52 protein-coding genes (1 of these 52 running past the window's edge) are annotated in these 57,671 nt (G+C 35.7%); 36 read left to right on the top strand and 16 right to left on the bottom strand.

The genetic code is table 11. The features are described from left to right. The 3 genes from C7D53_RS14585 to C7D53_RS14575 all read left to right on the top strand — a co-directional run. A protein-coding gene (locus C7D53_RS14585) for an alpha/beta fold hydrolase (RefSeq protein ID WP_106917181.1) crosses the window boundary here: on the top strand, positions 1-772 show its 3' portion. The gene continues 164 nt to the left of window position 1, outside the view; only the last 772 of its 936 coding nucleotides appear in the window; its start codon lies off the left edge, out of view; it ends in the stop codon at positions 770-772. A gap of 249 nt (positions 773-1,021) precedes the next feature. Then, positions 1,022-1,924, top strand: coding sequence for a LysR family transcriptional regulator (locus tag C7D53_RS14580; RefSeq protein WP_106917180.1), 903 nt, complete (start codon positions 1,022-1,024; stop codon positions 1,922-1,924). Between the two features lie 12 nt (positions 1,925-1,936). Continuing rightward, entirely contained in the window at positions 1,937-2,449 is a 513-nt protein-coding gene (locus C7D53_RS14575; protein ID WP_106917179.1) for a GNAT family N-acetyltransferase, read from the top strand. Here the strand turns inward: C7D53_RS14575 and C7D53_RS14570 are convergent. Together C7D53_RS14570 and C7D53_RS14565 are read right to left on the bottom strand one after the other, a co-directional pair. Next, positions 2,441-2,905: a GNAT family N-acetyltransferase gene (locus C7D53_RS14570; RefSeq protein WP_106917178.1), complete on the bottom strand. Its 465-nt coding sequence runs from the start codon at positions 2,903-2,905 to the stop codon at positions 2,441-2,443. The two genes, C7D53_RS14575 and C7D53_RS14570, sit on opposite strands and share 9 nt — an antisense overlap. Further along, positions 2,906-3,340, bottom strand: a complete 435-nt coding sequence (locus C7D53_RS14565; RefSeq protein WP_106917177.1) for an acetyltransferase — start codon at positions 3,338-3,340, stop codon at positions 2,906-2,908. Between the two features lie 420 nt (positions 3,341-3,760). Between C7D53_RS14565 and C7D53_RS14560 the strand changes: the two genes are divergently transcribed. From C7D53_RS14560 to C7D53_RS14550, 3 genes are all read left to right on the top strand, one after another. Next, the gene (locus C7D53_RS14560) at positions 3,761-4,636 is read left to right on the top strand and encodes an aldo/keto reductase (protein WP_106917176.1); all 876 of its coding nucleotides are present in this window, start codon (positions 3,761-3,763) and stop codon (positions 4,634-4,636) included. 46 nt (positions 4,637-4,682) lie between these two features. After that, positions 4,683-5,129, top strand: coding sequence for a hypothetical protein (locus C7D53_RS14555; protein WP_162926184.1), 447 nt, complete (start codon positions 4,683-4,685; stop codon positions 5,127-5,129). 83 nt (positions 5,130-5,212) lie between these two features. Continuing rightward, entirely contained in the window at positions 5,213-6,283 is a 1,071-nt protein-coding gene (locus tag C7D53_RS14550; RefSeq protein WP_106917174.1) for an NAD(P)H-dependent flavin oxidoreductase, read from the top strand. Positions 6,284-6,418: 135 nt separating this feature from the next. Here C7D53_RS14550 and C7D53_RS14545 read toward each other — a convergent pair whose 3' ends face one another. From C7D53_RS14545 to C7D53_RS14530, 4 genes are read right to left on the bottom strand one after another with little or no spacing between them, the layout of a single operon-like run. Beyond that, positions 6,419-7,756, bottom strand: a complete 1,338-nt coding sequence (locus C7D53_RS14545; protein WP_106917173.1) for a UDP-N-acetylmuramate--L-alanine ligase — start codon at positions 7,754-7,756, stop codon at positions 6,419-6,421. A gap of 6 nt (positions 7,757-7,762) precedes the next feature. Next, positions 7,763-8,200 carry a hypothetical protein gene (locus C7D53_RS14540; protein WP_106917172.1) on the bottom strand — a complete coding sequence of 146 codons (438 nt, stop codon included), beginning with the start codon at positions 8,198-8,200 and terminating at the stop codon, positions 7,763-7,765. A gap of 4 nt (positions 8,201-8,204) precedes the next feature. Beyond that, positions 8,205-9,011 (bottom strand): lysophospholipid acyltransferase family protein, encoded by an 807-nt coding sequence (locus C7D53_RS14535; RefSeq protein ID WP_068939518.1) that lies wholly within the window; start codon positions 9,009-9,011, stop codon positions 8,205-8,207. Between the two features lie 27 nt (positions 9,012-9,038). Continuing rightward, positions 9,039-9,668 carry an NUDIX hydrolase gene (locus C7D53_RS14530; RefSeq protein ID WP_106917171.1) on the bottom strand — a complete coding sequence of 210 codons (630 nt, stop codon included), beginning with the start codon at positions 9,666-9,668 and terminating at the stop codon, positions 9,039-9,041. A 295-nt stretch (positions 9,669-9,963) separates the two neighbouring features. Between C7D53_RS14530 and C7D53_RS14525 the strand changes: the two genes are divergently transcribed. The 6 genes from C7D53_RS14525 (at position 9,964) to C7D53_RS14500 (ending at position 15,426) form a co-directional block, all read left to right on the top strand. Further along, positions 9,964-10,782, top strand: coding sequence for a hypothetical protein (locus C7D53_RS14525; protein WP_106917170.1), 819 nt, complete (start codon positions 9,964-9,966; stop codon positions 10,780-10,782). A gap of 169 nt (positions 10,783-10,951) precedes the next feature. Next, positions 10,952-11,350, top strand: a complete 399-nt coding sequence (locus tag C7D53_RS14520; RefSeq protein WP_106917169.1) for a hypothetical protein — start codon at positions 10,952-10,954, stop codon at positions 11,348-11,350. Between the two features lie 10 nt (positions 11,351-11,360). Further along, a complete protein-coding gene (locus tag C7D53_RS14515; RefSeq protein WP_106917168.1) occupies positions 11,361-12,092 on the top strand; it encodes a CsgE family curli-type amyloid fiber assembly protein in 732 nt (243 codons plus the stop codon). Between the two features lie 11 nt (positions 12,093-12,103). After that, positions 12,104-12,514 (top strand): curli production assembly/transport component CsgF, encoded by a 411-nt coding sequence (locus tag C7D53_RS14510; protein WP_106917167.1) that lies wholly within the window; start codon positions 12,104-12,106, stop codon positions 12,512-12,514. A 27-nt stretch (positions 12,515-12,541) separates the two neighbouring features. Next, a complete protein-coding gene (locus C7D53_RS14505) occupies positions 12,542-13,903 on the top strand; it encodes a CsgG/HfaB family protein (RefSeq protein ID WP_106917166.1) in 1,362 nt (453 codons plus the stop codon). A gap of 11 nt (positions 13,904-13,914) precedes the next feature. Continuing rightward, on the top strand, positions 13,915-15,426 hold the full coding sequence (locus C7D53_RS14500; RefSeq protein WP_106917165.1) for a carboxypeptidase-like regulatory domain-containing protein: 1,512 nt from the start codon (positions 13,915-13,917) through the stop codon (positions 15,424-15,426). Positions 15,427-15,707: 281 nt separating this feature from the next. Here C7D53_RS14500 and C7D53_RS14495 read toward each other — a convergent pair whose 3' ends face one another. The 6 genes from C7D53_RS14495 to C7D53_RS14470 all read right to left on the bottom strand — a co-directional run bounded on the left by C7D53_RS14495 (position 15,708) and on the right by C7D53_RS14470 (position 21,805). Further along, positions 15,708-16,358, bottom strand: a complete 651-nt coding sequence (locus tag C7D53_RS14495; protein ID WP_228422363.1) for a response regulator transcription factor — start codon at positions 16,356-16,358, stop codon at positions 15,708-15,710. Between the two features lie 225 nt (positions 16,359-16,583). Further along, positions 16,584-17,054, bottom strand: coding sequence for an OsmC family protein (locus tag C7D53_RS14490; RefSeq protein ID WP_106917164.1), 471 nt, complete (start codon positions 17,052-17,054; stop codon positions 16,584-16,586). A gap of 69 nt (positions 17,055-17,123) precedes the next feature. Further along, a complete protein-coding gene (locus C7D53_RS14485; protein WP_106917163.1) occupies positions 17,124-18,515 on the bottom strand; it encodes a T9SS type A sorting domain-containing protein in 1,392 nt (463 codons plus the stop codon). Positions 18,516-18,635: 120 nt separating this feature from the next. Beyond that, positions 18,636-20,195, bottom strand: coding sequence for an Rne/Rng family ribonuclease (locus tag C7D53_RS14480; RefSeq protein ID WP_106917162.1), 1,560 nt, complete (start codon positions 20,193-20,195; stop codon positions 18,636-18,638). A 367-nt stretch (positions 20,196-20,562) separates the two neighbouring features. Then, a complete protein-coding gene (locus C7D53_RS14475; RefSeq protein ID WP_002984212.1) occupies positions 20,563-20,853 on the bottom strand; it encodes an HU family DNA-binding protein in 291 nt (96 codons plus the stop codon). Positions 20,854-21,133: 280 nt separating this feature from the next. After that, positions 21,134-21,805, bottom strand: a complete 672-nt coding sequence (locus C7D53_RS14470) for a response regulator transcription factor (RefSeq protein WP_106917161.1) — start codon at positions 21,803-21,805, stop codon at positions 21,134-21,136. A gap of 180 nt (positions 21,806-21,985) precedes the next feature. Here C7D53_RS14470 and tssO point away from each other — a divergent pair, with 180 nt between their 5' ends. From tssO to polA, 21 genes are all read left to right on the top strand, one after another. Then, positions 21,986-22,519: a type VI secretion system TssO gene (gene tssO, locus C7D53_RS14465; RefSeq protein WP_106917428.1), complete on the top strand. Its 534-nt coding sequence runs from the start codon at positions 21,986-21,988 to the stop codon at positions 22,517-22,519. A gap of 12 nt (positions 22,520-22,531) precedes the next feature. Then, the gene (locus C7D53_RS14460; RefSeq protein WP_106917160.1) at positions 22,532-23,056 is read left to right on the top strand and encodes a type VI secretion system transmembrane protein TssO; all 525 of its coding nucleotides are present in this window, start codon (positions 22,532-22,534) and stop codon (positions 23,054-23,056) included. Positions 23,057-23,107: 51 nt separating this feature from the next. Further along, complete coding sequence (locus C7D53_RS14455; protein WP_106917159.1) at positions 23,108-24,019, top strand: PKD domain-containing protein; 912 nt, start codon at positions 23,108-23,110, stop codon at positions 24,017-24,019. A gap of 46 nt (positions 24,020-24,065) precedes the next feature. Then, the gene (gene tssR, locus C7D53_RS14450) at positions 24,066-26,471 is read left to right on the top strand and encodes a type VI secretion system protein TssR domain-containing protein (RefSeq protein ID WP_106917158.1); all 2,406 of its coding nucleotides are present in this window, start codon (positions 24,066-24,068) and stop codon (positions 26,469-26,471) included. 379 nt (positions 26,472-26,850) lie between these two features. Continuing rightward, complete coding sequence (gene tssD, locus C7D53_RS14445; protein WP_076356671.1) at positions 26,851-27,258, top strand: type VI secretion system tube protein TssD; 408 nt, start codon at positions 26,851-26,853, stop codon at positions 27,256-27,258. A 171-nt stretch (positions 27,259-27,429) separates the two neighbouring features. Next, the gene (locus tag C7D53_RS14440; protein ID WP_106917157.1) at positions 27,430-29,361 is read left to right on the top strand and encodes a type VI secretion system Vgr family protein; all 1,932 of its coding nucleotides are present in this window, start codon (positions 27,430-27,432) and stop codon (positions 29,359-29,361) included. A gap of 3 nt (positions 29,362-29,364) precedes the next feature. Then, positions 29,365-30,705, top strand: coding sequence for a zinc metalloprotease (locus C7D53_RS14435; RefSeq protein WP_106917156.1), 1,341 nt, complete (start codon positions 29,365-29,367; stop codon positions 30,703-30,705). 2 nt (positions 30,706-30,707) lie between these two features. Continuing rightward, a complete protein-coding gene (locus C7D53_RS14430) occupies positions 30,708-31,391 on the top strand; it encodes a hypothetical protein (protein ID WP_162926183.1) in 684 nt (227 codons plus the stop codon). Between the two features lie 123 nt (positions 31,392-31,514). Beyond that, the gene (locus C7D53_RS14425) at positions 31,515-33,209 is read left to right on the top strand and encodes a lipase family protein (protein WP_106917154.1); all 1,695 of its coding nucleotides are present in this window, start codon (positions 31,515-31,517) and stop codon (positions 33,207-33,209) included. Between the two features lie 424 nt (positions 33,210-33,633). Then, positions 33,634-34,206 carry a hypothetical protein gene (locus C7D53_RS14415; protein WP_162926182.1) on the top strand — a complete coding sequence of 191 codons (573 nt, stop codon included), beginning with the start codon at positions 33,634-33,636 and terminating at the stop codon, positions 34,204-34,206. Positions 34,207-34,239: 33 nt separating this feature from the next. After that, positions 34,240-34,911 carry a hypothetical protein gene (locus C7D53_RS14410; protein ID WP_106917151.1) on the top strand — a complete coding sequence of 224 codons (672 nt, stop codon included), beginning with the start codon at positions 34,240-34,242 and terminating at the stop codon, positions 34,909-34,911. A gap of 268 nt (positions 34,912-35,179) precedes the next feature. Next, a complete protein-coding gene (locus C7D53_RS14405; RefSeq protein ID WP_106917150.1) occupies positions 35,180-37,675 on the top strand; it encodes an ATP-dependent Clp protease ATP-binding subunit in 2,496 nt (831 codons plus the stop codon). Between the two features lie 75 nt (positions 37,676-37,750). Next, entirely contained in the window at positions 37,751-38,614 is an 864-nt protein-coding gene (locus tag C7D53_RS14400; RefSeq protein ID WP_106917149.1) for a lytic transglycosylase domain-containing protein, read from the top strand. Between the two features lie 355 nt (positions 38,615-38,969). Further along, complete coding sequence (gene tssD, locus C7D53_RS14395) at positions 38,970-39,383, top strand: type VI secretion system tube protein TssD (RefSeq protein ID WP_106917148.1); 414 nt, start codon at positions 38,970-38,972, stop codon at positions 39,381-39,383. Between the two features lie 198 nt (positions 39,384-39,581). Continuing rightward, positions 39,582-41,750 (top strand): type VI secretion system Vgr family protein, encoded by a 2,169-nt coding sequence (locus C7D53_RS14390; protein WP_106917147.1) that lies wholly within the window; start codon positions 39,582-39,584, stop codon positions 41,748-41,750. Between the two features lie 6 nt (positions 41,751-41,756). Then, complete coding sequence (locus C7D53_RS14385; protein ID WP_106917146.1) at positions 41,757-42,833, top strand: LysM peptidoglycan-binding domain-containing protein; 1,077 nt, start codon at positions 41,757-41,759, stop codon at positions 42,831-42,833. A 2-nt stretch (positions 42,834-42,835) separates the two neighbouring features. After that, on the top strand, positions 42,836-43,522 hold the full coding sequence (locus C7D53_RS14380; protein ID WP_162926181.1) for a hypothetical protein: 687 nt from the start codon (positions 42,836-42,838) through the stop codon (positions 43,520-43,522). 11 nt (positions 43,523-43,533) lie between these two features. Further along, complete coding sequence (locus C7D53_RS14375) at positions 43,534-44,871, top strand: hypothetical protein (protein ID WP_106917144.1); 1,338 nt, start codon at positions 43,534-43,536, stop codon at positions 44,869-44,871. Between the two features lie 397 nt (positions 44,872-45,268). Further along, positions 45,269-45,682 (top strand): type VI secretion system tube protein TssD, encoded by a 414-nt coding sequence (tssD, locus tag C7D53_RS14370; RefSeq protein WP_084086641.1) that lies wholly within the window; start codon positions 45,269-45,271, stop codon positions 45,680-45,682. 97 nt (positions 45,683-45,779) lie between these two features. Then, positions 45,780-46,211, top strand: coding sequence for a hypothetical protein (locus tag C7D53_RS14365; RefSeq protein ID WP_106917143.1), 432 nt, complete (start codon positions 45,780-45,782; stop codon positions 46,209-46,211). A gap of 144 nt (positions 46,212-46,355) precedes the next feature. After that, positions 46,356-49,190: a DNA polymerase I gene (polA, locus tag C7D53_RS14360; protein ID WP_106917142.1), complete on the top strand. Its 2,835-nt coding sequence runs from the start codon at positions 46,356-46,358 to the stop codon at positions 49,188-49,190. Positions 49,191-49,318: 128 nt separating this feature from the next. On the opposite strand, the gene C7D53_RS14355 is transcribed toward polA, so the two are convergent. Both C7D53_RS14355 and C7D53_RS14350 read right to left on the bottom strand, forming a co-directional pair. Next, positions 49,319-49,630 carry a hypothetical protein gene (locus tag C7D53_RS14355; RefSeq protein WP_106917141.1) on the bottom strand — a complete coding sequence of 104 codons (312 nt, stop codon included), beginning with the start codon at positions 49,628-49,630 and terminating at the stop codon, positions 49,319-49,321. Between the two features lie 94 nt (positions 49,631-49,724). Then, positions 49,725-50,123: an immunity 22 family protein gene (locus C7D53_RS14350; protein ID WP_106917140.1), complete on the bottom strand. Its 399-nt coding sequence runs from the start codon at positions 50,121-50,123 to the stop codon at positions 49,725-49,727. A gap of 200 nt (positions 50,124-50,323) precedes the next feature. Between C7D53_RS14350 and C7D53_RS14345 the strand changes: the two genes are divergently transcribed. Continuing rightward, on the top strand, positions 50,324-50,971 hold the full coding sequence (locus tag C7D53_RS14345; RefSeq protein ID WP_106917139.1) for an MgtC/SapB family protein: 648 nt from the start codon (positions 50,324-50,326) through the stop codon (positions 50,969-50,971). 36 nt (positions 50,972-51,007) lie between these two features. On the opposite strand, the gene C7D53_RS14340 is transcribed toward C7D53_RS14345, so the two are convergent. Beyond that, positions 51,008-51,493, bottom strand: a complete 486-nt coding sequence (locus C7D53_RS14340; protein ID WP_228422361.1) for a copper resistance protein NlpE — start codon at positions 51,491-51,493, stop codon at positions 51,008-51,010. Between the two features lie 341 nt (positions 51,494-51,834). On the opposite strand from C7D53_RS14340, the gene C7D53_RS14335 reads away from it, so the two are divergent. Together C7D53_RS14335 and C7D53_RS20960 are read left to right on the top strand one after the other, a co-directional pair. Then, positions 51,835-53,973 carry a S46 family peptidase gene (locus tag C7D53_RS14335; RefSeq protein WP_106917137.1) on the top strand — a complete coding sequence of 713 codons (2,139 nt, stop codon included), beginning with the start codon at positions 51,835-51,837 and terminating at the stop codon, positions 53,971-53,973. Between the two features lie 159 nt (positions 53,974-54,132). Then, positions 54,133-54,273 carry a hypothetical protein gene (locus tag C7D53_RS20960; protein WP_162926180.1) on the top strand — a complete coding sequence of 47 codons (141 nt, stop codon included), beginning with the start codon at positions 54,133-54,135 and terminating at the stop codon, positions 54,271-54,273. 148 nt (positions 54,274-54,421) lie between these two features. Here C7D53_RS20960 and C7D53_RS14330 read toward each other — a convergent pair whose 3' ends face one another. Further along, on the bottom strand, positions 54,422-57,289 hold the full coding sequence (locus C7D53_RS14330; RefSeq protein WP_106917427.1) for a M16 family metallopeptidase: 2,868 nt from the start codon (positions 57,287-57,289) through the stop codon (positions 54,422-54,424). Positions 57,290-57,671: the final 382 nt, after the last annotated feature.

Below are 57,671 nucleotides of genomic sequence, written 5' to 3'. Positions count from 1 at the left end.
ATCAGGAGGACCAGGAAGCTCGATGAGGAAAAATGCAGACTCTTTTACCAATATTTTAAAAAGTAAATTTACCATTGTTCAATGGGATCAGAGAGATGCGGGGAAAACGCTGGAATTAAATCCGTCTCCCGTTCAGCCATCGGTGGAGCTGATGGGAAAAGATACTTATCAGGTTATCAATTTTTTGAGAAAAGAATTAAAACAGAAAAAAATATATCTGTTGGGCAGTTCTTGGGGAAATGCTTTAGGTTTTTATATCGTCAGAAATCACCCTGAGCTATTGCATGCTTATTTTGCTGTAAACCCCGTTGTTAGCCAATTAGAGAGTGAGAAAGAATTGCTTCAGATTTTAAAAGATCATTTTAAAGAAGATCCTGTTGCTACTAAAGAATTAGCAAGTGTACATATTCCTTTCAAGGTAGATGAAGACCTGTTTTATTTAAGAAAATGGCTTTTTTATAAAGACGGAAAACAGTATGTAACGGGTGATGATTTTAAGAAAGGCTTTCTTCAGTGGTCAAAAACCTGGTCACCTGCATGGAATGAAGTCATGAATATTGACCTCCCAAAAACTTTAAAGAAAGTAGATTGTCCTATTTATTTCTTTGTGGGTAAAAATGATGTTCAAACCTCTACCAGAATTACGACCGAATATTTTCAAAAAGTAAAAACACCCAAAAAAGATTTGGTTTTGTTTGAAAATTCAGGACATCAGATTCATAAAGATGAACCGGTAAAGTTCCAGAATTCAATGATCGAGGTATTAAAATAAATTGAATCTAGGTTAAAAAAATTCATAACAAGAAGCTAGAAGAGTAAATCTTTAAATTAACATAGGACAGATTATTTATAGTTGTTATTTTGATTAAGTAATTTAAAAAATCAATAAAGTCCGATGATTGTTGCTATATAAGGTTTATTGACTTTTATCTTCTTGTTTTAAATGTATCATCTTCTTGATTAAGTAATTAGTATTATGATTATTTTGTAATTTTGTATCAGAATATTAATAACTAAAATAATGGTTAATTTAGAATGGTATCGTACTTTTAAAGCCATATATAAAACAGGTACCCTTACAGGTGCAGCAGATGCTTTGTTTATTTCGCAACCGGGAGTAAGTCTGCATTTAAGCTCTCTGGAAGCCTATGTAGGATACAAACTGTTTGATAGGACTGGCAGGAAGATGATTCCCACAGAGAGAGGGAAAGTGTTGTTTAATGCAGTGGCTGAGCCTATTACCAAATTGGAAGATGTAGAGAAAAATTTTCAAAAGTCTACAGAAAAACATACCCCAACCATTAGTGTGGGAATGTGTTTTGAAACTTTTCAGACGACTTTGGAACAGTACGTTTCTACTTTACCTTTCAACCTGATTATCAGTTTTGGAGAATATCCCGAGATGCTGGATCAACTGGATAAAGGTATTCTTGATCTCATCATCACTCCGAAAAAAGGATCGTCACCCAATATAGAACACGAAGCTTTTTCTTCCGAACAAATCATTTTGGTTGGAGGAAAGGATGTGGATACAGAGAGTTTCAACAAGGTTTTAAAAACAAGAGATGCAGATCAGATTGAAGAATGGCTGAAGAATGAAAAATGGTATGGAACTACGGGAGATATGGAGCATCTTTTTCAGTTTTGGACTCTGAACTTTGGTCACAAACCAAACTTCCGTCCGAATTATATTGTCCCTAATTTAAATTCTATCATCCGTTGTCTGAAAGGAGGAGCCGGGTTGGCTGTTGTTCCTGATTTTCTATGCAAGAATGAAATAGATAACGGCGATGTAAAGCTAATTTGGGAGGGAAAGAAGAAATTAGAAAACACACTCTATTTTGGATGCCGAAAAAAGACTAACTATCAAACAGAGATAGATCATATTAAAGGATTGTTTCGTAAGATGATGGGAAAAAACTAAATTTTTATTACAGTGAAGAAAATATTAGAAACCGAGCGCTTTTTATTAAGAGAACTTACGGTAGGCGATGCTATGAGTTTTTATGAACTTAATGAAAATTCAAAAGTGATTCAATATACTGGCGACAGGTCTTTTGAAAGTGTAGAAGAAGCGACAACTTTTTTGCAAAATTATAATGACTATGATGAGAACGGGTATGGAAGATGGGCGGTTATTGATAAATCTAACAATGAATTCTTGGGATGGTGTGGCTTAAAATATGACTCTTCTAAAGACGAAACAGATCTTGGATTTCGTTTTTTTGAAAAGTTTTGGAATAGAGGAGTGGCCACAGAAAGTGCTATTGCCTGCCTGAAGTACGGATTAGACCAGTTAAAGCTTAAAAAGATTGTGGGCAGGGCAATGTCTGAAAATATAGCTTCCATAAAGGTATTACAGAAGTTGGGATTTACCTTTGATAAGGAATTTGATTTTGATGGATGTAAAGGAGTGATCTATACTATTGAAAAAAATAATTTAGAATAATGGAAATTCTAAAATAACCATATCCCGTATCTGTAATCCGTTTTCATAAATAGGTGCGGGATAATTTTCGATGAAAAAATCTTTGCGTATTCCTGTCTTTACAAAGCCGTTTTTCTCATAAAACTTGATCTGTTGAAAACCGGTGTCAGAAGTTCCAACGGTAAGAATTTTATACTTGTTTTCACGGGCAATTTCCTTAGCCTTATTGATTAAGATACCTCCAATCCCTTTACTTCTATAGCTTTCAATAACGGCAATGTTTTTAAGTTCCAGCTCAGTATCATTATTTTTATGTAGTGCCATGACAGCAATGTTTTCAGCTCCGTCATGTAAAAGATAAATCTCAGAGTTGAAAATGTATTGGTCAATGGCCTCAGTTGTCTCATCGGCTAACAGGAGCAGCTCATAAGGAATTTCCGAATCCCTGGCATTTTTATTAAAAGTAAATGGTTCCATTTAAAGACTCATGTGAATAAGAGGATAGTCTTTCCCTGAACCATCTTTCTCAGATCTTCCGGTTCTTTTGAATCCCATTTTTTCATAAAAGCCAATAGCCTGGGGATTTTGTTCATTAACGTCTACTTTGGTAAGGCCGGTTTTTTCTTTCATAAATTGATAAAGCGTCTTTCCATAGCCTTTTCCGCGGGTGTCATTGTGAATGAAAAGCATTTCCAGATTTCCGTCAGCTACAGAAGCAAATCCTTTTGCATTATCATTTTCAGTAATTAAATAAACCTCCAGATTCGGGAGATAATCCCTTGGCATAGTTTCTTTGAAATAATTAAAGTCTTCTTCGGCAAGAAAATCGTGTGTTGCTTTTACAGCAGATTCCCAAATTTCCATAATTCTTGGATAATCTTCCGGATTAGCGAGTCTGATTTGATGTGACATGATTTCAAATTTATACAAAAATAGGGAAAATAGAGATTATTAGTTGGATGTTGTTGGTTAGAAACATGTTTTATATGGGTTGATTTGATTGTGGATTGTTTAAAACGCAAAGACGCTAAGAGAATTAATAGAATATTGTTTTTATGGCGCAAGAAAATCGAAGATTTTCGGCAGGGATTGGACTTCTTTTTTATTATAATAGGGAATTAGCAGAATTTAATTTTATCAAATATAAAATCCTTGCGCCTTATCAACATAATTAAAGGAAAAACCATAGCTTCTTTGGGTTCTCCAACAGCATTTAAAAGCTTATTAAATAACATTTTTTAACAGAAAACAGTAAAATTGGTAAGTCGTAGTTTCGATTTTTTGTAGCAAATTTGTGTAATCACTTTATATTAATAATTAAAATAAAGATTTATGCAAAAGAAAACCTATACAGGGCAGCCTGTAGTAACTTTAAATAATGGGATAGATATTCCTGCTTTAGGCTTTGGAGTTTGGCAGATGGAAGATCTGAAAGAATGTGAGAATGCGGTAATTAAAGCCATTCAAACCGGATACAGGATGATTGATACTGCTGCCATTTATCAGAATGAAACAGCTGTTGGAACTGCCGTGAAAAATAGTGGTGTAGATAGAGATGAGTTATTCATCACTTCCAAAGTTTGGGTTCAGGATCATGGCTATGAAAAAGCAAAGAGTGCATTTCAGAGAACATTGAACAGATTGCAGATGGATTATCTTGATATGTATCTTATTCATTGGCCTTACGGAGACTTTTTGGGAACATGGAAAGCTTTGGAGGAGCTGTACAAGGAGGGTAAAATTAAGGCAATTGGGGTATGTAATTTTACGGTTGAAAAGTTAGAGGAGCTAAAGGCAAATTCAACAGTTTCGCCGGTCATCAACCAGATTGAACTGCATCCGGTATTCCAGCAAAAGGAATTGCAGGTTTATGACAGAGAAAATAATATTATTACTCAACCGTGGAGCCCGCTTGGAAATGGAAATGCGAACCTATTAAGCAATGAAGAACTAAAAACTATCGCTGAAAAGTATAATAAAACAGTGGCTCAGGTGATTTTAAGATGGCATCTGCAGGAAGGTTTTGTAGTGATCCCGAAATCTGTGACTCCATCCAGAATTGAAGAAAACTTTAATGTATTTGATTTTGAACTGACAGCGGATGAAATGAACGTTGTTCGTGCTTTGGATACAGGAAAAAGATTGTTCTTTGATCCTAAGGATCCTGAATGGGAGCAGAAGATGCTAAATGCTGTAGCAGATATTTAATAATTCAATGTGGATCTATACTAAAAGATTCGATGAAGATAAAAATATGGTCACTTTAAACAGTGGCTATATTTTTTCGTATTCTATGTATGATGGTTTTTGCGAAAGACTTTTAGCTGCTGAATTATTAGTTGATCATGATTTTAACTTCATTTTTCAGATGAGTGCTTTTGAACACGAGAAAATGACAAGAAATAACTCAGATTTTTTTCAGGAAAGAGGTGAATTATCCGGAAAGATCTTTGACTACTTTGAAAAACTGATCGACTTGGATATCAAAGGATTAAATCAGAATTATAATTATGTTACTTTTGATATTTCAGATTTTGGTTCCCAACAGTTTCTTATTAATTTAGATCAGGGGTTGGAAATTAGTATTAGAGATGGTTTGCCTTTGGAGTGCTTTGAAACAGAAACAGAGTCATTATTGTTTGAGTTTAATGAATATATGAAAATCTGGGTAGAAGAGAAATATAAGATCTGGATAAAGTAGATGAAATATTGGTGAGTAATATCATATTCTGTTGAAACTGAACGATTCATATTTTTTGTACCTTTTTAATTAAAATTATTCTTATGTTTTGGTCGGATACAATCAGTAAAAAATTAGGAATACAATATCCTTTAGTTCAGGCTCCGATGTTTGGTGTAAGTACATCACAAATGACTGCTGCTGCAGCCAATATGGGATGTTTAGGATCTTTGGCTTTGGGTGATCTCTCAGCAGATGAATCCATTAAGCTGATCAGGCAAACGAAACTCCTTACAGATAAACCTTTTGCAGCTAATATTTTTGTACATCAGATTCCAGAGATAACCGATGCTTTAAAAGATCAGTTTGTAAAGACGAAGCAGTTTCTTGAGTTACTGGCTAAGGAAAATCATATCGATGTCAGTCTTCCCAATCTTGAAAATATCAGGATAAGAAGTTATCATGAGCAGGTAGAGGCAATAATTGAAGAAGGTTGTAAAATTCTGAGTTTTACTTTTGGAAATTTGGATAATGGAAGCATTCAAAAGCTAAAAGAGAATGGAGTAGTGCTTATTGGAACCTGTACTTCATTAAATGAGGCTTTAACTTTAGAAAAATCAGGAATTGATATCATTTGTGTACAAGGAACAGAAGCCGGTGGACATCGGGGTACCTTTGATCCTGACCATGTTCTGCAGATTGGCGGGCTGTCTCTATTGTCGCAGGTTTATGATCATGTAAATGTCCCTTTAATCTATGCCGGCGGGATTTATAACGGGAAGACTTTAAAAGCGATAAAAGATCTCGGTGCAAAGGGCTTTCAGGTAGGAAATATTTTGCTGGCATCTAAGGAAAGCTCTTTACAGGCTTTTGAGAAGGATAGGCTTAAAAAGGTTAGAGAAGATGAAATTATTTTAACGAAAAGCTTTTCAGGAAGATACGCCAGAGGGGTTAGAAATAAGTACATCGAGGTTGTTGAAAATACAGAATATATTTTACCATACCCTTATCAGAACAAATTGACGAATGCATTGCGTAAGGCGGCTAAAGATCAGCAGAATATAGATTTTGTAGGGCTTTGGACCGGGCAGTCTATTCATGATTATAGTGAGTCATCGACAGAGGAGATTCTGAGAAACCTCATACAACAATCAGAGGAGATCGGGATAAAATAAGCATGAACCTGAGGTGCTTCAAACCTATTTTGTAGGTATTAAAGAATATAAAAATTCCTTTCAGCTAGTGAAAGGAATTTTGTTTTATGTAGAAATCTGAATTGAAAGCTCTCATTGTGAAACTTTCAAATTAGTTTATTTTGTAAGATCTAGTCCTCCAAAGTTTCCTGAGCTCATCATCAGATAAACCCCATTCGTTTTATCCAAAGTGTTCCAATAGGAATGAAGTTCTTCTGCATTGGTGAAAACTCTTAAATTTTCATTCTTGAATTTTTCCTTAATGAATTCCGGAGAAATTGGCTCCATTCTTTTGATTTTTAAAGCATCTTCAGAATAGAATACGATAGCTTCTTCTAATCCATCCATTGCGTGGTCATATTGCTCTAGAAAGATAGGGTTTAAGCTTGAATACGTATGAAGTTCAAGGAAACCATATTTCTTTTCGTTCTTAAATTGTTCCTTGAATGCTTTTACTGCTGCTTTTACCTTACTTGGTGCATGGGCAAAGTCTTTATAAAGAGTTCCGTTATCCTCTCTTTCCACTTTTTCAAGACGCTTGGATGCTCCCTTAAAGCTCATGATTGCCTCATAGAAATCTTCATCCATAATGCCCAGTTGTCGGCAGATGTGTCTTGCTCCTTCAAGATTTAAAAGATTGTGCGCTCCAAAAACAGAAAGTGGGACATCACCCATTTCAGTTTTTAAGTATACTTTTCCATTATTGATCTCGTATTCAGGGGTTTTGTAAGGGATTTTTCGGAAGTAATTTTCGGCGTTTTCCACCACCTTTACTACTTCAGGATCTTCTTCATTATATACCAATACCCCTCCGGCAGTAATGCTGGCTACAAACTTTCTAAACTGTTCAATATAATCGTCAAACGTTTTAAAAACATTGATATGATCCCATGCGATACCGCTCATTAAAGCAATATTCGGTTGATATAGTAAAAACTTAGAGCGCAGGTCAATAGGAGAGGAAAGATATTCATCCCCTTCCAATACCATGAAGTCATTGTCCTGTGTTAGTTTTACCATACAGTCGAAGCCCTCCAGTTGCGCTCCTACCATAAAATCTACCTCTTTCTGGTGGAAGTTTAATACGTGAAGGATCATTGAGGTAATGGTTGTTTTACCGTGAGAACCTGCAATAACAACTCTTGTTTTATTCTTTGACTGCTCGTACAGAAATTCAGGATACGAGTATATCTTTAGCCCCAGTTCCTTTGCTCTCGCTAGCTCAGGATTGTCCTGATGGGCATGCATTCCAAGAATAACAGCATCAATATCTGAGGTGATTTTTTCGGGGAACCAGCCCAATTCCTGGGGAAGGATTCCCTTTCTTTCCAGTCTGGATCTTGAGGGTTCAAAAATAGCATCATCTGAACCTGTAACCTGATATCCTTTATCTTTTAATGCAATGGCAAGATTGTGCATGGCGCTCCCGCCAATGGCAATGAAGTGGGTTTTCAATTGTAATTACTGTTTTTTAACATTAGTATTAATGATCTGCTGGAAAGCCTCAAGAATATTGTTCCAGTTTGTCTGATAATTTGGAATAATCATGCTGGCATCTGTTTTACTGCCTTCATTCGGACCTTTTTTCACATTAATAGAAGTTGAAACATTATCGTAAAGCTTTTTACGGTCTTCCTGTATTCTTCTGAAGTTATTTTGAGAAAGCACCTGATCTAGTTTCTTCAGATCTTCATTTGAAATTTTGAAGTCTTGTTTGTGCTTTTTTCCCTGTCCTTCAAAAGAATAATGAACGTTATTTCCTTTGATAAGCAAATTTTCATATACAGGAGCATACCCTCCGCTCTTCGAATAGCTGATGTCAAAATCCGAATATACCTTTTGGCTATTACATGAAACGAGTACTATGATGGCGAATAAGATTCCAATTATTCTGTTCATAATTTTAATTATTTGAGTCCTTTTGTTCTAATTTTTTAGCTTTAAGTTCTTCATCATAATTGTGTAGTAGGTTGAAGTCTTCAGTCTGCTCAATGGCAGTCATAATCTTCAATAAAATTTCCGGTGCTTTTTCATTATCGTAATCGATATCCAGAGGAGCCTTGAATTCCATTGTAGGTTTTACACCAGTTACCTTTACGCGGAGTCCTTTTTTATCAAATGCTCTTCTGAAACCGTTAATCTTAATAGGAATAACAATAGGGCGCTGGTTTTTTACCAATTTTGCGGTACCTCTTCGTCCCTGTGCAAAGGCAGATGTTGTTCCCTGTGGGAAAGTGGCAACCCAGCCATTGTCTAACGCTTTCATGATATTATCTACCTCACTCATGTCTACCATTCTGTTGACATTTTTTCCTTCTGCTCTCCAGGTTCTTTTTACAGTAACGGCACCAGCTATTTTAAAAATTTTAGGAAGAATACCTTTATTCATGGTTTCTTCAGCGGCTACATAGTAAAAATCAATCTTTGGATTCAACAGGTAGATCGGATTTTTGATTGTATTCAAATATCCGTTATTTACGGCGCAGAAAGCATGATACATGGCTGCTACATCTGCAAAATAAGTTTGATGGTTAGATACAAACAGTACGTTAGAGTCCGGAAGATCCACAAGGTGTTCTGTACCGGTTATTTTTAACTTATTAAAGCCGTTGAATCTTCTGTATGATACAACTCCTAAAATAAAAATAATAAACCTTTTCAAAAAATAAGGTGTTCCGAATGCATCGGTGAAAATATTTTTCTTCGCCATCTCTCAATTAAACACGGTTGTGCAAAGTTACATTTTTTTCAGCAACTGGCTGAATTCACTTAATATCATTGCTGTAGCTCCCCAGATAATATATCCGTTGAAGTTAATGACAGGAACCTCATGCCCTCCGGCACTCGGAAGCGCCATAATTTCAGGGGTGTCCGACAGATTGAGAAAAGAAGTGATAGGGAATTCTATAGATTCCACGGCCTCGCTTTGCTGAAGAACAAATTCAGGGTTCTTTTTAGTATATGAGATATAAGGATATACGTAAAAGTTACTTGGTGGAATATAGATGGGAGACATTTCTCTGATGATGCGTACGTAGTGCTTGTCTATTCCAATTTCTTCAGAGGTCTCCCGAACAGCTGTTTCAGCAAAGTCCCTGTCCATTTCCTCGCGTTTTCCGCCAGGTAATGAGATCTGTCCGCTATGTCTGTCGTGTTCATTAATAGTTCTTTGGATCAGTGGAAAATACCATTCGTTGTCCTTTAGATATAATACAATATTAACTGCCGCAAACTTGGGATTTTTTGCAAGCACTTCGTCATAGGTGAAAACGGGACGGGAGGGAGGTGAGAATACTCCGTGGGCGTGTTCACCAGGAAGTTCTACACTTTTTATTTTCCTTAATAAATCTTTTCCAAAATTTTCCATACCTCAAATTTAACAATATATTCTTGAAGAAATAAGGGCCTTAACATTAATTAACCAATGTAATGAATAGAATGAGAAGATTAAAAATGAATTGATGATTCTCTGCTCACTTCCTCGTTCCTAAAATCAGTACCGTATTTTCCCGTAACTGAAATCCATGATTTCCCAAATACCATAAACGGTGACTTTAAGAACTGTATATGGTGATTTTTAGAATTTACACTTTGTTGGTGGTTTTTCACATTGGAGCAGAGTATACCTTTGTCATACTATTAACCAATTAATTTTTAATAAAATGAAAAATTTACTTGCAGGTGTGTTTACACTAATCGCCATGAGTTTCAGCTTCGCTCAATTTAATATTGACGTAACTACTCAAACAGGAAACTTGAATACAGCTACTGTAGACCAAACAGGTCTTTTGAACATTAATTCCTTAACACAAACAGGGAATCGTAATACTGCAGATATTGATCAGATAGGTATCTTAAATATGAATACTGCAGTAAGTACCGGAAACAGAAACTCCGTAGATGTAGATCAGATTGGTATTGCAAATTCAAATAATGTGAGCCAACTGGGAAATAGAAACTCTGCTTCAACCTGGCAAATTGGGATTCTTAACTCTACAGACCAAACTCAGATCGGAAGAAGAAATAATGCATCTTCAATACAGGTAGGTTTAGGGAACTCTGTAGTTCAGTATCAGGACGGAAGAAGAAATGATGCTTCTGCAATTCAATTAGGAGCGGGTAACTCTGCTTTTCAGGTTCAATTAGGAAGACGAAATGAAGCAGACGCGCTTCAGGTAGGAGCTAACAACTTCCTTGTTCAGTATCAGGATGGTAATGATAACGTTGCAAACCATACTCAATTTGGTAGCAATAACATTGCAGCTTCTGTTCAGGTTGGAGATGATAACACTGCCGTAGGAATACAGGTGGGTAATGCAAACCAATTATACCAATTTCAATTAGGAGATTCCAATACAGCTATCGACTTACAAATGGGTAACGGAAACTTTAGCTGGATCACTCAAAGTGGTGATTCTCACTTCCATCTAGGAACTCAGGTAGGTAATGGAAACTCAATGATTGTGAATCAATCCAATTAAGCCCTTTTTATACTGTAAATCTTTAACAATAAGGAGGAACTACAGGGTGGTTTCTCCTTTTTTGGCTTACTGCCAAAATATCACCGGAAACAGTGATTTTATATCAGTACCTACTGGGCGTGTTTTTTTCAATTCTCGATTAATGTACCTTTAATTAAAATAAAATGCCATGTATAACTTAAGATGGAGTATTCTAGCTCTAATTGCGTTATTGCCATTGCATGCTCAGGAAATTGACTGGGATAAGGTGAATAGTAATACAGTCTTCAATCTTATAACCAGGCAGACCATTGATCAGGGCTCCTATTATTCCGATATCATTCAGGTAGGGGATCATAATAATGCCGAGCTTTCTCTTAATGCAAGAACTACTATTATTGTAAAACAGTTGGGTGACTATAATGCTCTTTTATTTATTAACTCATTCACAGATAAAGAAACCCAAACTGCCATTACGACACAAGGAAGTAATAATATTATTGATATTACGGGAAGCAACAGTATTTCTGATGGAATTCAGATCAATGTAAAGGGAGACAATAAAACAGTTTTCATGAGAAATTATTAAAACACATGTGATGAAACTTTTAAATTCCCTAAGTCTGAGCACTTTTTTTATCGTCCTGTCTGTATTGGCTTATGGGCAGGAGGATAAAAAAGTAACCGCTAAAATCCAGAGCAGCTTTCTGGAAAATCAGATTAAGCTCAAAGCGGTTGTAATGAATAATACTGCAGTCTACAAAGAACTAAACTACCTTTTGGTATCCATCAAAAAAGGAAACGGCGGAAACCTTTCCAACAACCAGCAAAGCGGTAAATTTTCCGTCAACCCAAATGAAGTAAAGGTTTTGTCTGAATTCAGTGTAAACCTTGATGCTAAGGATGCTTTGAAAGCTTTTCTGTATATCAGAGATGAAGAAACCCGAACGTTGGTGGCTAAGGATAGCCTGGAACTCAACAGTGATCTTTTTAAAAAGAAAATAGCCAAGATAGAAGATGATGCTGTTTATGAGTTGAAAGGGCTTACCATTGATGAAACCAAAACCAAGGTTGGAAAAGACTTTTATGATATGTTTTATATGCAGTACAGCCAACTTCCTGATAAAAGCAGCAGTGCCGTTACCATTTCGGAACTTCCCCTCCGTGGAACCAGCGGCCAGATCAATATCCAAATGGATGATAAAGTGATCTACAGCTTCATGAGCAATCCGGGAGAAGACTATCTAAAAGAACAATTGACTTTCAGTTTAAAATATATCAAAGAATTTAACGCAAAGAAAAACCTTATTAAAAATGAATTTATCTACTAAAAACGTCCGCCATGAAAACATTAATCATTACTTTAATCTTTATTGCGGGTATTTTCTTCGGAAAATCTCAACAGCTCGTTTATAAACCTGTAAATCCTGCATTCGGAGGAGATACGTTTAATTACCAGTGGCTATTAAGCTCTGCAAATGCACAAAATCAATTTGATGAAAAAAACGATTATAGTGACTTACTTGATCGTGTAAATTCTCTTGACAGCTTTACCCAAAGTCTCAATAGGCAGATTCTCAGTGAGCTTTCAAGAAAACTGTTTGAAGACCAGTTCGGAGAAGGAAGTTTAAAACCCGGTAACTACCTCTTCGGATCACTTTACCTACAGATTACCAACACGAATCAGGGACTTTTGATCAATATTTTGGATACCAGTACAGGCGATCAGTCCGAGATCGTAATTCCAAAATAAAAAATAAACTTAAAAACCAAACTTACCATGAGAACTTACATTTACACCAGAATTTTTTTCTGTAGTTTTCTGCTATGTATTTTGCAGGCTTGTAGTTCTATCTTTGGCTTACCTTCAGATCCCGAAAAGCCAACGATGGGAGAGGTCACCTCTTCTACAGAAGAATTAAAGAATCTTCCTTTACCAAAAGAAAAAGTTGTAATAGGAGTCTATAAATTCAGAGATCAGACGGGCCAGTATAAGCCGTCGGAAAACGGAAACAACTGGAGTACCGCCGTGCCGCAAGGAACTACTACCATCCTCATTAAGGCACTGGAAGACAGCCGATGGTTTATCCCTATTGAAAGGGAAAATATCGCAAATCTACTCAACGAAAGACAAATCATCAGATCCACACGTCAGGAATACATAAAGGATGCAGATAAAAGCTCCCAGGCACTTCCACCCCTTCTATATGCCGGAATTCTTCTGGAAGGTGGAGTCATTTCCTATGATAGTAATATTTTGACAGGAGGCCTTGGTGCCAGATACTTCGGAATCGGTGCTTCCACACAATACCGTCAGGATAGAATTACTATTTACCTGCGCGCTGTCTCCACACTCAATGGAGAAATTCTTAAAACTGTTTATACATCCAAAACCATTCTCTCAACCAGCGTAAACGGTAGCTTTTTCCGATATGTAGATACGGAAAGACTCCTGGAGGGTGAAGTGGGATTTACCCAAAACGAACCCGTTCAGCTTGCCGTAACTGAAGCTATTGAAAAAGCCGTGAAATCTCTGATTATAGAGGGAATTCAGGATAAGATATGGGGAAAAGCCATTGAAAATACAAGTTACCAAGCTTTGATTAACGAATATAAGAGAGAACAGGAACATAATGCCGGAAGAGTCATAGGTAACAGATTTCCGGATAATTATAGACAAAAAGTATCTGTGTTTGCCAATGTAGAAGCACAAAAAGTAAAAGATGACTACGTAAATCCTAAGATGAATATCGGTGGAAAAGCGGGCGTAAAATACTTTCTCAATCCTAATTTTAATATAGAGATTAGTGGTAATTATTTTACATTGGAAAATGAAAATATTGTAAAAAGAAACTACTTCGGTCCTGAAGTAAACCTGGAATACTTGCTTTTTCCCAAGTATAGATTTAGCCCATATATTTATGGTGGGGCAGGAGCATTCTATTCTAAATACAAACCTCAGTACAAGGGGCAGTTTGGAGGTGGCCTTGAATATATGTTGGATCACAATGTTTCTCTGAGAGCTTCTGCACAATATGACCTTGGCTTCAAGGACAATTGGGAAGGTCTTGTGAACGGAAAAAGAAAAGATCAGGCCCTACGCTTTGCTCTGGGAATCAATTTTTACCTTGGAAACAAATAAAAACACCAATTATGAAAACTTTAATAAAAATACTCAGCCTATTCATCCTTGCCTTTTGTCTGTTTTCTTGTAGTGAAGAACTTGTAGAGCAGGCCCAAACAGGAATATTAAAAGGAAAAGTAGTAAAAAGAGGCAGCAATACGCCGCTGGCAAATGTAAAGATCTTTACAAACCCTACAACACAAACTGTTTTCAGTGGTACTGACGGATCCTTTGAGATCGCCGCCATGCCGGTAGGGAATTACTCCGTAAAAGCAGAACTTTCAGGATATATTACGAGCTTTCAGTCTGTTAATATGCAAAATCAAAGTCAGACGGTGACCGTGGTATTTGAGATGGATGATGATGAATCTCTGAATTCTCCGCCCACAACACCGCAACTGCTAAGTCCGATAGATAATGCAGTAAACCAACCGCTAAGCGTTGAGCTGACCTGGAGTGCAACAGATTCTGATACTGCAGATGTTTTAAAGTACAGTTTGACAATTAAAAATAATCTTGACACTAACGTGATTCAGGTTAATGATTTGACAGCTAATCATTATACGCTTTCAAATTTGAAGTTTGGTGTAAGTTACTTCTGGCAGGTGTCTGTTTCGGACGGCATTCACCAGCCAGTTTTAAGTTTAATCAGTAAATTTACCACCAATACGGTTCCTGCCAACAGGTATCATTATGTACAAAAACAAAACGGTAATTTTGTCATTATATCCAGCGATGAAGCAGGGAATCATTTTCAGTTTACCGATGGATCCTACAATAGCTGGAGGCCAAGGAAAAATAACAATGCCGGTCTCATTGCATTTCTACGAACAGAAGGAGGAAGTACACATATTTATACTGCCAATCCGGATGGTTCCAATCCTTTTAAAGTAACTACCGTTCCGGTTGCCGGGTTTAATAATTTTGAAATGGATTTTGCCTGGAGTACCAACGGTAAAGAAATTATTTATTCAAACTTTAATAAACTGTACAGGATTAATAAAGACGGCAGTGGCCTTACATTGGTGTATACCACACCTGACGGAAGTTTGATCTCCGAATGTGACTGGAGCTATGACGGCAGTAAAATCGCCCTGAAAACCAATGATTATAATGGATATAACACCAAGGTGTATGTTATTGATACCACAGGAAATACCCTTAAAACAGTGCTTTCTGGATCATTGGGAGCTAGTGGGGGCCTTAACTTCTCTGTAGACGGACAACTTCTGATGTTTACCCGTGATATATCAGGCTATCAGGATGGCAGTGGAAATTATCGCCAACTGGATTCCCATATCTTTATCTATAATCTAAACACAGATGCCCTTTATGACATTTCTGCGGAAAGCGAAAAAGCAATGGGAACAAATGATCTTGATCCAAGATTCTCTCCGAATAATGCACAGGTGATCTTTATGAATACCTCTAATGACAATATTTCACAAAGAAATGTAATGGTAATTGACCTGAGCAGCAGCATGACGGATCTTACACGTTCTGCACTTTTCAGTAACGGAGAAATGCCGGATTATGAATAATCAGAGGAGATGCTGCATGAAACTGATTCGCGGTTTGCACGTCGAAATATAAAGTAAAAAGAATAAGATTTTGAGAAGTAGAATATAATTCATGATTAAAGTTTTAAAGTAATACTTCTTATTACCATCCGAAATCTTATTCTTTTTCTATCTATCATATCTGTAAGAATTAATAATCAGTTTTGCCTGGCTTTTTATTAATAGGAATTTGGGAAATAGGCAAAAAAAATTCCAGATCTTTCGGTCTGGAATTTTTAGGTTAATTATTTGGTGGTTTTCAATTAGTCAATAATATGGTTTTCAATAGCGTATTTTACAACTCCTACCGTGTTTTTTACGTTGAGTTTCAAAAGAATTTTTTTTCTGTGTGTTTCTACCGTATTGATGCTTATAAATAATTTTTCGGAGATATCTTTGCTGCTGAAGCCGTCACAGATAAGTTTAAGAATTTCCATTTCACGGCGGGTGAGAGGATCTCTCATGTGAATACTTCTTTTTTCATGCTCATTGCTGATAAAGCTTATCATTCTTTCTTTGGCATGATCGCAGATATAAATTTCGTTGAGAAGTAAGGCATTAATAGATTTTAAAAACTCATCATACTTGCAATTTTTATCAAGATAGCTTTTTATGCCTTTATTGAATAGTTTACGAATATCAATTACATCATAGCAATTGCCAATGATAATGATTTTGATGTTATGATTTTCAGAGGTTATATGTTCTACAGACTTGTAAAGTTCTGTAAGCATTAGCATGTTTGAACTCATAACAAGAATCTCAGGAGGTTCATCTTTTAAATGCTTTGAAAGAATCTCTAATGAGTTACAAATATCTATTGCGTTGAAGATTTTGCTTTGGGTCAGCAATTTTGACAGGCCTTCAGTATACAACATAGGCTCATCAAAAATGGTTAGTCTTGGTTTCATCATGGTTAGGTTTGTTTATATAAAAATATAAAAAAATATTCATATTTTAAACAAAATTCACACATATTTTAACTTTTTAGTAAATATATTAATAGTAAAATGTTATTTTTGTTGATTATTTACTAATATAATTCTCTTTTTGTTGAGTTTTGATGAGGTAATTTAGAGTTATTGTGTTGAAAACGCTTATTCAATCGGTGTTTGAGTGTTGTTGTTTTGTCTAATAAATTATTTAACTAACACGATAGGGATATGTTTTACCGGAAAATTAACTGAGTTGGCAATAAAACAAAACTCATTAGCTTTATGATGTAATTGTTCTGCTTTTTCTATCATTGATTTATCTGCTACTGTAACTTTAGGGTGTAAAGTAGCCTCAGTAAAGTGGCCGCTTCCATTAGATGTTTCCGACATGATTCCGGTGGCTTCATCTATATAATCTGTGACGATTACACCTGCCTCAGAACAGAAATGGAGATACCAAAGCATATGACATGAGGAAAGCGACGAAAGAAACATTTCTTCAGGATTATACTTTGTTTTGTCGCCCCGAAATGAAGGATCAGATGAACCTTCAATAGTCACTTTTTGGTCTACAGAAATAATATGGCTTCTTTCGTAATCCTTGTAGCTACTGGTTCCGGTTCCTTTGTTTCCTGTCCACTGAATTGTAGTTTTGTAATGGTGTTCTTTGCTCATTTTAATTAAAATAAAAAAGTATCTGCTAAAATTAGCAAATACTTTAAAAAAAATCAAATATCAAGTGGATTAGTCCTTGATAAGTTTTCTGGTTGTACTATTTCCTTTTTCAAAGGTGATCTTAACCATGTAAAAACCTTTAGGCAGGTCAGAAACAGAAAGGTTGTTGTCTTTTAAGGTTTTTAAGACCTTTCCGTCAAGAGAATAGATTTCAATTTTGTTTACCTTTTCTTTTGATTGATAAATCAGGGTTTGCTTCATTGGGTTTTCAAAAGAAATATCATTATTGATCTTTGTAAAATCAGTTGTTGATAAGGTAGCATTTGTAAGCAGATATTTTACAATGTGCCCGTTTCCTCTTACAATGATATTGTCATTATTAACAATCATTTCCTCAGCATCAGAATCTGTTTGTAAATAATCGTTAAAAATAGGGTCCACTGAGCCATTTTGAGTAAGTTTTGAAATTAAATTACTTGAAACGCCTATTCCTCCTAGATAGTAAGATCCATCTTTTTCGGTAATACTTTGAACCCATGCGCCTCCATTCAATCCGGAATTTGTATTTACATTATAATTAAATGTATGATCAAGAGTTCCGTCCGGGTTTATTCTTAGAAGTTTATCGTCTGAACTTAGAGAGAAAAGAATTTTATTATTACTATCCACAACCATAGCACTGGTACTGCCATATCCATATCCGTTGGCATCTAACAAGGGTGATATGCCATTATTGCCAAAGTTCGTTACTGGCTGTCCATTTGAATTAAATTTTTGAATAAAACCACTGTTAGTATTGAAGCAGATAATATTATTTTGATTATCCGTACGTACAAATGTTCTGCCTGCAGGGCTTCCTTGTGTGGTTACATAGCCATTGCTGCCGAAAGTAGTATCCAGACTTCCATTGGTATTAAGTCTGAGAATTATGTGTTGATTTTGAATGTTTTCTACATATTTGATAGCATGAACAAGTATTTTGTCATTCTGCAAAATAACTCCATAGGAAGCGTAGTTTTGATCAGTAACAAGTGAAGGTATTACTACGGTACCGTTCGTTCCAAAAGATGAGTCTAGCTGCCCATTGGAAAGTATTCTGGATATTGTTGCTGCAGAGGTATTTGTAAAACCGAAAACCACCAATTTCCCATCAGATTGTATTTTAACCTCATTCAGGTAGCTGTTATTAGGTAATTGGGTTTTTCCTGTATTTCCGAAAGTTGGATCTAAAGTTCCGTTTGCTGTAAGTCTGGATAAATAAGATTCAGTGACATTGATCCCACTTCCAGTATTCACATTATGAGTAAAATAAATTTGATTGTTGGAGTTTTGAACCATTGACCAGGTAAGGTTTCCTGGCATTGTAGCTATTCCATTTGAAGCAAAAGTAGGGTCCTTGGAGATAATCTGAGCAGAGATATTCTGGATCACCAGAATAACCAGTAGTAAAATTTTTTTCATTCGTTTGAGTTTTTAAAATGTGTTTTAGAAAAAGCTGATGATAATTTTATTTTTTTTCACAACTTTTTTGCAAATATAATAAAAAAACCTCCAGATTTTACTGGAGGCTTGAATTTTGTCTTAATTAGAGAATTCTATCAATTCTTCTTTTTTTGCATTGTAGATTTTGTATTCTAGATATTTAAAAGAATCCCTTGGAACAATGGTTACCCATTTTTTGTATTTGATAAACCATTTCATTTGGATACTTTTGATGCCTTTCGTTAAGTAGGCTTCTACAAATGGATGTACATGCAGGTAGATTTTTCCTTTTTCTTTCTGCAGAATATTTCTTAAAGTTTCACCCATTCTTTCCACGATAACAATTGGAGCTACAATTTCTCCATCTTTGTTCGGGTTTTCTTCTTTGGTTTCAATCTGTTTTTCCGGACGGTTTCTTTGTCTGGTAATCTGAATCAGACCGAATTTACTTGGAGGAAGAATTTTGTGACGTGCTTTGTCACGCTTCATTTCCTCTTTTAGATGTTCATAAAGATCTCTTCTGTGATCAGAGTTGATCATGTCGATGAAATCAATTACAATGATGCCTCCCATATCGCGGAGACGAAGCTGCCTGGCAATCTCAGTGGCTGCCATTTTATTCACCTTTAAGGCGTGTTCTTTATTAACAGCAGTTCCGGTAGTAATGTTATTTCCGGAGTTAACGTCAACAACGTGAAGTGCTTCTGTGTGTTCAATAACAAGATAAGCGCCTTTTGAGCTTGGAATGTTTACGTGCTTTCCGAAGCTTTGTTTAAGCTGTTTTTCAACATTGTAATATTCCAGGAGAGGAATATGGGAATCATAAAACTGGACAATGTTTTTCTTTTCAGGAGCAATTACTTCAACGTAATTGGTCATTTCGTTTACCATTTGCTCATCATCACAAATGATATTCACGAAATCCTGATTAAAATTGTCCCTCAAAATAGCTGAAGCTTTGTCTTCTTCGCTTAAAACTTTGGACGGAACTTTGTTTCTTTGGATGTTTTTAAAGGTACTTTCCCATTTTTGAATCAGCTGATTCATATCATTGTGCAGGTCAGCAACCTTTTTTCCTTCGGCTACAGTTCTGATAATAACTCCGAAACCTTCAGGCTTGATACTGTCTATAAGAGTTCTCAATCTTTCCTTTTCCTCAGAACTTCTTATTTTCTTGGAAATGGAAACCTTATTGTCAAATGGAATTAAAACCAAAAAACGGCCTGTAAGTGAAATTTGGGTAGAAATTCTTGGGCCTTTTGTAGAAATAGGCTCCTTAGTGATCTGTAGCAGAACAAGATCGTCCTTTGCTATTACTTTTTCTACCGTTCCGTTTTTGTCTATTTCGGGTTGTATCTCGAAATTCTTTAAGCTTGAAGTGCTTTGTTTTTTAGAAATAGTATCTCTTAAAAACTTTCTGTAGGTAAGATACTGTGGTCCCAGATCCTGATAATGCAGAAATGCATCCTTGTCATATCCAATATTTACGAATGCTGCATTCAGGTTAGGTGCCAGTTTTTTTACTTTTCCTATAAACAGATCTCCAACTATAAAATCGCTTTTGTCCTCTTGCTCATGAAGTTCACATAGTCTTCCGTCTTCCAGCAGTGCAATCTTTGTAAGATCATCTTCATGCGAAACTATTAGTTCTTTCTTCATTTTGTTATTAGATAAAATTGTTAAGATTTTAGGGAATTGGGGGTGTTCATGATTAATTCATCTATTAAATATAAGGATTTTGAATGAAAACCACTATATTTTTATTAAAATAATATTTGAAACCGTCCATTTTCCGCGGAATCTTATAGTTGCAAACAAAAATATAGTCGGTGAACTTTAAAAACTTAAAATCACCAACTATATTATTATATTTTGAATCTCGATAAGAAGAGATTATTTTTTCTTATGTCTGTTCGCTCTTCTTCTTTTCTTTCTTTTGTGTGTTGCAACCTTGTGTCTTTTTCTTTTCTTTCCGCTTGGCATAATTTTAATTTTTTAGTAACTAGTTAATATTCAGTTAATGTTCTTATTTTACTGCAACTTTCGTTTTTACTTTCTCAACAAAAGATTTTGAAGGTTTGAAAGCAGGAATGTTATGAGCAGGAATCTCAATTGCAGTGTTCTTAGAAATATTTCTTCCTGTTTTAGCAGCTCTTGTTTTAATGATAAAAGAACCAAAACCTCTCAGATAAACGTTATCCCCATTATACATAGAAGTTCTGATCTCCTGCATAAAAGCTTCTACAACTTTCTGTGTCTCATTCTTTTCTGTTCCCAACTTATTTGAGATGGTGTTTACCAATTCTGCCTTTGTCATTTCCTTATTTTAATTTTAAATTTTAGGTGTGCAAATTTAGTTAAAAAAATTGAATACTAGCAAATTAGTGGCAAAATATTTTTGCTCAAATCGTTCAGTTTTTAATGTATACACTATATTAAGGTGAGTTGTAGATAATTTAATAATAAAATAATATGAATGTATATCAATGTCGGAATTTAAAGGAATAATCTTGAAAAAAAGCTGATAAACCTAATGATATAAGGCTATTCCGTATTTATTGCCCTTCAAAAATTTAAAAATAAAATTTAAAATCTCATTACATACTGGAATTATAATACCCGTTTTCTACACAGAAACGAATAAGGTGAAGTTTTGTTTTCAATCCAAGTTTTTCTGTAAGCCGATTGATGTAGGTATCTATGGTTCTCGTACTCAGATTCAGCTTTTCTGCAATTTCCTTATTACTGAACCCTTCATAGCAGAACCTCATGAGCTGTATTTCTGAGGATGACAGCTCTTCTTGCCCTTTCTTCTGTCTGTCCATATATTCCTGTACAGCCAGTGGTTGCTGCTCCCATTCCTTGGAATAGGCGGCGTAATCAAACTCGTCAGAAGCTATACTTCCCTTGATGATATCCTTAATGGTGTTGCTTTTCTTCTGGCAATAATAGATATTAGGGATCTTCGAAAGTATTTCAGCCATATCCTCCTGATAGGTCCCGGAATAGGTGACAATAGGAGTTTCTGCGTTGTTTTTTCTAATGTACTTAATGGCTTCTATTCCACTCAATACCGGCATAAACAGCTCAATAACGAATACATCTTCCTGTCTTCTGTAGATCCTGTTAACAAGCTCATGGCCGTTGTTACAGTCATTGAGAAGCATGTAGAAAGGATTCTCCATAAGGGTTTTGATCATTATTTTTTTAAAATAAAAATCACTGTCTGCTATTGAGAAACGCACGGTATTAGATAATATTTTACTCATTCTTAATATCGATTTGGCGAATGATATTTGAAATTCAGAGGCCTAATTTATGAAAAACTTATTAAAGTGAAAATTAATATTAATTTAATCAGGGATTTCACGAAACAGGCCTGGGGAAAATACGTATTGTGCATAAAATTTTTTTTTTATATTTTCACAGGCCAAACAAATCGCAAATATATGTCTTCGAACAGGGAAAAAAAATTGAACAAATCTGACGTCAGAACGGGCATTTGGAAGTTTATTCTTTCATTTGCTGTATTGTCTGTGGTATCCTTTGGTTGTCTGTACCTCTTTTTTAAAAGCTACGATATACAACGTGAAGGGATTAGCAGGGAAGCAGAAAACTATATGGAACTGATGCGCCGAAGTGACTTACTGAAAACCCATGTGGATAATATTTATGAACGTATGACCCAGCTTGACATGAACAAGGTGCAGAATGATGTATTTCTGAGAACCAATATCATGGATAACGTGAGGGATGCTAAAAATATTATGGGGAAAGACAGTACGGGCAACTTTAAGCACTATGCCGTCCTGATGAAGCAGATAGAACCTATGATTAATTTGAAAACGAAAATTATAGGCGTTGAATATAAGAAGAAAACAGTTCTAAGAGATCTGGAAGAGTGTATGGGGAAAGTTGGAAGAGCCAATAATGAGCTCAGAAAGGATCCTACAAGAAACTTTACAGGAGGTAGAAGAAAATAAAAAATAAAGGATATGCAAGGACACATTACATTATCTAAGAAGGAAAGGCATTATCAGTTTTTTTATTTAATACTGATGCTGGTGACTGCCATGTTATTTTTGGGAGTTATCTTTTTAAAAGGATTTGAATCTCCGTTTTCTGATGAAGACGTAAGGGGTATTCAAAATCTTGAACAGAAAGCAGAGTTTGATCAACATCAGAAAGTTATTCTGCCAATCATGGACAGTACTTATACCATGATTACTAAGCTTACGGACGAAGCTCCACAGCCTTTTGTGGAAAACAATATCTTTGTAGGGGTTAATGACCTTAACAGTTACTTTAAAGGGTATGATATTGTTGACACCCGAAAAGATGCCTACCCACAAATTGCTAAATTCTATAAAATGTATTTTGAAGACAAAAAGATAATTTCAACCACTTCAGATGATATCAAGAGGTTTGAAAAGCAGGTGGAAGAATGCAGAATTGGCTTTAAGGATAAGCAGGATAAGATTTATCAGCGTAAAAGTGCTCTAAAGGCCCGTACGCAGTAATTCAAAAATGAATTTAGGAACTTTAAATAAAACACATCACAATTATTAACTATGAATTATTTTCAAAAGAACAAAAAGAACATTATTATCGGTGTTATTGCAACATTGCTCATTGCAGCCCTTGTTGCACTTTGGCTGCAGAAAAAGGTAATCCACTCTGCTGATGATATTGTTGGGGTAGTTTATCCCTCTGCATTGTCGGTAGGGGATACACTTTTATTTGAAGATAAAACCCAGTTTGCAAAATCCAAGAGATGGAATTTCGGAGACGGTACAACTTCTGATAAAAATAGTGGAATCCACTTTTATAATAAACCGGGGTATTACCAGGTAAGTTTGATCGTTGACAACAAGTACACAAAATCTTTCCCGGTAATGGTATCGGCAAGAAGTGTGAAGCAATCCAAAGACAGCGTGAAATCCAAAACAACCATTGAGGCACCAGCTACAGCTATGCTAAATGAAAATGTACAATTCCGTGCCGTTTCTGATGCGACCCAGTTTGCATGGAAGTTTGGAGAAACAGGAAATACAGATTCTAAAGAGAAACTAGCCATTTATTCCTATAAAAAAGCGGGAGATTATGTGGTTACTTTATACACAGAAGAAAGCCAGGAGCCTATCTACCACCGCATCAAAATTAATCCTGTTTACAACTCCCTTGAAGAAGAGGAAGTGTCTGTAGAAGATTCTTATGCGAAAATTGATAACGACTTTAAGTACCACCTGCAGCAAATTGCTAACGGAAACAGTTTCAACATGCATTACAACTATCTGTTGAAAACCTATCTATGTAACAATGAAAATACAGTGGTAAAGGTAAATGACAACAAAGTAAACAACTTCTACATGTATTGTGCAGGTCTTCAGTTTGACAAAAACATGGTGATCCAAACTGTAAAAGTGAATTTTGATGATACACAAAACTGTGTAACAAAAGTAGATATAAACCAAAGCAAATAATACGGTCCAGTCTTCTGGATGCGCCAATCATAAAAGATAAAATAGGATGAAAAATAAATTTCCTCTAGCAGCATATTACATAGGATTATCAGTATTATTGACGAGTTGTCAGGTAAAGCTCCCGTCAAAGAAAACTCCGGAGCCATCACAGTATGGTCAGGTAGATAATTCACCGGTAGTCAATGGTTATCCTAAAAAGTCAGTTCCATGGATCGTTGTTTCAGACAGATCAAGAAACACGGCTTATTTGGATAAAGATGATGAAAAATCATACAAGGAAGTTAAATTTCTGGAACCTTTAATGGTTTTAAAACATAGAGACGGCATGGTAAAGGTTGCGGAATATGTTCCGGATGCCTTAATGAAAAAAGTTTCATCAAAATCCGTAAAAACATATGGCTGGATTCCCGAATCCGACCTGCTTCTATGGAACCACTCTCTAAAAAGCGAAAAAACAGGTTATCCTGTAAGAGTTGCAGTAGTACCTAATAACAGCGAAGTTATTAAAAGCGCTGAAAGATATTACAAGAATGACTCTATTATGGTATTCAACTCACCAAGCCTTATTGAAACAGCCAACGTTAAAATTCCTAACGGACAGATGGTGTATGTTTACAAGCAGGCAGAAAATAATAAAAGATTTCTGGTAGGTAAAAAACCATCTGTTGATATCGATAGTATTGGTAAAAGCCTTTACGGATGGGTAAGTTCCAACGTGATTTCTGCGTGGGGAGAACGTTCCGCTGTAAAACTGAAAAATACAACAGGAATCAGTGAATCCGAATTGGGAATCCATGAAGGGTATCCGGGAGGATCCGGATCTGATGCTGAAAATAAAACAGCAATTCTTCTTACAGATGTTAATAAGAGAAAGCCTCTGGAAAATATTTTCCCGGTTACTCTTGCTTTAAACGAAACTCCAACTCCAAATTCCAAAACAAAGTATTTTACCAATATTCTGGATTACAGCAAGAACTACGTATTTAACGTACTGGGAGAGCCTATCTACTTTGACCGTTATAGAGAGATTACAGATAGAGATAAAAATATCAACATTGTTTTTGCATTGGATGTAAGTGCTGGAAATGCTCCTTACGCTCCCATTGTAAAATCATTGCTACAGGATTTGCAGCTTAGATTTGAAAAGCCTTCTTATTTCAATAATGTGAAGTATGGTGTGGTTTTATATAAAAATAACCCTTGCGGAAATAATCTTTCAGTTTCTAACCTAAGTACTGACTACAGTAAAATAACAACATTTATTGATCAAAAGACCAATGAGATGAACTGTGCCAGTAATAGTGGCTATCAGCCGGTAGGAGAGGCCCTTTCTGCAGCCGGAAATCTTCTTTCCAATGTTCCGGATGAAACCAATATTGTAGTGACTGTAGGAACATCTGCCAACCAAAGTGGGAATATGTACAGCGTGATTGGTTCCCTTACCCAGGCACAGGCAAGGCTAATCATGTTCCAGACAAGCGCAAGATCTTCCGATACCTACAACGACTTTGTATTGATGGCAGAAAATGTGGTTACGGCTACTGCTAAAAATATTGCTGAGCTTAAAAAGCAAAAGATCATCAATCAGTCAGATGTTCTTACCAAAAATAATTTCAGCTTAGTAGAAGGGGATGCCGGATTTTTCTCATTGGCTTATCCTAAGCAAAGTATGTCTCAGGGATTTGTTATCTTCCCTAAAAAAGGAGATGTTGCTACACCGGGATTCCTGAAAAAATCTGTAGATAGCCTTATTGCACAGGTTACAGTAGACAACCAGAGTATTGATAAATCACTTAATGAATATTTCCACTCCTCTGTAGGAGCAGGAAAAACGGATGTTGACTTAAAATACAAATATCTATATCCAGGGCTTACCAATCCGGTTTCTGCAGGAATTGCAGCCCAGCTGATCAACTATGGAAATCCGTTCCTGGTAAAAGGTTATATTCCAAAAGAATTGAAAGAATATACACCGGGAATAGAAAAAGGAATTCTTATTTCTGAAGCAGAATATGATAATCTGAAAGCTTTCTATACAGAAGTATACAAAAATACAGGGGCAGAAAAAGCAGATTTCAATCAGGCTGCAGCCATCAGAGAATATGTAAAACTTTTAAAGAAATATAATCCTACCATCAAATTCCTGGATAAAGGCGACCTTTATGAGTTACCAATGTCCTACGCTGTGGGAATGAGTACAGGGTTCGATCTTTCTGAAGAAGAATTGATGGCCAAGTATAAGCTTAAAGGATGGAAAAAGTCTAAAATTGTTCCTAATGAAACAGTAAGAACATATTTCCGTCACTACAAGGATCTGGCAGAAAGAATGCTTAATCATAGAAATAATCCAGCTGTGAAGATCCAGCAAAACGGACAGACGTTCTATTGGCTTAACGAGTATTTTACGCCGTCAAGACTTCCAACAGAAGCACCGGAATATACTAAACATTAATTGTTAGTTTTTATAATATGAAAAGCAGAAGTAATTGTACTTCTGCTTTTTTTTGCATTAAGCCAAATGGTATCTCAGCAATTCACCCTTACAGTTAAAATTCTGACTCGAAAATTGAATCTGAATTTTTTTTATTTCTCTTTCAGGTGTAAAAAGAGTGTTGTTTCTTTAAATTGTAAAAACTTGTAAATTGCTTTAATGATGGTGGTTATCGCGATGTTTATAAATCTAATGTCGTAGAATTACTACAAAAAGTCGTAGAACTACTACAATTTTTCAGATTTATACTCAAAAGTTTTTTTAAGACTAAAAGTCCCTCTATATTTGCTACACAATCACTGAATCACAAGATATTACTAACGATTAAAATTTACAAATCATGGCAGAAAGAAATTCGAGAGGAATCTTAAAATTTAACAACGGAGAAGGTCAGAAATTATTAAAGATGAACTACAGCGTAGCCAGATCTACAGATGTATCAGGACGTGTAGCATCAGACCCTTCCAATGCATTAATCAAGGTTACAGTAGAAGCTACTGAAAAATCTGATATTCTGGAAAGTTTATTGAACGGAAAATATAAGCCTACAGTAGGGGAAATTGTATTTAACAAGTCTCACGAAGAGGGAACATTGATTACTTTGAACTGGCAAAATGGATACGTAATCCAACACCAGGTTGATTTCGATGCAATTGACAGCAACAGTATGTTGATCAGCTTCGTAATCAGTGCAGAAACAATTGGTTATGGTACTTCTGAGTATGCAGGACTTTGGCCAACTAGCTAACATTATACACATTATCAACATTCATACGAAAAAAAAGACTGTCCCTATTAAAGGCGGTCTTTTTTTGCCTAGGATGAACTTTATATTGGTTGTTTTATTTTCATATCATATTGATATGATGACTATTTCGTAAAAAATTGCTATCTTTAAACTAAACCAAACACAAAGCATATGAAAACCGAATCACAAACAAGAGGTTCTTCATTCCGTCCATCACAAAATGCAGACGGAGTTTCTGAAAACCACCATGCAGGAATTAACAGGCTGGTAAAACTTTCACTGGTTGTGGAGGGAAAAATTATTAAGTATTATAAGCATTTCACCCTTAAACAAAAAGCGGGTAACCACCATGAGTTCAGCCTTACCCTTGCCCATGACGCATTGGGTGACAGGCAGAGCCATACCCTGGAAGAGGCTAATAAATTCTTAGGAAAGCGTCTCACAGTGGTTATTTCCTATAAAGATATTGAACAAAGTCCCGAAAGAAATTTTGTAGGAATCATTACCAGGGTAGGATTCAGTCAAGAGAAGATGAGTTTGGGAAATATTGTTCTTTCCGGATACAGCCCAACAATATTATTGGATGGAGCGCCTCATATTCAGAGCTTTGGAGGATCACAGCCTGTTAATATGGGAATTATTGCTGAAGAAGTCATTAAACAGGGCATAGACAAAGGGCGTTTTGATATACGGGTAGACACCAACGATTATTCTCAGATTATCTACAGCAGCCAGTATAACGAAACCCACTACAACTATCTGGCAAGGATGGCAGAAGCTTATGGCGAGCAATTCTTTTATGATGGGGAAGTATTACACTTTGGAAAACTTCCGCCTCAGAATAAGCCTATAAAGCTTACCTATGGAAGCAATGCGGATGACATCAGGGTAGAATTAAAGGCCGTTCATACAAAACCACAATATTACGGTTATAACAGCAGTAAAAATGAAAAATTAACCTCAGGAGAAACTCCCGTTAATCATTTAGGAGATCTTGCCAAGACTGCCTATAGCCATAATGAAAAAATATACAAAACTCCGGCTCTTCAGGTGGCTCCCATTAAGGCGTCCACCCATTTGGATGTAGAAAACTCACAAAAAAGCAGTTCTGGAAGTGAAGCGGTAAGTGTATTTTCAGTTTCCGGTTCTACAACTGTTCCGTTTTTGCACCCAGGATGTGTAGTGGATATTCATATGAGAAAACCGGATACCAACGAAACCACTTATTTCACTAAGGTAATGGTAACTGACGTTGTTCATGAAATTGATACCATTGGACATTATAAAGGAAGCTTTGAATCCATTGCAGCAGATACAGGATTCTTACCAAAACCAGAATTTACACTCCCTATAGCACAACCACAAATAGCAACAGTAATTGCCAATGCAGATCCTGAAGGCCAGGGTAGGGTTCAGGTAAGATTTGACTGGCAGATGAATGATGTCACTCACTTTGTACGTGTAATGACACCGGATGCAGGAGGAACGGATCAGATTACGCAAAACCGAGGATATGTAGCCATTCCTGAAGTAGGAGATCAGGTAATGGTTAACTTTGTTCACAGCCATCCCGACAGGCCATTTGTAATGGGAGGAATGTTTCATGGTGGAATTGGATTAGGCGGAGGTGCAGACAACCGTGTAAAATCTATTCAGACCAGAAGTGGGCATAGAGTTGTTTTTACAGAAGATGAAAGCATTATTATCACCGACAAAAGCGGTAATGAAATTCACCTGGATACTACAGGAAGCAATATCAATATCACAGCACCGGAAACAATGACCCTGAATTGTAAAAATATGAACATCAATGTAGGTGAAAATATGACGACTACGGTGGGAATGAATAAATCTAACAGCATCGGAATGAACAATACCGAAAGTGTAGGAGCAATGAAAATGACCTCCGTAGTAGGAGATGCAAGTATGTTTATTACCGGAAAACTTACAGAGATGATTGATGGTGATGTTCACAGCGAAACAAAGAAAGAACGAAATGAAGTCAGCGAAAAAGACATGAATATCCAATCCAGTAAGTTTGTTCATAAACATGCCCAGGAAGAAGTACAAAATAATAGCGGAGAAAAATCCAAATCACACTAAGCAATGAGCAGAACGAGAATTGTAAAAGGTACCTATACCAAGATTTCTCAAGAAGGCCATAGCATGTACTCTAATGCAAATATTATAACCAATGCAGGAGCAGCCATTACCGAAACTGGTGAGAAGGATGGTGTAAGCTATGGAGACCCTAAAAATCCTCCTGCAGGAGAAATTAAGGCAAAATGTATCGTTATGTTTAGACCTCACGCCAATTGGAGTGGGGAATTTGGTTTTGATTGGTTACGAGCAGGTGATACAGGAACCAAAGGAGATACTTGGTACAAAAATATTATTGGAAAATATAGGAATGCCTCTACAAATGCATTACAACAGATATACTATGGTGGAGCCTTTGTGAAAGAAGCAGCAGAATATGGCAAACTTTTAAATAAGTTTAGTAATATGACCATCTTCTGGAAACCCAAGGTGAATAAACAGCCCTATTTGTATCCCGTTCCTTATATGACAATTTATAAAGGAGATACCCAAAAATTATCATTAAAAATTGAAATTGAGGAAGAACCCAAAAAACTTACCATTGTACATCTTAAAGGCAAAGACGATAAAACTGAATACTTTAAATTCAATAAAGAGCAGATCACGATAAAAAAAGGGAAATATACACTGGATAATTTCCTGGAAATCACTTGCCTGAAATCATTCAGTAGAGATCAGATCATAGAAGTTTGGGCAGATGAGACCGTTTGTGGAAAAATAAAGATTCTGGCCAATGATTCAGCACATCAAAAGCAAGGTAAGGTGTTGTTTATTAGAGTGATTTCATCCTCCGGAACAGGAAGTACAACCGGTGAGGCAGAAAGATTAAAAAACTATATGAAGCAGGCTTACATTAATGTGGATGTTAAAAGCATCAATATTAACCTTTCCAGTGATGCCAACTTTATTCCCAAACTGAGAAGCAACAGAGGAATCCATCAATATCTTGATACTAAGCTGAGGGCTGCTAAGTTTGCAGACGGAAGCGTAGTAGGAAAAAGATATGATGATTTCTATAGAGTCTACTTTATTTCTGAGGTCATACAATTGGCGAATGGAAGCTATCTTTTGGGACAAGCCGAAAATATTCCTTCAAAAACAGTATTTGTACTGAATTTACAAGACACCGCTACAACTGCCGGAGTTCCTTTTGAATCTGTAAAGACAACCGCTACACATGAGTTGCTTCATGCGATTGGATTGTACCATACATTTGATAATGATGGACCTTTAACATTCAAAAAATTCAATACAGATAATATTATGGATTATTACTCTCAGTCTACAGCAATTATAGCAAAGCAAACATATAAATGGCAATGGGATATATTAAAAAAAATGATCTAATTATGAAAATAATCTTTATATGGATTTTGCTGTCATTCTTTAATTGTAGTGAAGGCAATAAAGGAAAATCCGTTTCCAACCAAAATATAACACCATCAGTAAACACCAATTTACAAATGACAAAATTTGATATTGCAAAATATGAAGCGAATATAAAAAAAGATCCCTCCTATGAAGGATATGCTAAGGATAAGGATACCTATGTAAAGCAGTATCACGTTATTAAGGATGGATATGTAGAAGAAACCTATACAAAAAGTCTTGTGCAGAACTATGTAGAAGAAGTAATTACCCATAACAGGATCAGGGATATCTATACCTTTGATAATGCAGGTGTATTGCTGTCTGTTAAACATTACTTCGGGAACAATCTGGAAATAGGAAAATGGGGATATTACCAGAATGGCACTGTTGTAAAGACCGAAAATAAAGACGAAAACTATGCATTCGATCTGAATAAGGTTTTAAAATATGGTAAAGATAAAAAAGTAGATTTCACTAAAAATGGTGAAATTTCAAGATCCCAATCTAAGAAATACAATGCCTATGTTTGGGAACTCAACTGGAATACCGGAAAAATGGCTGGTGACGGAGAATCTTATTTGTTTAAAAAAGCAATTATTAACGGAAATACAGGGGCTGAATTAAGTGTAACGGAATACACATTGAATCCGCTTGCACGTTAAAATTAAACTCATCATCTGGTAGAGAATCTGATCACAGATAAAATATTGTTTTAAAAGCATTTTTTTACTAAAGAATGTAAATATAAAACAACAAGCTAAGGAAAATCAAAATATCATTCGGCTATGAGTAGGACGAGAATCGTAAAAGGAACATATACCAAAATATCTCAGGAGGGGCACAGCATGTATTCCAAGGAAAACATCATTACCAATGCCGGAGAGTCTGTAACCGAAACAGGGGAAGCAGGCGGTATAAAATATGGCGGTCCCAAAAGCCCTCCCAAGTCCGAAAAAAGAATCATTGATGTTGTAATGTTTGTAGCAGGAACTACCGATCCTGTGAATACTGCAGGTCTGAAACATCAGGCCAACACCAACTACTGGAGAAGCAGCCAGAATAATTTCTGGAATAAAATAAAAGAAATAAAGCCACAATTTTTAGATCTCCATATTGAAGGTGACTTTTTCAGCTGGTCAGGAGATAATGATACAAAGGAAAGAAATCTTGCTGCAGAAAGGCTATTGGATTTATTTTTAAGAGTATACAAATTCTGGAAAAATCAGGAAGTTCATCTTCATTTAATAGGGCATTCTCATGGTGGAAACGTCATCAATCAATTTACAGAGCTTATAGCAACGGATGTAAAATATCCTAAGCCCTGGAAAGTGAAGAGTATCACCTATTTATCTACTCCGTTCTTCAAGAAGAAACACCAGCTTAACCATAGCAAACTGCATAAAGAATGTAAGATCATCAATGTACACAATGAATATGACCTTACCCAGCAGCTTATTGCCGATTTCAGCTTAGTAAACCTGGAAATTTTTCTGAGAAACTTTCAAATGAAAAGCTTCCAGACAGGATTGGATACCCTAAAGTCAGTAGATACTTCCGCATTTAAGCATTTATTGAATGTATGGATTAATGATGACACCGAGGGGCCCCAACTTTGGAGAGAAACAGCTACAGGTTTAGCAGGAATTAACCAACTTACGGCAGAGTTCATTAATTACCTTGAAAATATAAAGCCAAGCAAGCCAAACCTGACAACGGAAATGGATCAATTTATCAATATATTGAAAATTTTCCAGCACTGGACCTTTACAAGTCACGATACTTTTAATAGAAATAGTCGAAACCGTGCGGGAGGATATGGAAGACCGGAATTTTTTGCAGATCTGGACCTTGCATCAGGAATTGGTGCCATTAATAATCTATTTAGTATAAAAACAGGAGTTACCGATAGTTATATTCTCAACTTTTTAGCTAAAGTTTTTGCCGCTGAAGCTGGTATTACAGATAGTATTGAAGTTACCTCCTGGACACCTGTACATCAGGCAAACGGACTTTCAATCTTAGATGTGAATATTACAACTAAAGACCCTTATCATACAAGAAATAAAAAACTGGTTTCAAGCAGATTTATATCAAGTACCTCAAAAGCGGTTCAAAATAACAATCTTCAGGAAGTATTGATGAGGTTGCTGAGTCAATTTGTAAAGCCAAATAAAGTAAAATATGTAACTTATGCCCTGCATGGAGCAGAAATGTATTTTACAGGTCAAATAGATGCCCAGATTAAAATATTAAGAAAAAATCTTGAAGTCTATATTGATCTTGTGAAAAAATACAATGCCGATTTGGTGACAGAAAAAGATGAACGGGAAATTGCAGATATGATGAAAAGACCGGGAACCGTTCCTTATTTGGCTATGGCTTCACACAGCTTAAGCCATACTGAGTTTTGGCCGCAGGTAGAAGAGGGGTTAAAGAATGCTTTCAGTTCCGGTAAAAACCCTGGTTATAAAAAAAAATAGGACAACAATGAGATTATTAAAATCATTTTTTATTGAATTTTTAATTCTTTTTTTATTCGTTAATATTGTAATAGTGCTTTTCTTGTTTATTGATATTCCCGAAGTACAATTTAACATAAAGACTGTTTTAAATATTATACTGAGATTTGGAATAATATTTTCAATTCCTGTTTCCTTAATTTTAACAGGAAGTCATTTTCTCTATAATAAAATTACTAAAAATGCTTTTTTAAAAATCTTAATAATCATTATCGCACTGGTTTTGCTGTATATCATTTACTATATTTTTTACTGGTATGTAGGAATTAGTGGTTTAATAGATGATCCTTTTGTTCAATAAGATCGCATGGCTTTGAGTAAGAGTAAAATGAAAACATATTGATGGTAAATCATAAATGAAAAGGGATTAAATATCAGTAACGTAATGAAGAAATTAAATTTTTTGCTCTTTATGAGCCTGTCAGCTTTGGCCTTTGGACAAACAACCCGTGAAATCATCAAGGATCTTGACGGAGACTCCATAAAAGATACTATTCGTATCGATAGTGATACGCGCACCCTTATTTGCTTTTTATCTACCCAGAAATTTAAAAAGATACAAAGTGGCGTCATTCAGAAATTGAATTTCGGAAATACATTGGAGCCTACAAAAAAAGGATTTGAATTTTGGAATGATTTCGACAGATCAGGCTTTAGATGTGTTTTTGAATACGATGCCAAGGCAAAGAAAATGCGATTGGTGCAAATGAGAAGAATTGATGATATCCTGAGCTTCGATTACGGAGACGAAGCAAAAGGAGAATCAAAGGTAAACCTTATCACCAATGAGTATGTTGGTAATTTTTATAGAGTATCTCACGGGAAATTACAAAAAATGCCGACTATTAAAACAAAAATGACTTTCCCCGTTACTTATCTGGAAACATTTGGAGATGCCTTGTGTTTTGATTATGAGGAGAAATGCCTCGCCTTATATCAAGAAAACGAAAAAAAATAACCAAGTTACCGAATTAGACAACCATGATGGCCAATGAATAATATAACGACTCATTTAAAATATTTCTCAAAACTATCTGCTGTATTTATCTTCAGTCTATTAAAAATCTATGCAATAGGGATTCTTTCTACTGTAATCACTTTCACGCTCGGAATTTATCTTTTGGCCAACAGTTTAGGTTCGTCTTTAGGACATAGTGGTGCCCTTGCGTTTTTGGTAGCAACAGTAATGGCTAAGCCCGTATCAGCCAGTCTTTTCTATTTGTTAATGATTATTGCCCCCTTTTGTACAGCCATTTTTGCTACAAAATATGCAATGTCAAGGATTATCAGCAGACTAATACAGGATCATTCAAAAACAATATTGATTCCTTTCATAGATAAAATTCTTGATAAGTTTAAAACCAATCAGCCAATAGTTGTTCGTACAAGCGCAGACTATGCTCTGGCCAAGGTTAAGCTTTTGAATGAATTCAAGAACAGTTCAGAAAACAAAATACTTAAACGTATCCTCAGCTATGCTCTGAAAAAAGTAAAATTTGATGAACTGAATCTGGGTGATGAAAATGTCAACTTCTATGACATCATTAAAACTACCCTGATTGAAAAGCTTCAAGAGCTGGCAGAACCCTCAGCCATGCTATTTTATATCTACATTGGGCTTCAATGGTTGAGTCTGATCTTACTCTATCTTTTAAATATTTAAAAAAATAATACCCTGGAAGCAATAATTGGTGTTTTATTTTTGTCGATAAATTGATGATTAAGATAAAAAAATACCGTTATTACTTCTCTAATTGAAGAATTAACTATCTTTATATCGTTTAGAATAAAATATTTAATTTTAGCAAAACAAAGAGAATCCCTTTTGATTCATAGATCACCAATGATGAAAAGTAGAGTTTCCAAACATCAAATAATCTGAATAAGATCATAAACAGAACGCAAATATATTAATATAAGAAAAATTATAAATGGGAGTACTAGTAACCAACGAAACAGTAAAACAGCTATTTCATATTGCTCAGTCGATAGCGAAGGAAAATTATAATGCTACCTACGGAGGTCCGCATATTCTGCAGGCCTTAATGCATAAAGATATTGGTCTTAATGAATTTTTAAAAAATATAGATAAAGATCCCGGCTATTTCTACGAATGGGCGGATGTTCGTATTGAAGAATATCCTAAAACCAATCACCTTCCCGATGAAGTAGGTCAGGATGATGCGGTAGATATCCTTATAGAAGAAGCAGATGATATCCGCTTAAAACTGGGACTGGATGAGGTTACCCCTATCTGTATCCTTACAGCCATTGTAAAGCCTCAGGTTGTTTTTTCATTACAACAACTGAAGTCTCTTCCTTTAAGAGAACATGATATCTTTAATCTGTACAGAAAAGATACCCCTTTTGCCGTTTCAGAAAATGGTGACTTTGCCTCATTATTTTCAAATGGATCAGACTTTACAGATTCATCATTTCCATCCATTAAAAGCTATTGTGTAGACAGAACAGCACAGGCAAGAAACGGAAGTCTGGAAAACATAATAGGTAGAGATAAAGAACTAAGAATGCTGGTTGAAATCCTTTGCCGTAGAAGTAAACCCAACGTAATCATCATTGGAGAGCCTGGCGTAGGAAAAACAGCATTGGTAGAAGGCTTTGCCATCGAAATTACAAAAGGAAATGTTCCGGAAATGCTTAAAAACGGGACCCTTTTAGAACTGGACACAGGTGCATTACTGGCAGGAACTTCATATAAAGGAGAAATAGAAGATCGTCTGAAAAAAGTAATCAATGAATGCAAGAAAATTGAAAAAGCAATTCTTTTTATTGATGAGATTCATACGCTTTTAGATCCAAAGGGCAGTATCGGAAACGTGGCCAATCTATTGAAGCCGGAATTGGCAAGAGGTGAAATCACCGTAATTGGAGCTACAACCCAGGAAGAATATAGAAAAATTATAGAACCGGAACAGGCATTCAACCGTCGTTTTGAAGTGCTAACCGTTAATGAACCGGATGAAAAGACCTGCGTTAAAATGATTGACGTTCTTCTTGACGGGTACAAAAAGCACCACGGCATTGAAGTAGAAAAAACAGCCATTCCGGAATGTGTACGTTTGGCAAAAAGATATGCAAAAGGTAAAAAATTACCGGATGCTGCCATTGACTTGCTAGACAGAACAATGGCTGCCATTAAAATGCTGGACGAACTCTCCGAAAAGGAACTTGGAAGCTGGAAAGAAAGCTATGATGCTATTTTACAAGAAGAATTTCTCGATAATAAAGATAAGGCAGACGAACTGATCTGGACATATAACTTATTGAGAGACAAAATAAGCCCTATTTTATGGGGATCACTAAGTGAGCAGCCTGCTATTGACAACTCAATGCCCGTAGACCAGATTCAGCAAATTATTGAGGATACCTACGCCGAATTGTTAGAACACGCTGCCAAAAAAAGAGAAAAAGTAGACCGTCTGGAACTGGCTGCAGTAATGGCTGCCAAAACCAATATTCCAATTGGAAAGATCCAGGCTCAGGAAAAAGAAAAACTTCTGAATATGGAGTCTCTTCTTTTAAATAGAGTGGTAGGACAGGATCATGCATTGAAAATCCTTTCCGATGCCATTGTTGAAAACCGAAGCGGATTAAATAAACCAGGTCAGCCAATAGGTTCATTCTTCCTGTTAGGGCCTACCGGAACAGGAAAGACCGAACTTGCAAAATCAATGGCAGAATTATTATTCAACGATGAAAAGGCAATGGTTCGTTTCGATATGTCGGAATTTAAAGAAGAACACTCTGCCGCCTTATTATACGGTGCGCCTCCGGGATATGTAGGTTACGAAGAAGGAGGTATGTTGGTCAATAAGATCAGACAACAGCCTTATACCGTTGTTCTGTTTGATGAAATTGAAAAAGCTCACCATTCCGTTTTTGATGTATTCCTTCAGATTATGGACGAAGGAAAAGTACATGATAAGCTTGGAAAAGAAGGAGATTTCAGCAATGCTTTAATCTTATTCACCTCCAATATCGGAAGCGAGGAAATCGTAAAACAGTTTGAAGAAGGTAAAATTCCGGAATCATCCTCATTGATGCAGATTATGTCAAATTCAGGACGATTCAGACCTGAGTTCCTGGCAAGAATTACAGAGATTATTCCTTTTGCACCTATCACAGAATCTATTGCAGAAAGAATATTCAACATCCAGTTAAAATCACTTCATACTTCATTAACAAGACTAGGAATAACCTTAAAGATCACCGATGACGCTGTAAGAAATCTTGCTCTGGGAGGATTTAGCAGTAAATACGGAGCCAGACAAATCTCCGGAGTAATCCGTGCACAGCTGGCAAGACCTATTTCTAAAATGATTGTAAGAGAAGAAGTAAAATCCGGACAAACCATTCATGTAGATTGGAATAAGGATGAAGAAAAGCCAAGCTGGAAAGTAGACTAAATTATAAAATGAAAAGGCTGACCGGCACATTTGCTATTTAGCCTTTTTTACTTTTTTGCTATTAATACATTTAAGATGAAAACTATTGTCAAAAATATCTTTACAGGTGTCATGCTTTTAGGAACTGTGGTTTTAGTAAACGGACAGTTTCTTGCAGCATCAGATACTTCGGAAAGCAGTGTGAAAAAATATCAGGGAATTATTAATTCCAATAAAGATCTTGTTGAGTTTATAGAACAATTGCTCATCCAGAAAGGACTTCCCAAACATTTGAGAAACCTTGCCCTGATTGAATCACACTTTAACAGAAATATTACCTCAGGTGCGGGAGCAGTAGGCATCTGGCAGTTTATGACGGCACATGCCAATCAGTATGGCCTTTCAGAACAGAACCGTACAGATGTTTATAAAAGTACAAAAACAGCTGTTATTTCTCTGGCCAATCTTTACAAAAAGTATAACAACTGGGTAACCGTAGTGGCAGCCTATAATTGTGGTGAAGGAAATATTGCAAAAGCCATGCAGGCAGCAGGTTCCTCACAATATCACGAGTTTTCTCAATATCTTCCCGGAGAAACAATTAATCACGTAAAAAAATATCTGAATGCCTGCTATGCAACAGGGGAGCTTCAGAGCGTTTTAAGTAATTATAACTCATCGCGTATTAATAAAATTTTCTTTGAAGAAGGAAACAGAAAGGTAACAAGTGCAGCACTTTCCGAAACAGAAATCAATGCAGGATTTAGCCTGAAAGTAATTGCAGATGAACTTGATGTAGAAGTCAATGAAATTCTTGCATGGAATCCCGGAATCACAGAAGAATTACAGAAAAAAGGAGAAAGCTCATTCTATCTTCCTGTAGATTTGATGCCCGATTTTCTTCTAAGAAAACATAAGATCCTTACAAGATCTATAAAAGAAGGAAATAGCTTTCAGTAGGAAGTCTCTTTGAATATAAAAATAATGATTGCCGTACTTTTAGTGACGGCTTTTTTTTATGTCTTTTTTAGTTTGTTAAATCATGCTAATTTTTATTAAAAAGTCATAATATTTCTCTTTAGTGTGGAAAATATGTCTTTGTTTTTGTGTTTTGTAATATATGTAAACTGTTTGTTATTAATTGTTTGTGTTTGATTGTTAAATCCAGAGTCGTAGAATTACTACAAAAAGTCGTAGAACTACTACAATTTTTCAGATTTATGTTTAAAAGTTTTTTTTACCAAAAAAGAGCCTCTATATTTGCTACACAATCACCGAATCACAAAATATTATTAACGATTAAAATTTACAAATCATGGCAGAAAGAAATTCGAGAGGAATCTTAAAATTCAACAACGGAGAAGGACAGAAATTATTAAAGATGAACTACAGCGTAGCCAGATCTACAGACGTATCAGGACGTGTAGCATCAGATCCTTCCAATGCATTAATTAAGGTTACAGTAGAAGCTACTGAAAAATCTGACATCCTTGAAAGCTTACTAAACGGAAAATATAAGCCTACAGTAGGAGAAATTGTATTTAACAAATCTCACGAAGAGGGAACATTAATCACTTTGAACTGGCAGAACGGTTATGTCATTCAGCATGAAGTAGATTTCGATGCAGTTGACAGCAACAGTATGTTGATCAGCTTCGTAATCAGTGCTGAAACAATTGACTACGGTACTTCTCAGTACGCTGGACTGTGGCCTTCATCAGGTAAATAAGCCTATTCATCATCTTAGTAAAAATAAAATTGGTACAGGACAGCGCACTCGCAAGAGTATGCTGTCCTGTTTTTTCATGTAGGGAGTAAAGAACTCTTGTCTTAGAGAAAGACCGTGAGAGTAACCTTATATTTTTTGATTCTGTATAGGCTGTACTATCAGCAGTTTATTTAATATTTAACTTAAACACAAAACGCTATGTTTCAGGATGACAAAACAATTAAAGTAGAAAGCCCAAAGAATAATATGACGGCTGGCAAAGAGCAGTTGAAAAATACAGTTCATGAGAATGTTGCCAAAAAAGCAGAAGGAAAAATGAATAAGGTGGGCGAGAAAGTTAAAAAAGTAGCAAAAACAGGCCAACAGGGAGTAAGTGCTGTAGAGGGAGCTAATATGTTTATGAATCAAACTTTCATTCCGAATAATCCGGATATCATTGAAAATAAAGTATGGGCCAAGCAACCCACATCAAAAATACATAATGCTGAAGCTATTCCTGAAAGTTTTATCGCCGGTATTAATCGTGTTGTAAAATTGGATGTGGTGATTGAAGGGAAGATCATTAAACACTTCAAGCATTTTAAGCTGGTACAGAGTGCAGCCAAACATCATGAATTTAGCCTGACATTGGCCCATGATACATTGGGAAGAGCAGAAAACCATAATTTACAAGAAGCACAAAATTTTCTTGGAAAGAGAATTACTGTGATCTTCAAGTATAAAGATATTGACAAAGGCGCTGAACGTAACTTTGTAGGTGTTGTTACAGAAGTGGGATTCAGTCAGGAAAAAGGTAGCCTTGGAAATATAGTTCTTAAGGGATACAGTCCTACTGTACTTCTGGATGCAGCACCTCATATCCAAAGTTTTGGAGGAAGTCAATCAGTTAGTCTGAACAGTATTGCTGACCACGTGATCAGAGAAGGGCTGGGACAAAATAAATTTGATTTCAGGATAGACGCCCAGCATGGGAGTGTCTCCTACAGTTCACAATACGAAGAAACCCATTATAATTACCTTGCCCGAATGGCTGAAGCTTATGGTGAGCAGTTTTACTATGATGGAGAGGTTCTTCACTTTGGAAAACTTCCTCCTCAGGAAAAACCTGTAAAACTAACCTACGGCAGCAGCGTCAATGATATTGCAATCAAAATGAAAGCTCAACACGTAAGTCCAACTTTTTATGGCTACAACAGTAGTAAGCATGAAAAACTGACTGCAGGAAGTTCTAAAATCAACCATACATCAGATATTGCAAGACGTGCCTACGAAATTTCAGAAAAAACCTTTACAACTCCATCTCTAAGAGTAGCTCCTATAAAAGCTACCTCCTTTATGGATATTGATGCTTCCCAAAAAGGAACAGCAGGAAGTAAAGCTTCAGAGGTATTTATTACCTCAGGAACAACCACTGTACCTTTCCTATATCCGGGATGTACAGCCGATATTGAAATGCGTAAATCAGACAGTAATGAAACCTCTTATTTTACCAAGCTGATGATCATGGAGGTTACACATGAAGTAGATGCCCGAGGATATTATGATGGAAAATTTGAAGCGATTGCTGCAGATACAGGATTTATTCCACGGCCGGAATTTGAACAACCAAGAGCGGAAGCTCAGTTTGCAAAAGTAATTTCTAATACAGATCCACAAAATCAAGGGCGGGTTCAGGTACAGTTTGATTGGCAAAGCGGCCCTGATATCACAGAATTTATCCGTGTAATGTCTCCTGATGCAGGAAGCAGTGACAAGGTAGATAAAAACCGTGGTTTTATGTCTATTCCTGAAGTAGGGGATCAGGTGATTATCAATTTTGTACACCAGCATCCTGACCGTCCATTTGTAATGGGAGGTATGTTTCATGGAAATATTGGAGCCGGAGGAGGTGCCGGAAATAATATAATGAGCTTTAGCGGAAGAAGCGGAGCCGAACTAAAATATGATAATGGTGCAGGTTCCATGAATCTTAAAGATCAGGGAGGAGCTAATATGTTTTTTGATGGAGCAGGAAATGTAACCCATAATGCAAATAATGACAGTACAAAGACGGTAGGAAATGACAAAACAGACAAAATTGGTAACAACAAAAAACTGGAAGTTGGCTGCGATCATATTTCAGATGTGGGGAATACCCATAAAGTAGCAGTGGGAGGAAAAAACAGTGTGTTTAAAATGGATAGTAAAGGAGTAATTGATCTAACCGGGATTGAAAAAATCACCCTAAAAGTAGGAACCAGTGAGATTGTAATTACAGGTGATAAAATCAATATAAAGAGTGATAAGGTAGAAATAAATGGATGTGGTGCTACAGCAGTATTTGAAGGAAAAACAACAATTACAGGAACACAGGTTGATATAAATTAATGAAGAATGGAGTTTATAAAATATGAAATAAAAAAAGGAGATACTCTACAATCCATAGCAGAAAAATATGAATTGGATGTAAAAGAATTGCAGACATTTCACAATCAAAACTGTGGTATAACTGAAATTATTTTAAAAGAACATTTTCCACCGCATCTTGAATATCTTCTGATAGAAAAAAATGCAATAAAACAAAAAAAAATACAAAAAGCCAGAAACGGAGAGCTAGAATTTACCCAGCAGGCAAGATATAGATGTGAGCAGATCAACACTTCTAAATTTAATGATAATCTGGTACATTATGTAGAACAAAGATTTCAGTATCTTCTTAAGCATAATCTTTCTATTGAAACAGGCTTTGTAAAATTAGAAGACTATAATAAAGATATATCTCCTAAATTTCTTGAAGAAACTTTTGATTTTATTGAAGCAACAGATAAAATTAAAAATCATGTTTTTTTTAGTCTTGATAATACATCGGGCAAATTGAAAGAAATATTGAATAGAAAAGAGCTTCACAATAATTGGCAGGACTTTAAACAAAAAGATTTTTATAACATGCCATTTATAAAGAAAATTGGAGAGATGAATCCAAGTTCTGTATCCGAATTGTTGCAAATGGGGGATGACCAATTCTCATTATCCAATGAAAATGAAGAAGAGTATTGGAGAAACTTTTTTTACTTCTGTTGTTTTGATCAATATTTGTTTAAAGACAATAACTGGGAAACTGTAAATTTTGATTTTGTATCTACTATTGTTCCTCCGCTGGTTATCCCATTGCGTTTGAGATACGATACGGTAGAAGAAAAAAACGGAATTGTATCCATCAGAAAAGTCGCAGAATGTGAAATGTCTGAACAACTCCTACAAGAAATTAAAGAAAGATATAATGAACTTCATAGAGCAGTTGTAAAATATGATTTTACAGCCTATAAAATTATTTTTCGCTCAACATTAGAAATGGATATGGAAACTAAAATCATCAAGAATGCTAGGGTAGTTTTAAAAGAAGAAATTTCTGATAATATTGAGAATGAATGTATATTTACGTTAAAGAAGTTAGAAAATTTCACTCCATAAATATGAATAATAAAGAATTTAGGTTCCAGGGACTTGATGCGAAAACAGAGCTTAGACTGGCTTTAATATTAATTTTTCCTTCTCTTATTATTATGCTGGGAATTCTGTACGGAAGTCATATTCTTTTCCCAAAAATTCCTTTTTTAATGCCTCTCCTTATGGGTGCTGGCCTTGCTTTGGGAGTAAGCATGATTATTTTAAAACAATTATCAAATCTTATAAAAGATAAGGAATGGATCATAAAAATACAAGGAGATGATCTTAACCTGTTGTTTAGAAAAGAAAATTTCCACGTGAAATTTTCTGATATTCGGATGATAAAGAATATGGGAAATGTAGGTTTAAGATATTTAACCATCAAGACGAAAAATGATGTAATAAAAATAAGGGTTGGGGACACCGGGTTAGCCCCTTTTTCTACACAAGAAGATATAGATCAGCTTGATGCATTTGTTGAATATATCAAACCTTACATAGATACAAACTTTAATAAGAAAATATTGAAAAATGCAGCAGCACCTAATATTATTCCCAACTTTGGAGTATATGTTGCAAAAGGAGAGAAAATAAAGTATTCCATAATAAATAAAATGAAGCCTTGGCAGGTAACCTTATTTATTTTAGGAACTTCGGTATTAGTAATGATACTTTTAATGACAGGATTTCTATACTATATTGATCATAAGTAATTTTTTAAATAATGGCAGTTTATTTACCCGAAAACGTATTTGCAGTTTGTACCAATCAACTAAGCTCAAATTATAAGCAATTTAAATTGAGTGATGACAGACAGATGAGGTCTGTACAACTAGGAAGTCAAAATCGAGTTTTTCTTGTGAAAATAGATAAAAAGTTATCTGATGATTTTACCTGTAAAAGCGGTTGGAGCTCCGGTGCCGGAACTGCAGCCTTTGGAGGCGGAGTTGTAGTAGGAATGCTTTTGTTGGCAGGAGGAGCAGCAACAGTTCCTGTTGCCGGCTGGATTGTTGGAGGAGCCCTCGCCATTGCAGCCATTGGATATGGAATTTGGCAAATGATGCAGACGCCTACATGCAGTGAGATGATTGGTTTTCAGGAAAGTCAGTGGAAAAAGCACCATACTACAGTACGTTTTGATAGTGCTCAAGTTGGGAATAAAGATATGTACTTGGCATTGACAAAAAATTCAATGTTGGCATGCAAAGAGGGAGGAATTTTACTTCCTTTTATCAGTCGTACTTCAGCAATGAATGCAGCGGCAAATATTGCTAATAATAACAGAATAGAAATGGCCGTGAATATCGGTTCAGGATTTATTGCGGGGGTGCTATTTGGGTATAGTATGGGAACTACATTACCCATAGGAGGCTTTTTAGGAGGAGCAAGAACCTTATTTGTATTGAAGCAAACTGCCATTTTTGGGGCATTCTTGCCAGTTGGATATTTTGTTATAAACCGTTTCGCATCATACACAGCTACAGCTACTAATGCTGCATTGGGTGACAATAGCTATGAAAATGCAAAAGGAGCGGTAGAAGATACCACAAGTCTGTTACAGCCTACGGATAGCTGGGATCCATATTCTGTTGCCATGGATGCTAAAGATATTCCTAATATCAGAAACAGAATGAACCAAAATAAAGCTACTAAAAGTGATATTGCAAAGTTCGATGCCGCAGTGGCTGAAGCAGAAAGGCAAGGCTCTTATTCACTTAAAAATAATCCCCAACTTAAAGAAATGATAACGAGAATGAAGAACGGTGAGTTTGGCGCTGCATTGAAAGAGATGATAACCAATAAGAGCAATAATTTGCGAGGAATGGTAAATAAAAAGAATGTTGGAAATGCAGCCAATATTCATAATGAAAATGGAAAAGCTTCCATTAAAGCCAATGTAAGATCGAATATTGAAACTTCAGGAAAAGTTACTGGTGGGATAATTACTTTAATAGCACCATTTATCAGTAGTTTCTTTGCCGAAAGAGCGATAAGAGTGGGAGCAGAAGATTTTGCAAACGACGTTACAAATAGCATAACCGTTAATGCATTGAATGCTTAGTTACATTATTATACAAAATCCGTCATTTATTTTCTTTAAAATATCAGGGATAAAAGAACAGCTTATCATACCTTAATTATATCAATTTTCAAGATCCGATAGTCCAAAATTTTATGAGTCTAAAATTGCTATAAAGAGAATTTTGAAGTATAATATATCTCTTATTGGTGTTATAGTTGATGTTTTATTGTTGATTTTTAATTATGGTTAAAATATTTATTAATAAGGAATTATACACCTGTTTAACTCTTTTGTCGTAGAATTACGACACGAAATCGTAGAACTACTACAAATTTTCAGATTTCCTCCCAAAAGCTTTTTTTTCATTTGCAACGGCTTTATCTTTGTTCTACAATTATTGAATAACAAATATTATTAACGACTAAAATTTACAATCATGGCAGAAAGAAATTCAAGAGGAATTTTAAAATTCAACGGAGGAGAAGGACAAAAATTATTAAAAATGAACTACAGCGTTTCTAGATCTACAGATGTATCAGGACGTGTAGCATCAGATCCTTCTAACGCATTAATTAAGGTTACAGTAGAAGCTACTGAAAAATCTGACATCCTTGAAAGCTTACTAAACGGAAAATATAAGCCTACAAAAGGAGAAATTACTTTCAACAAATCTCACGAAGAAGGAACATTAATCACTTTGAACTGGGAAAACGGATACGTAATTCAGCACGAAGTAGATTTCGATGCAGTTGACAGCAACAGTATGCTAATCAGCTTTGTAATCAGCGCTGAAACAATTGACTACGGTACTTCTCAATACGCTGGACTTTGGCCATCATCTGGTAAATAATCTGGTAACACTTAAAAAAACAAATCAAGACAGTATACTCATTGGGTATACTGTCTTATTTTTGCAGTAAAATACATTAAACACTAAAAACTAAAAAATGCTCAAAAAAATTCTGTTTATTCTAACAATAACAATATTCTCTATTTCCCTAAATGCACAAAGCAATCCTACCTTGTATAAAGGAACAATTAACGGAAAAATGTCCATAACATTATTTATACAGGACATAGAAAATGGTTGTGGCGGAGATCCTTACTACGATGCAATGTATCGGTATGATAAAGTAAGCAATTGGTTACAACTTAGCGTTACAGAAGGAGTGAAGCAACAGTTCGCGATGGTAGAAGAGGGGTTTACAGGACTGATGATTGTAAAAAAAGAGGGTGATATGATGAATGGAACATGGATAAGTCCGGATGGCAAAAAACAGATTCCTGTAGAGTTGAAAAAAGTAACCATAAGTAAAAAAGAAATGGAAAACTATCAGGACAGAATAGAAAAACTGAACTATGAAAATCACGACTGCTAGTTTATTGTTAGAAGATAGAGCTAAAACATTTAATCCCAATAAGGCAGCTTTATATCCAGCATTTCAAAATTTCCCTACTCGAAACGCTCCCTACAAATAGCAAATTATACTCCTATTTTCTTATATTTGTTCATTATAGATAATATGGACGCAACACAAGATAAAAGGCTGTTTCTCATCGATGCCTATGCGATGATTTTCAGAGGATATTACGCATTGATCAGGAATCCAAGGTTAACCAGTAAAGGGCTGGATACTTCCGCAATTTTTGGTTTTACCAATTCATTGATCGAATTGATCAGAAGAGAAAAACCGAGCCACTTAGCCGTAGTTTTTGATGTAGGAAGAGCAAGCGTAAGAACCGATGATTTTGCAGATTACAAAGCCAATAGAAGTGAAACTCCTGAAGCCATTAAAATTGCTGTCCCATACATTCACAGGATTCTGGAAGGAATGCATATTCCTATTCTGGGCGTAGAAGGATATGAAGCAGATGACGTGATAGGTACCATTGCCTGCAAAGCTGAAAAAGAAGGATATACCACTTTTATGGTAACTCCGGATAAAGACTTTGCACAGCTGGTAACAGATAAAATCAAGATTTATAAACCAGGTTTAAAAGGTGGAGATATTGAAATTCTTGGCGTAGAAGAAGTCAAGGCAAAATATGAAATTGAAGACCCTAAACAGGTCATAGATTATTTAGCCATGATGGGTGATGCAGTAGATAATATCCCTGGATTGGAGGGGGTAGGAGAAAAAACTGCCATGAAGTTCCTGAAAGAATTCGGAAGCATTGAAAATCTGCTTGCAAATACCGATAAGCTGAAAGGAAAGCTTAAAGAAAAAGTAGAAGCTTCTGCTGAACGTGGAATTTTGTCCAAAAAGCTAGCCACCATTATATGTGATGCACCTGTAGAGTTTCATCAGGAACAATACGACCTTGAAACTCCGGATTTTGAAAAAGTAAAAGAAGTCTTTGAAGAAATTGAATTCAGAAGACTATATGAAAATCTTTACAGAGCATTCGCCTCTGCACCAGCAGAAACCGTGGTAGAAACTGAAGCAGAAGTGAAGCAGACTCCAACAAGTGCTGAAGTAAAAGGACAGGCAATGCAACTTGATCTTTTTGCCAACTTTGAAGAACTGGATCAGGCGACCACTACAAAAACTTCCATAGAGCACAACGATCATTTATATCAGTTCATCGATAATCCAAAGGCGCAGAAAAAACTTGTAGAAAACCTGTTGAAGCAAAAATCCGTTTGTTTTGATACAGAAACCACTTCATTAAACGAGCTGGAGGCAGAACTGGTAGGAATGAGTTTTTCCTACAAAAAAGGATTGGCATATTATATTCCATTATCTGAAGACAGAAATGAAGTTCTGCAAACACTGGAAATTTTCAGACCATTTTTTGAAAAAGAAGACCTTCTGAAAATTGCACACAACCTAAAATTCGATTATAAAATATTAAAGCAGTACGACATCACCGTGAAAGGTGCCATGTTCGATACTATGATTGCCCACTACCTGTTGAATCCGGACGGAAGACACGGTATGGACTATCTTTCAGAAGTATACCTGAACTATAAACCTGTTTCCATTGAAACCATCATCGGAAAGAAAGGTAAAAAACAAGGAAACTTTAGAGATGCAGATCTGAGAACCCAGACCGATTATGCTGCAGAAGATGCAGACGTAACATTCCAATTGTATGAGTTATTTGCTCCACAATTGAAAAAAGAAAATCTGGAAGAGCTTTTCTACAATATAGAAATGCCTCTGATGGAAGTATTGGCAAAAATGGAACTGACAGGAATTTCTCTTGACGAAAAATGGCTGGCTCAGGAAAGTATAGACCTGGAAAATGATCTGAAACAATTAGAAACTACGATTTTTGAACTTTCAGAAGAAGAATTCAACATGAATTCACCAAAACAATTGGGTGAAATTCTGTTTGAAAAAATGCAGCTTGATCCAAAGGCAAAGAAGACAAAGACGGGGCAATATGCTACCTCAGAAGATGTTCTTCAAAAATTAGCTTCAAAACACGAAATTATCAAACATATTCTTGAATACAGGACTTACCAGAAGCTAAAATCTACCTATGTAGATGCTTTACCATCACAGATAGACAAACATGATAACAGGGTACACACTAACTTCTCACAGACTACGGCGGCTACAGGCCGTTTAGCAAGTGTGAATCCTAATCTACAGAATATTCCGATCAGAACATTGAGAGGACAACAAATTCGTGGAGCCTTCGTTTCAGGAGAAGGAAATAAGATTATTTCTGCCGATTACTCACAGATTGAACTTCGTCTTATCGCTGAAATTTCAGGAGAAGATAATATGATCAAGGCTTTCCAGGATGGTGAAGATATTCACGCTTCAACAGCTGCGAAACTATTCAAAATTCCTTTGGAAGAAGTTTCTAAAACCCAGAGAAGCCAGGCTAAAACAGTAAATTTCGGTATTATTTATGGTCAGGGTGCTTTTGCATTGGCAGAACAAACAGGATTGTCACGTACTGAGGCTAAGCAGATGATTGAAGCCTATTTTGAAACTTATCCGAAACTGAAAGAATACATGGCAGAACAGGTAAATAAAGCCCGTCAGCAAGGATATGTAGAAACAATTTTAGGAAGAAAACGTCATTTAAAAGATATTAATTCCAATAATTTCGTTGTAAGAGGTCATGCAGAAAGAAACGCAGTCAATGCTCCTGTTCAGGGAAGTGCTGCAGATGTTGTAAAACTGGCAATGATTAAAATCGATAGAGAACTGGAAGAACAGCAATTAAAAACCAAAATGCTGCTTCAGGTACATGACGAATTGATATTTGAGTCTCCCGCTGATGAGATTGAAGCCGCTTCAAAATTAATTAAAACTGAAATGGAAAATGCCTTAAAAACACAGGTTCCATTATTGGTGGAGATTGGAGTAGGAGATAACTGGCTGGAAGCTCATTAATAAAAATATACTTTCAAATTTATCTTTGAATGAAAAAAACTTCTGCTTACGAGCGGAAGTTTTTTTTTAATGTAAAAGGAAAATAAAACAGTATAATAGTTTTTTGTTTTAAAATCATCATATTTCTATCAAAAAAATAACCCCTTGTTGATCAGTTTTACAGGCTTTCCCTGTTTATGATATTTCCAGCCAAGTTCTATGGCTTCAGTTATTTTGGATTTGATAAGACTGGGAGTGATTTCCATAGATTCTAGCCCATAAGATTCAGACCTACAAAAACCAATATTGATTAGAAGAATTTGTCCATCGTTTTCATGTTGTACAGGAATTTCATATTCAATATTATGTTTTTCATTGTGTGAAATCTTCTTTCTTATTTTCCAATAAAAAACATCATCAGCAACAATAATCTTTCTAAGTCCCTTTTTTGCGCTAGCCATGGTGTATTAATTTGAGAGAAAGGTTTTATTTTAGATAAAAAAACCTGGCTATAATAGAAAAATACAACCAGGTTTTTAATTTTTGTGATGTTATTTAAACATCAAACTCAATTTCGCCAACATAATACAATTTGTTTTCTTCCCCGTCTACAGAAACAGGATTAGGAATAACAAATCTACTGGCAAAAACGATCGTATTTACAGGGGTATCTAACCCCATTTTATTAAGTTTTTCCTCAAGGATTGGAAGCCATTGATCTGCATAAGAATACTCTGAAAACTTTTCGTAAAGTCCTAATCTTTCATCTTCAAATCCATATTCTATAAAATCATCGTCAAACCATTTGATTCCCTGAGATTCTGCAAATTTTGAAACGTACTGATCATCATTTTCCTCTTCCAGGTAATAATTTTCATCCTCTTCTACAAATTCATAAAAGTCATCTTCATTTTTAAAATATCCCAGCCAGAAGTGAGAAGTTTCTTTGTCCATAATTTATTTTTGTTAATTTCTGAATTCTCTATTTGTCCTTAAAAATGCAAGTTCAGTACCTGCTTTTTTATTTGAAATGTAATATTACAAAAGTTTTTTCTTGAAATCAATTTTTTCATAACCGTATAAAGTCTGGAAATGAAAAATAGTTCTGTAAAATTTTTTATTGTAAATTTATTCTTAGGTTAAAATATTTAAAAATGGAATTTCTTCAGGACCATTATACAGTCAAAAATGAACTGCTTCTTATTTTTATCTCCGTAATTCTGGGATTACTGATCGGGGCTGAACGAGAATACCGTAACAAATCTGCGGGGCTTCGTACTTTCATTTTGGTATGTTTTGGTTCCTGTCTGTTTACCATACTTTCCATCAAAATCGGAGTAGACAATCCGGATCGGTTAGCAGCGAATATTATCACGGGAATAGGGTTTTTAGGAGCAGGAGTAATATTTAAAGGAGAAAATAAAATTGAGGGAATTACCACAGCAACTACCATCTGGGCTACAGCTTCAATAGGAATGGCCGTAGGCTCAGGATATGTCTATTTTTCACTTTTAGGAACAGCTTTGGTATTGATTGTTCTGAGTGCATTAACCTATCTTCAAAGCTTCATTGATAACTATAATAAGGTAAGGGAATATAAAATTGCCGTAACAGATTCAATAGGGTTTAAACATTGTGAAACTATTTTCAAAGACCATCATTTAAAATATTTGATGATAAAACAACAGTATACACAAGGGAATTTAACCGTTACCTGGAGACTTACAGGAAAAAATAATCATCATGAGGAAGTGATTAGGTGCCTGATGGAGGATCCTAAAATAATTGCTTATCAATTTTAAAATAAAGCAAAAAAATAAAGGCCTAAGCCTTTATTTTTATTTCTTCTTGAATACATACAAATCTTTGTTTGGACCGTCAATTTCCTTGCCGTCCATATCCAGTTGGATAAGCATATTTTCACCCACCTTATATTTATAGTTTGCCGTTTTTCCTTTTAAAGTAATAATACTTCCCGTAGTATCCCATGTGAAAGATCCTTTATCCTGGTTCTTAGAATTTCTTTCAAGGTATTCCTCAGTAATGCTGAATGTTTTATCATCATTCAAGGTTAATGAAGTCTTGATTCCCGGACAGTCTGCACAAGGAACTACTGCTTCATAGGTACCATTCCAGTCAAGAGCATTTTCTGAAGTGTCACCAGCCGCTGTGGGGGTCGCTTTTGTGATGCTGTCTGCTACTGGCTGAACGGCCGTTGCAGAGTCTGTAGAGGTGCCAGAGGTTTCAACTGTTTCCTTTTTAGAACAAGAAGCTAGAAACAAAGCTGCTCCTAGTCCCAAAATAAACATTTTGTTTTTCATCATAATAAATAGTTGATTTAAATATTAAACTGACTAGCCATAAACAAAAACTAAGCCAATGAAATAGAAAAAAAGGACCGTGAATTAAAAATAAATAAAACCCCGAAATAGACTTTCAAAGCCTTGAAAAGGACATCTAATGCTTACAGTCAAAATTGTAACGCAAAGATGTTGATTATATATCTTAAAATTATTGGGAGGAATTCTAATTCCGAACCTTTTACTTCTATATTTATTAATACATTGCATATTTTATATCATACAAAATACTTATATCAACTTTTACGGGCGTTTTATGGGGACTATTCCTATTTTTCTTCGTAAATTCGGGCAAAATTTTGATTATGACAAAAAAGATACTTTTATCCGTATTTCTTTTGCCGGCTGCAATGGCATTTGCACAACAATATGGAGGAATGTGGATTCCTACAGAACTGAATGAAAAGGAAATGAAGGATCTGGGAATGAAAATCTCTGCTAAGGATATTTTCAATCCTCAGAAGCCAAGCATTAAGGATGCTGTAGTGCAGTTTAACGGTGGATGTACCGCGGAAATTATTTCTCCAAAAGGATTGTTGTTGACCAATCACCACTGTGGTTATGGTCAGATTCAGGCACACTCTACCGTTCAGAACGATCTTCTTTCAAACGGATTCTGGGCTAAAAATACCAATGGTGAACTTCCTAATCCAGGAGTGAAAGTAGACTTTATTGTAGATATAAAAGAAGCTACAGACCAGGTATTGGAAGGAACAGATAACCTTACAGAACCTGAACTTACCAAAAGAATCAATAACAATATTGAGGTGTATAAAAACTCTCAGAAAATTGAATCTTATCAGTCCATCATGGTAAAGCCAATGTACTATGGAAACAAGTACTACGCTTACACCATAGAAACCTATAAGGACATCCGTCTTGTAGGGGCACCGCCTCAAAGCATAGGGAAGTTCGGAAGTGATACTGATAACTGGGTTTGGCCTAGACATACGGGAGATTTCTCAATGTTCAGAATCTATGCAGACAAAAACAATAAGCCTGCAGAATATTCCAAAGACAATGTACCTTACGTTCCAAAGCATTATTTACCGGTTTCTATAAAGGATAAAAACGAAAACGATTTTACATTTGTATTCGGTTTCCCTGGAAAAACTACAGAATATCTTCCTGCAATAGCGGTAGAGAAGATTATGAAAGATATTGATCCTGCAAGAATTGCTGTACGTGATGTAGCTTTAAAGACATTGGATGAAAAAATGCGTGTAGATAGTGAAACACGTATTAAATATGCTTCAAAGTATGCCTCTGTTGCCAATTACTGGAAAAAATGGATCGGTGAAGTAGAAGGATTAAAGAAATCCAATGCTGTTGAGAAAAAAGTAATGTATGAAGGTTCTTTAGTTTCTAAAAATCCTGAAATCAAGACTACTTTAGATCAATTGAACAAACTTTACAATGATCAGGCTCCTTATGCATTAAACAATGCTTACTATACAGAAGTGGTAAAAAATGCAGAGACATTAAAGCTGGCAGGAGACTATTATGATTTTGTAGCTTCCGTAGAAGCAGGCAGAATGGATGAGAAAGAACTTACAAAGCTAAAAACAAAGCTAACTTCTTTCTATAAGGACTACAGTGCAGAACTGGATGCAAGAGTAACAGCAAAATTATTAGCTTTATATGCCAATAAAACGGCACCACAGTTTTTACCTGCAGGTTTCAACAAATATAAAGATGAAAATGCAAATATTCCTGTAGTGGAAGAGATGTCTAAAAACTCTATCATCTCAGGAAGAACTGCTGTAAATGGAGGGACCTTAACTACAGATATTGATAAAGCATTCTCTAATCAGGATAAGCTGATCAAAACATTAAAGAAAGATCCTATTTATCAATTGTATGTTTCCATGAAAGAAACCTATACGAAGACCGCTGATCCTCAATTTTCTTCACTTCAGGCAAAAATTGATGCTATGCAGAAGAAGTTTATGGCTCAGCAGATGGAAACTGATAAAGACAGAAAATTCTTCCCGGATGCAAATTCAACCCTTCGTGTAACGTATGGTAAAGTAAAAGGATCTGCTCCAAGAGATGCAGTTTCTTACGGTTATCAGACTCACCTGGCTGGAGTAATGGAAAAATATGTTCCGGGAGATTATGAATTTGATGTTCCTAAGAAGCTGATTGAACTTTACAATAAAAAAGATTTCGGAATCTATAAAGACAAAACTGGTGATGTTCCTGTTGGGTTTACTGCAACCAACCATACTACAGGAGGAAACTCAGGAAGTCCGGCCCTGGATGCGAATGGAAATCTGGTAGGATTGAACTTCGACAGGCAGTGGGAGGGAACTATGAGTGATATTAACTACGATCCTCGTTTCAGTAGAAACATTATGGTAGATACAAAATATATCCTTTTCATCATTGAGAAATTTGCCGATTCAAAATGGCTAGTTGATGAAATGAAAGTGATCAAATAAATAATTACAGAAACCTATTTAATCAAAAATTAAATAGGTTTTTTGTTTTAGGGATGCCTTGTAACCTATTGAAATTAAAAAAGATATTTAAGATTTCAATTAATACTCCATAATATTGGCGGGCATTTCGAAAGAAGTTCAATTATTGAAATTCTCTGGATGAGTGAAGAAGGAAGTCTTTTAATAGGAGATACCCTGTATTTATCCCCATCCATGAAGCACTTTGCAACAATGAGAAGTTATCCAAACAAAATTCCTTTCCCGCAGATTGAAATTAAAAAGAATAGAAAAGCGATTTGAAGAGATCAGTTTTGATACCATTTATGGTTTCTATTCCTATCAAAATGTAGAAAAGAATGTCAGAGAAGTTGTAAAAAATTCGTTTGTTAAATATCAACAAAAAATCCCGGTTATTCCGGGATCTTTTGTTTTTAATGGGTGCCATTTTCTAATGCCCAAATATATCTTCTAGATTAAGTTCTGTAAATGTTCCCATCTTTCCAACAGCTTCCATGTTAAGGTTTTCCTTTTTACCAATAATGGCTGTATTGAAATGTACAGGCTTGATTTCTGTTTGATAAAACTTCTTGATATCTTCAAATGTCAAACTTTGGATCTCTTCATAAATATCTTTTCTGAAATCATGATAAATACCCAGTTTCTTGAGATTTAAAGTATTGAAGAAAATATTGTTTCTGATAACTCTGGTTGATGCAATTTGTTTCAGAGCTGCATTCTTAGCATTTTCAAATTGGATAGGTACCTCAGGAAGTTCATTCATCAGTTCATTCATCGTGTCCACAGCAATCATGAGCTTGTCCGGCTGGGTTCCTATATAAGTTGTAATATAATCCGGATGCTTTAATTCGGCATTGGCAGCGTAGGAGACGTAGGCAGAATAAGCAAGACTTTTACTTTCACGGATCTCCTGGAAAACAATTGAAGATAATCCTCTTCCAAAATATTCATTAAAAACATTGATTTTTCCAAAATGAGACGGATTAACCAGATCTCCCTTTCCAATCTTACTCATTTCCATCTGAACCATGTCATAGTCTGTAAAATAAACGTTTCCTCCTGTAGCAGGTTCAGGATATTGTCTGGCTTCCGGCATCTGAAGACTTTCTTCCTCAATATACTGGCCAATATACCCTTTGAATCTTTCAAAATCCTTTCCATAAAAGAAAACCTGATAAGGATATTTGAAAAGCAACTTCATACGGTCTGTGAATACTTCAGCTTTGCTGCCTTCAAGCTCTTCCTTAGAGATAACATCCGTAAATCGTGAAGTACTTCCCAATTTGGTATAATTGATGAGTGCTGTCATAATACGGTTTTTATCCCGCTTCATAGCCTGACGGTTTTCCAGAACAGTTCCTACAAATTGCTGATAGATTTCCTGGTTGGGCTGTACATTATACATCCAGTTCTGCAAAAGAGAAATTCCTTTTTCAATATTCTCCTCCAATCCACTCAGAGAGATAAGCAACTGATTATTGGAAGTTTTAAAATTATTGCTTACCCCGATTTTGAAAAATTCCTTTTTTAAATCCTCAGGAGAAAGATCATGAGTTCCTAAATATTGCAGTAATTGCGTAGAAATTCCCAGCTCCCTATCATTATCACTTCCAAAAGGAAATATAAAGTGTACCTGGGCCATATCATTGTATTTATTTCTTACAAAGCTTAATTTCTTACCCTTAGCTTCATCAGTAGTAATCTCTTTTTGATAGTTGATAAATTCAGGTTGTATATCTTCCGTTTTTTCAGATAATATCTCCTTTAAAAACTCAGATTGTGTATCACGGTTTATTTTAATAGGAGTAATGCCTGGGTTTTCAACTCTTATTAACCTTTCATTAACCCCTTTCTCCTTATTAATAACAATATAGTTATCCTTGAAAAAAGCATTGGCAAAATTGATAATATCTTCTTTTGTAAAGCTAGCATACTCATCCATTTCATTCAGTTCCTGTTCCCAGCTTCTCCCTTTTATATAAATGTCATAAAGAGTAGTGGCAAGGCCCTCCGATGTTTCAAGGCCTTTCATTCTTTGGAGTTTAAAGTCATTGATGATTGCAGGAAGCATCCAGTCTGGGAAATCACCTTTTTTTACAAGATCAATTTCCGCTAAAACCATTTCAGTGGCTTCTTCCAGAGTTTGGGTTTCCTTGGGAACAGCCACAATGGAAAAATAACCATATTGCTTTAAACCTACAGAGAAAGCCTGTGCCCAAAGCATTTTTTGAGTCTGGTTGATGTGAAGGTCCAATAGTCCTGCCTCACCTCTGTTGCTCAGAATGTTGGCAAGAACATCTGCAAGCATTGCTTCTCTGGTTCCATAGCTGTCAGTTCTCCAGGCTAATTGAACCCTTGGAGTTGTAGGACTTTTTACAGTCTTTTTTACAATCTTGGTAATAGGCTCTTCAACAATTGGTGTTTTTTTCGGCAACTCCTTATAGGGAAGAGTTCCAAAATATTGATCAACTAATTGGATGGTCTCCTCAAAATTAAGATCTCCCACCAAAACCATGGCATAATTATTAGGAACATAATATTCATCAAAATACTTATGGATGGCCTGCATAGACGGGTTTTTCAAATGCTCGGGATTGCCCAGCGTAGTTTGTTGTCCATTAGGGTGAGTAGGGAAAAGAGCTGCCATTAGTTCATAGTTGACAAGTCTTGTGTCATTATCCTGCGCTCTGTTGAATTCCTCATACACAGACTCCAGCTCAGTATGGAAAAGTCGAAGTACAATCTCAGAAAATCTGTCTTTTTCTACTTTAAGCCATTTTTCAAGTTCATTATTAGGAATATTATTTTTGTAAACCGTTTCATCAAACCAGGTGTGGGCATTAGTTCCACTCGCTCCAAGTGAAGAAATAGCCTTGTCATACTCATTAGCAATGGCATATTGACTGGCTTCCTGAGAAACTTCATCAATCTTTTTATAGATTTCCTTTTTCTTTTCAGAATCTTGTTCAGCTTTATGTTCTTCAAATAGCGTTGAGATCTGATCAAGAAGTACTTTCTCTTTCTCCCAATTTTGAGTACCTAGCTTAGAGGTACCTTTGAACATCATATGTTCAAGATAATGAGCTAACCCCGTATTATCTGCAGGGTCATTATTGCTCCCCGTTCTCACTGGAATAAACGTTTGTATTCTTGGTGCATCGAAATTTTGAGCAAGGAAAACCTTTAAACCATTTTTCAATGTATAGGCTCTTACCTTATTCTCATCGTGTGTTACTGCAGTATATTCGTATTGATTGTTATCTGTATGAATCGTTTCTTTATATCTTCTGTCTGTCATATATAAGCTCATTTCATTCCTTGTAGAATAAGAATGTGATACAAATGTAAGCAATCAAAAAAAAAGGTTCCCCGATTTTTATGACTATTACATCTATTATTATAGTTGAAAACCTGAATCACAAATTAAGAATGCGATATTTATCCCTAGTAGACAATAATAATATCCTATCACCACATTCATATTCTCCAGTACTTCTACTTTCAAGTCCTAAAACTTTTCAGGAGCTTTATCCTGCTATTCACTTCTACTCCTCGCGCCAGGCGTCCCCAATCCAGGTCCACCCGCTTCCCGATCCCTGCTGCGGGGTAACCGTTGCTATCAGGGCTATGGAAGATGTCGTATATATAAATATAGATTGTGAACACCCACCCACATTCAC

Source organism: Chryseobacterium aurantiacum (assembly GCF_003020585.1).
Taxonomy (GTDB): domain Bacteria; phylum Bacteroidota; class Bacteroidia; order Flavobacteriales; family Weeksellaceae; genus Chryseobacterium; species Chryseobacterium aurantiacum.
Note: the sequence above shows the minus strand (reverse complement) of the source record. Positions and strands in the feature narration are given on the sequence as shown.

Excerpts from the sequence above, each read along its gene's own strand:
- C7D53_RS14540 (WP_106917172.1), bottom strand. The coding sequence starts at position 8,200 with ATGAACAGAATAATTGGAATCTTATTCGCCATCATAGTACTCGTTTCA.
- C7D53_RS14335 (WP_106917137.1), top strand. The coding sequence starts at position 51,835 with ATGACAAAAAAGATACTTTTATCCGTATTTCTTTTGCCGGCTGCAATG.
- C7D53_RS14580 (WP_106917180.1), top strand. The coding sequence starts at position 1,022 with ATGGTTAATTTAGAATGGTATCGTACTTTTAAAGCCATATATAAAACA.
- C7D53_RS14440 (WP_106917157.1), top strand. The coding sequence starts at position 27,430 with ATGAAAACCGAATCACAAACAAGAGGTTCTTCATTCCGTCCATCACAA.
- C7D53_RS14560 (WP_106917176.1), top strand. The coding sequence starts at position 3,761 with ATGCAAAAGAAAACCTATACAGGGCAGCCTGTAGTAACTTTAAATAAT.
- C7D53_RS14415 (WP_162926182.1), top strand. The coding sequence starts at position 33,634 with ATGAAGAAATTAAATTTTTTGCTCTTTATGAGCCTGTCAGCTTTGGCC.
- C7D53_RS14470 (WP_106917161.1), bottom strand. The coding sequence starts at position 21,805 with ATGAGTAAAATATTATCTAATACCGTGCGTTTCTCAATAGCAGACAGT.
- C7D53_RS14505 (WP_106917166.1), top strand. The coding sequence starts at position 12,542 with ATGAGAACTTACATTTACACCAGAATTTTTTTCTGTAGTTTTCTGCTA.
- C7D53_RS14340 (WP_228422361.1), bottom strand. The coding sequence starts at position 51,493 with ATGATGAAAAACAAAATGTTTATTTTGGGACTAGGAGCAGCTTTGTTT.
- polA (WP_106917142.1), top strand. The coding sequence starts at position 46,356 with ATGGACGCAACACAAGATAAAAGGCTGTTTCTCATCGATGCCTATGCG.
- C7D53_RS14425 (WP_106917154.1), top strand. The coding sequence starts at position 31,515 with ATGAGTAGGACGAGAATCGTAAAAGGAACATATACCAAAATATCTCAG.
- C7D53_RS14475 (WP_002984212.1), bottom strand. The coding sequence starts at position 20,853 with ATGACAAAGGCAGAATTGGTAAACACCATCTCAAATAAGTTGGGAACA.
- tssD (WP_076356671.1), top strand. The coding sequence starts at position 26,851 with ATGGCAGAAAGAAATTCGAGAGGAATCTTAAAATTTAACAACGGAGAA.
- tssD (WP_106917148.1), top strand. The coding sequence starts at position 38,970 with ATGGCAGAAAGAAATTCGAGAGGAATCTTAAAATTCAACAACGGAGAA.
- C7D53_RS14520 (WP_106917169.1), top strand. The coding sequence starts at position 10,952 with ATGTATAACTTAAGATGGAGTATTCTAGCTCTAATTGCGTTATTGCCA.
- C7D53_RS14500 (WP_106917165.1), top strand. The coding sequence starts at position 13,915 with ATGAAAACTTTAATAAAAATACTCAGCCTATTCATCCTTGCCTTTTGT.
- C7D53_RS14365 (WP_106917143.1), top strand. The coding sequence starts at position 45,780 with ATGCTCAAAAAAATTCTGTTTATTCTAACAATAACAATATTCTCTATT.
- C7D53_RS14435 (WP_106917156.1), top strand. The coding sequence starts at position 29,365 with ATGAGCAGAACGAGAATTGTAAAAGGTACCTATACCAAGATTTCTCAA.
- C7D53_RS14345 (WP_106917139.1), top strand. The coding sequence starts at position 50,324 with ATGGAATTTCTTCAGGACCATTATACAGTCAAAAATGAACTGCTTCTT.
- C7D53_RS14510 (WP_106917167.1), top strand. The coding sequence starts at position 12,104 with ATGAAAACATTAATCATTACTTTAATCTTTATTGCGGGTATTTTCTTC.
- C7D53_RS14430 (WP_162926183.1), top strand. The coding sequence starts at position 30,708 with ATGAAAATAATCTTTATATGGATTTTGCTGTCATTCTTTAATTGTAGT.
- tssD (WP_084086641.1), top strand. The coding sequence starts at position 45,269 with ATGGCAGAAAGAAATTCAAGAGGAATTTTAAAATTCAACGGAGGAGAA.
- C7D53_RS14400 (WP_106917149.1), top strand. The coding sequence starts at position 37,751 with ATGAAAACTATTGTCAAAAATATCTTTACAGGTGTCATGCTTTTAGGA.
- tssO (WP_106917428.1), top strand. The coding sequence starts at position 21,986 with ATGTCTTCGAACAGGGAAAAAAAATTGAACAAATCTGACGTCAGAACG.
- C7D53_RS14350 (WP_106917140.1), bottom strand. The coding sequence starts at position 50,123 with ATGGACAAAGAAACTTCTCACTTCTGGCTGGGATATTTTAAAAATGAA.
- C7D53_RS14535 (WP_068939518.1), bottom strand. The coding sequence starts at position 9,011 with ATGGCGAAGAAAAATATTTTCACCGATGCATTCGGAACACCTTATTTT.
- C7D53_RS14460 (WP_106917160.1), top strand. The coding sequence starts at position 22,532 with ATGCAAGGACACATTACATTATCTAAGAAGGAAAGGCATTATCAGTTT.
- C7D53_RS14565 (WP_106917177.1), bottom strand. The coding sequence starts at position 3,340 with ATGTCACATCAAATCAGACTCGCTAATCCGGAAGATTATCCAAGAATT.
- tssR (WP_106917158.1), top strand. The coding sequence starts at position 24,066 with ATGAAAAATAAATTTCCTCTAGCAGCATATTACATAGGATTATCAGTA.
- C7D53_RS14555 (WP_162926184.1), top strand. The coding sequence starts at position 4,683 with ATGGTCACTTTAAACAGTGGCTATATTTTTTCGTATTCTATGTATGAT.
- C7D53_RS14390 (WP_106917147.1), top strand. The coding sequence starts at position 39,582 with ATGTTTCAGGATGACAAAACAATTAAAGTAGAAAGCCCAAAGAATAAT.
- C7D53_RS14355 (WP_106917141.1), bottom strand. The coding sequence starts at position 49,630 with ATGGCTAGCGCAAAAAAGGGACTTAGAAAGATTATTGTTGCTGATGAT.
- C7D53_RS14530 (WP_106917171.1), bottom strand. The coding sequence starts at position 9,668 with ATGGAAAATTTTGGAAAAGATTTATTAAGGAAAATAAAAAGTGTAGAA.
- C7D53_RS14525 (WP_106917170.1), top strand. The coding sequence starts at position 9,964 with ATGAAAAATTTACTTGCAGGTGTGTTTACACTAATCGCCATGAGTTTC.
- C7D53_RS14480 (WP_106917162.1), bottom strand. The coding sequence starts at position 20,195 with ATGAAGAAAGAACTAATAGTTTCGCATGAAGATGATCTTACAAAGATT.
- C7D53_RS14485 (WP_106917163.1), bottom strand. The coding sequence starts at position 18,515 with ATGAAAAAAATTTTACTACTGGTTATTCTGGTGATCCAGAATATCTCT.
- C7D53_RS14380 (WP_162926181.1), top strand. The coding sequence starts at position 42,836 with ATGAATAATAAAGAATTTAGGTTCCAGGGACTTGATGCGAAAACAGAG.
- C7D53_RS14330 (WP_106917427.1), bottom strand. The coding sequence starts at position 57,289 with ATGACAGACAGAAGATATAAAGAAACGATTCATACAGATAACAATCAA.
- C7D53_RS14495 (WP_228422363.1), bottom strand. The coding sequence starts at position 16,358 with ATGATGAAACCAAGACTAACCATTTTTGATGAGCCTATGTTGTATACT.
- C7D53_RS20960 (WP_162926180.1), top strand. The coding sequence starts at position 54,133 with ATGAGTGAAGAAGGAAGTCTTTTAATAGGAGATACCCTGTATTTATCC.
- C7D53_RS14550 (WP_106917174.1), top strand. The coding sequence starts at position 5,213 with ATGTTTTGGTCGGATACAATCAGTAAAAAATTAGGAATACAATATCCT.
- C7D53_RS14405 (WP_106917150.1), top strand. The coding sequence starts at position 35,180 with ATGGGAGTACTAGTAACCAACGAAACAGTAAAACAGCTATTTCATATT.
- C7D53_RS14385 (WP_106917146.1), top strand. The coding sequence starts at position 41,757 with ATGGAGTTTATAAAATATGAAATAAAAAAAGGAGATACTCTACAATCC.
- C7D53_RS14490 (WP_106917164.1), bottom strand. The coding sequence starts at position 17,054 with ATGAGCAAAGAACACCATTACAAAACTACAATTCAGTGGACAGGAAAC.
- C7D53_RS14515 (WP_106917168.1), top strand. The coding sequence starts at position 11,361 with ATGAAACTTTTAAATTCCCTAAGTCTGAGCACTTTTTTTATCGTCCTG.
- C7D53_RS14455 (WP_106917159.1), top strand. The coding sequence starts at position 23,108 with ATGAATTATTTTCAAAAGAACAAAAAGAACATTATTATCGGTGTTATT.
- C7D53_RS14570 (WP_106917178.1), bottom strand. The coding sequence starts at position 2,905 with ATGGAACCATTTACTTTTAATAAAAATGCCAGGGATTCGGAAATTCCT.
- C7D53_RS14375 (WP_106917144.1), top strand. The coding sequence starts at position 43,534 with ATGGCAGTTTATTTACCCGAAAACGTATTTGCAGTTTGTACCAATCAA.
- C7D53_RS14410 (WP_106917151.1), top strand. The coding sequence starts at position 34,240 with ATGAATAATATAACGACTCATTTAAAATATTTCTCAAAACTATCTGCT.